Below are 50,961 nucleotides of genomic sequence, written 5' to 3'. Positions count from 1 at the left end.
TGGACTGGGCCTCGCCCGAGAACCGGGCGCTTTCGCCGAGCGCGAGCACCACGACGTCGGACTGGGCCGCCGCCACCACGGCCGCCGATATGCCGCCGGACAGGGCCGCCTCGACCTCGCAGCCCTGGGCCACGACCAGGTCATCGGAACGGCGCATCGCCGCACGGAACCCGGCCTCCAGCGAGACGCGGTGGCCCTCGTCGCCCCAGATGGTCCAGGGGCCGAAGACGTTGTCGACATCGCTGGCGAACGGTCCGATCAGGGCGATCTTCTGGCCCTCGCGACGGAGCGGCAGGACGCGGCCCTCGTTCTTCAGCAGGACGATCGACTTGGCCCCCGCCTCGCGCGCCAGCGCATAGTGGGCGGCGGCACCGCGAACGAGCCGTTCCCGCTCGGGGTCCATGCCGCGATAGGGGTCGTCGAACAGGCCGAGCGCCGCCTTGGTCGTCAGCACCCGCCGCACTGCTTCATCGACCCGGGCCATCGGCACGTCGCCGCTCGCGACCAGCCCCGGGATATGTTCGAGGTACAGGCCCGACACCATGCTCATGTCCACACCGGCCAGCAGGGCGATGCGGGCGGCGTCGCGGCCGTCCTCGGCGAAACCGTGGGCGATCAGTTCGCGCTCTGAGGTGTAGTCGGACACGACGAACCCCTTGAAGTCCCATTCGCCGCGCAGGACGTCGGTCAGCATCCGCCGGTTGCCCGAAGTCGGCACGCCGTTCAGGTCGTTGAAGGCACTCATCACCGACAGGGCGCCGGCGTCGATCGCCGACCAGAACGGCGGCAGGAAGACCCCCCGCAGCGTCGCCTCGCTCATGTCGGTGGTGTTGTATTCCATGCCGCCCTGGGCCGCCGAATAGGCGACGAAATGCTTGGGCGTGGCCAGAAGGGCGTCGCGGTCGGCCAGGCCCCGCTCGCCCTGGAAGCCGCGCACCCGGGCGGCGGCAAGGCGCTGGTTCAGCAGGACGTCCTCGCCGGCCCCCTCGACCACCCGACCCCAGCGCTGGTCCCGCGCCACGTCGACCATGGGGGCATAGACCTGATGGATGCCCGACACGGCCCCCTCCAGCGCGGCGACCCGCGCGGTGCGATAGGCCAGGTCCTCGTCGAAGGCCGAGGCCTCGGCCAGGGGGACGGGAAACACCGTGGTCATGCCGTGGATGATGTCGGCGGCGAACAGCATGGGGATCTTGAGCCGGGTCTCCTCGACCGCGATCCGCTGGATGCGCCGGCCGGCCTCGGCTCCGACGCCGTTGAACAAGGCCCCGCACAGGCCGCGCCGGATCAGGTCGGTGGTCCGGGCCGGGTCACCGAAAGCGTCCAGCGGATTGACGTTGTAGGGGCGGAACCGGAACGGATCGGCCAGCAGGTTCAGCTGACCCGCCTTTTCGTCGATCGTCATCTGACCGATCAGGGTCTCGATCAGCGCTGCGTGCTCGGCCGAGGACCGCGTTTGCACCGGGGCCGCCTTGGCTTTTGGCGCGGCGAACCAGCTCGCCCCAAGGGCGGACAGCACGGCCAGGCTGGACAGGGCGCGACGACGGGACATGGCGTTCGGTGTGTCCGAAAGGGCGGCGGTCATGAAGGGGCTTTCGTGACGGGTCACGCCTTCCCTAACCGGCCAAGCTTGCTCTGTCAGGTCAGGGATCGTTACGCGCGAGGTTCAGTCGCGGATATAGTGCGGCAGGAAGCGCGAGGTGTTGCGCGTGATCCGGCCCCGGTCCTCGCGCAGACCGATGCCGGCGGGTTCGTTGCCGACGACCCAGGACCCGATGATCACATAGCGGTTGTCGAATTTCGGCGGGGCATGCAGGGCCTGACGGATCCAGGCCCCGTCGCCGTAACCGCCGTCCAGCACCGACGATTTCCGCCCGTCCTTGACCAGTTCGACATTGGCCCCCTCGCGCGAGAACAGGGGCTTCCTGACATACGATGTGCCCAGCGTCGTATGGGCCGGATCGCTCTCGAAATAAGTCTCCAGCAGGTTGGGATGACCGGCGTGGCGTTCCCACAGCAGGGGCAGCATCCCCTTGTTGGACAGGATGGATTTCCAGGCCGGCTCCAGCACCGTGACCTCTGCGTCCGGCAGAGGCCTGGCGTAGTCGTCGCGCAGCATCTGTTCCCACGGATACAGCTTGAACATCGCACCGATCAGGAAATTCTCATGATCGACGAAACGGCCGTCGGCGTTCAGCCCGATGTCGCCGATGGCCACGAACTGCGGCTCCAGCCCGGCCTGTTTGGCGCAGTCCTCCAGGAACCGCACGGTCTGGCGGTCCTCGACGAAATCGGGGTCCGAGCTGAAATGCACGAAGCCGCCATCAGGGAAGATCGCGCGGAACCGCTCGACCAGCTTTTCGTGCAGGCTGTTGAACTGGTCCGCGCCCTGCGGCAGCACGCCGGCCGCGATCTGGTCCTCCAGCCACAGCCACTGGAACACAGCCGTCTCATAGACCGAGGTCGGGGTGTCGGCATTGTATTCATAGAGCTTCGCCGGGCCCGTGCCGTCATAGGCGAAGTCGAACCGGCCATAGAGGGACGGCTCGTTCCGCTTCCAGCTGTCGGCGACATAGTCGCGCATGGCGTCGGGAATATCGAGCTGGGTCATCAGCCGCTCGGACTTCACCGCCTCGTCGACGAGATCGAGGCACATGGCATGCAGCTCGGCGGTCGGGGCCTCGATGCCGTCCTCGATCTCGGCCAGGGAGAATTCATAGGCGGCGGCCTCGTCCCAGTAGGTCTGACCGGAATCGTGGTGCCAGGTAAAACCGACGGCCTCGGCCTTGGCCTGCCAGTCGGGACGGGGGCTGAGTTTGATGCGTTGCATGGGTGAGTCCTTCTGATCCTCCCCCGTTTACGGGGGAGGGGGACCGCGGAGGCCGCTTGGCCGACGGGGTGGAGGGGGCGGAAACGAATACGGTGTCTGGGGTCGCCCCCTCCACCACGACGCAAGCGCGTCGCGGTCCCCCCCCCCGCTTCGCGGTGGAGGATTAAGCCGGGTCCTTGTCGGCGATCGGAACGCTGGTTCCGATCTGGGGCGTCACGACCGTCACCGGCGACTGGGTCAGGCGCGCCAGCACGTCGTCGGCGGACGAATGACCCGGCAGGATCCCGGCCTCCTTCAGCTTGTGGTCGAGGTCGGCGCCGGTGCGACGGTCTTCCAGTTCCTGGCCGGCCTTGAGCTTCTCCTCCTGCACGGCCTGGCGCTGCTTGATGCGTTGCAGGCTGTCGGCGGCCGAGCCGATGCGCGAGTGGGCGCCGGCCGATTGCAGGGCGACCGAGGTCTGGGCGCGCTGGACGCTCTCGTTGACCTTGACGATGTCGATCTCGCGCCGGAGCGTCTCGATCTTCTGGTCGGTGGAAGAGATGGCGGTGCGCAGGCGCGCCTCGGCTTCCTTCATCCCCTCGATCTGGGGGCCACGCGTCCCGATCTCGGATTCCAGTTCGGCGATGCGGCCGGCGACCTCGCGGGCCAGGTCCATCTTGCCCTGGGACACGGCGGCGCGGGCCGAGCTTTCATATTTGGCGATCTGTTCGCCGAAGCTCTTGAGTTCGTTCTCGGCCATGCGGCGGCGCGCGACCAGGCCGGCGAGGTCGTCGCGGGCCTTGCCTTGCGCATTGTCGGCATCACGGATTTCCTGATCCAGGATCTTCAGCGCATTGGCGTCGACGACCGACTGACCGGCCTCATGGGCGGTGCCGCGGAACAGGGCGGAGAGTTTGGCGAGCATGGACATTTCTATCTCTCCGGATCAGGCGGCGTCGAAGGTTTCACGAAGCGACGTAGCGTCGATCGCATTCTCGGCCAGGGTGCGCAGTTCGATCAATATGGTCTGGAGCGTCGTCTTGCACGACAGTTCGCCCATCAACTCATAGACATCCTCGTCCGACACGCTGGTGATGGCGAAGTTGGACAGGGGCACGACCCGCTGGGCCTTGAGCAGGAACTCGTTGAAGCGGGCGGCGTCCTTCTGTTCCGACACGGGCCAGAGGAGGACGGAACAGACGATCTGGGCCCCGCCGACCGACAGATAGATCGGCAGGTCGCCGTATTCATGCATGGTGGCCAGGAGCACGGGGTCCGCACCCTCGACCACGCGCAGGGTCAGTTCGCCCTCGCGGACCAGGGGAGAATCGTCCAGCGCCGCCTTGATGGCGGGCACGGTCCAGGCGGTTTCGATCACGGCGTCCATTTGATGGTCAGCTCCAGGGGTGATGTCGATTGAGGTGGGCGAGCGGCGGCGTTGCACAAGAGCAGGCGATCGCGTCGAGTCGGTGACGATGGCGCGGACGGCGGCGCGGACATCGTCTCGCGTCGCCTGGGGCACCCAGAGCTCCAGCTTGACCATGCCTGCCTCGCGGCGCGCCTTTCGCCAGGCCCGGATGCGATCCGAGCCGGCCGGCGATGAACTGTCGAGCGCGCTCGTCATCTGTTACATGTAACGCGTAACATGAACGCTTAACAAGAGGGGCGTCCGGGAGGATTTTCAGCCTATGCCCCGGCCGATACAGGTTCGTGATGATCTCAGGCTCGCCGCCCATGCGGTTCGGGGCTAGAGAAGGGTCATGTTCAAGCGTCTGTTCGGGTCATCGGCACCGGAAGTCCCGGCCAATCGGCTGGCCACGGTGCGCAACATCACGGTCGGGCGCACGGTGTCGCTGGACCCGCTGGCCTGGCGCAGACTGGGGGACACGACCCGGTTCACCCTGGATCGTGACGTGCTCGACATCACGGCCCAGGGCCATCTGGAGCTGGAGGGCGGCCAGCACGTCCACCGCTTCTATACCGACGACCATGTGATGCTCCAGGCCATGAGCGACGACGCCGCCGGCCAGGAGAACTATGACTTCACCCTGTTCATCCCCTGGACCTCGGCCTATCCGCCGGGCGAGCGGGAGCGCAGGATCTGGCGCGACCGGCTGTCGGCACCGGTGTTTCAGGGCGCGGCCGAGGAGTTGCCCGACTATCCCCGCTTCTGGTTCTCCGAAAGCGACGCGACCCAGGCCCCGGTCGATCTGTGGGAGACGATCTGGGACGACCGGACATCGACCACCCCCTATTCGAAGATTTTCCAGACCTGCATGCTCTATGCCCGCGACCTTCCGGACGGTCGCGAGTTGATGCTGGCTCTGGAGATGCAGCCGCAAGGGGCCGACGGTCGGCCCGGCGACATCACCCACGAAACCATGGTCGGCATCCCGCTGGAGATGGCCGAGTTCCGCGCCTGAGGAGGCTAGACGTCAATGTTCGACTGGTTCGCATTCACCAACGGGGCCGCGGCCTTCGTCCTCGCCTTTGCGGCGGCGGGCGTGTTCACCGTGGCCTTCAAGCTGATCTATCAGTGGGTCACGCCCTATCATGAGCGCGACCTGATCCGGGCCGGCAACACTGCCGCCGCCATCTCGCTGGGCGGGGCGCTGATCGGCTATGTCCTGCCGCTGGCCTCGGCGCTTTCGCACACGGTCAGTTTGCTGGAGTTCGCGGCCTGGGCCCTGCTGGCGGGCGTGATCCAGATCCTGGTCTTCGTGACCATGAGCCGACTGGCCTTCCGCAACCTGACCACCCGGATCGAGGCCGGTGAGGTTGCGGCGTCCGTCTATCTGGCGTCGATCTCGATCTGCGTCGGCCTGCTCAACGCCGCCTGCATGACGGCCTGATCGCCATGACAGACACGAACAAGCCCCTGCCCGCCCCCGACGCCCGTCCCGAAGCCGGGTCGCGAAACATGCGTCGGATGATGCGGTCCAAGACCCTTCACGTGACCGGCCTGATGGCCACCGCCAGCTTCTCGCTGGCGGCCTGTGGCGCGCCCCAGGTCGCGGCCCCGGTGGCGGCGCCCGATCCGGCCCTGGCCTATACCTCGCTGGAGGAATGCCGCGCCGCCAACGACGTCACCGACGCCGAATGCGCCACGGCCTATAATGTCGCTGACCAGCAGGCCAAGGAGAAGGCGCCCCGATACGCGTCTCAGGCCGAATGCGAAGGCCAGTGGGGGCCGGACCAGTGCCGCCCGCTGAACAACACGGGTGGAGGCTCTTTCTTCGGCCCGCTGGCGACCGGCTTCATCATCGGCCAGCTGCTGAACGGCGGTGGCTATCGCGGGGGCGGGCCGCTGTATCGTGACCGCAACGGCAGCTTTTCCAACGGCTATGGCGGCGGGTACCTGAGCCGCGACTACCGCACGGGCCGTACGGTCGCCAACCGCAATGACGTCGATGTGGCGCGCCAGGCCCCCGCCCGGGCCCAGAGCCGCACCACGGTCGTCTCGCGTGGCGGCTTCGGCGGCGGCGGACGCGGCTACGGCGGCTGATCTGAATCCAGGTCGTTCGGTTCATCCGGCGTAGAGCCGGATGAGGCGTGGGTTCATCACGAAGATCACCAAGGCAGGCCACGAAGTACACGAAGGGACAGGGACTGGGCTCGGGTCAGTGACCCTCGAGAAATGGTTCGCGGCTCCGCCGCATTCCTGGCCCTGAAGTTGTTCTCAGCCTTGGTGCCTTGGTGATGAACCTCGCAGGCTCCGACCAGGACCAATGACCTCCAGACACAAAGACGCCGCCCGTGTCTCACACCACGGGCGGCGTCGAAGCTCAGGCCTGGGAGGATAGGCCTAGAAGACGGCTTTCAGGGTCGCGACGATACGACCGTCGGTGATCGGAGCAGCCGACAGGTCATAGTCGTTGTCGTGATAGCGGACGTCCAGGGCCAGGGGCGTGCCGGCGAAGGCATAGGTGCCGCCGACGTTCCAGGTCACATAGTCGTCCGTGGTCGAGAGCCACTGCTTGCCGACCGCGCTGGTCAGGGTCAGGCCCGAGACCTGCGGAACCGCATAGGCGGCGTTGAACTCGAGGTAGGTGGCCTCGTCGTCCAGACCGAAGAAGTCGGGCGAGAAGTAGACAGCGGCACCGAAGGTGGCAGGTCCGACGGCGCGCGAGGCGGCGGCCTTCAGCTCGACGTAGTCATAGTCCTGGTTGGCGCCGGGAGCGTAGAGATAGGTCACCACGCCGACATCATAGGCAAAGCCGGCGGCCTCGCCACGATAGCCGCCGTAGATGTCGATCTCGGCGTCGGTGTTGTCGAGGAAGTCGACGTTGGACGCCCAGACACCGGCGTAGAAGCTGCCGACGGTCAGGTCGACACCGCCCTGGATGGCGGCGCCTTCGTCGGTCTGGCTGATGCCGCGGAAGACGTAGTCCGAAGCCACCGCGACGTTGGCGGTGACCGAGACGTCCTGGGCCGAGGCGGCGCCGGCCGAAGCCAGCAGGGCGAGTGCGGCGGCGGCCGCGCAGGTGGAGAGAAGCTTCATCTTGGTATCCCCTTCGATGACCTTGGTGGTCGTTGGCGTGTGAACCGGCGGCTCGGGAGAGAGCCAGAACCGCCGGCTGGAGAGGTGTGACCGGATGCGAGGATAGCCTCGCATCCGGCCCGTGTCGTCAGTGGTCGAGGGACTCGCCGTGCAGGACGGTGTCGAGACCTTCGGCTTCCTGGGCCTCGGAGACCCGCAGTCCGGTGGTAAACTTGCAGATGACCAGGATGACCAGGGTGCCGACCGCCGAGTAGGCGATGGTCCAGGCCAGGCCGATCGCCTGGGTCGCGATATTGGCGCCTTCGGACAGGCCGTTGATGGCCGTGGTCGCGAAGATACCGGTCAGCAGGGCACCCAGCAGGCCACCCGCGCCGTGGATGCCGAAGGCGTCCAGGCTGTCGTCGTAGCGGAGCAGTTTCTTGATCCACACCGAGGAGATGTAGCAGACCGGGCCGGCGATGGCACCGATCAGGAAGGCACCCTTGGGATCGACGAAGCCGGCGGCCGGAGTGATGGCGACCAGACCGGCGACAATGCCGGACAGCATCCCGATCAGCGAGGCCTTACGCTTCTCGATGACCTCGACCAGTTTCCAGGTCAGGGCAGCAGCGGCGGCGGCCAGGATGGTGTTGATGAGCGCAGCGCCCATCAGAGCGTTGGAGGCACCCGCCGAACCGGCGTTGAAGCCGATCCAGCCGACCAGCAGCAGGCTGGCACCGATCATGGTCAGCACAGGGTTGTGCGGATTGATCGGCTCGGCTCCGTAGCCCTTGCGACGGCCCAGGAACAGGGCGCAGACGAGACCCGCGACACCGGAGTTGACGTGAACGACGGCACCACCGGCGAAGTCGAGGACGCCGGCCGAACCGAGGAAGCCGCCACCCCAGACCCAGTGGGCGATGGGGGCATAGACCACCAGGGTCCACAGCGCCGTGAACAGCAGCAGGGCCGAATATTTGAACCGCTCGGCGAAGGCGCCGGTGATCAGGGCCGGGGTGATGATCGCAAAGGTCATCTGGAACGTCAGGAAGACGAACTCGGGAATGCCCGGCAGCAGGCTGTGGGCCGTTTCCAGCGTCACGCCGTTCAGGAACACGGCATCGAAGCTGCCGATGTAGGGCTGAAGGGCTTCATCGCCGTTGACCCCGAAGGCCAGCGAATAGCCGATGGCGAACCACAGCACGGTCACGACGGCGAAGACGCCGACCGACTGGGTGATGGTGGCGATGACGTTCTTGCGGCGAACCATGCCGCCGTAGAAGAGCGCCAGACCCGGCAGGGTCATCAGCAGAACCAAAGCCGACGAGGTCGCCAGCCAGGCGGTATCCGCTCCGTTCAGTTCAAGCGCGGCCTGGTGGGCCAGCAGGGTCGGCGCCGGCGCGGCGTCCTGAGCGAAGGCGCCGCCCGCATAGAAGAGCGCCGCAGTTAGGAGTAGCAGGGCGAGGACGCCCGGTACTCGATTCCAGATCTTAGCCATGTGTGTTGCAGCCCCTGTGATGATCTCGCAGATGCGAAACAATCACACGGCGTTGCACGGATGCAAGAGGCTTTGCCGTACGCTGTGCAACTTTCGTGCAGGCGTCTTATTTTAGCACGCCAGACCTGAATAATATTGCCGCCGATTACGACCAAGGCGCAGATTCATACCTTGGTCATATATATGCATCGCAACACTCAACCCCAGTGCATCTGAACCCGGTGTGACGCCGCCCAGTGGATCGCGCGGATGGCGTCCAGAATCGCGTCGGTCGCGCCGCGCGTGCCCAGCTCTCCGCCCAGGTCGGCGGTGACGGCTCCGGCAGCCAGGACGGCGGCCACGGCGGCCTCGATGGAATCGGCCTCGTCCTCCAGTCCCAGGCTGTGGCGCAGCAGCATCGCGGCCGACAGGATGGTCCCGACCGGGTTGGCCAGATCCTGTCCGGCGATGTCGGGGGCCGAGCCGTGGATGGGCTCGAACAGGCCTGGACCGCTGGTCCCCAGCGACGCCGAGGGCAGCAGGCCGATCGACCCTCCCAGCACCGAAATCTCGTCCGACAGGATGTCGCCGAACATGTTCTCGGTCAGGATGACGTCATAGTCGCGCGGGCGCTGGATCAGGTGCATGGCCATGGAATCGACCAGGGCATGCTTCAGCTCGACACCGGGGAATTCCTCGTCGTGGATGCGGGTCACGACCTCGCGCCACAGGCGGCTGGTCTCCATGACGTTGGCCTTGTCGACCGAGGTGACCTTGCCGCGACGTTGCTCGGCGATCTTGAAGGCGGCGCGGGTGACGCGCTCGATCTCCTCGATCGAATAGGAACAGACGTCATAGGCCGAGCCGTCGTCCTTGCGTCCCTTGTCGCCGAAATAGACGCCGCCGGTCAGTTCGCGGAAGACGATCAGGTCGACGCCTTCGACGATCTCCTTCTTCAGCGGCGAGCGATGCGCCATGACCGGCGAGACCTGAAGCGGTCGCAGATTGGCGAACAATCCCATGGCCTTGCGGATCGCCAGCAGCCCCTGCTCGGGTCTTTGGGCCTGGCCGTCCCACTTCGGGCCACCCACCGCGCCGAGCAGCACGCCGTCGGAAGCGAGGCAGGCATCGATGGTCTCTTGCGGCAATGGATCCTGTGCCGCGTCGATGCCGGCACCGCCGATCAGGTGTTCGGAAAACCGGAAATCGTGATCATAGAAATCGCCGATCAGCTCCAGAACCGCCTTGGCCGAGGCGGTCACTTCCGGGCCGACGCCGTCGCCGGGCAGCAGGACGATCTTGAAGGTCTTGCGGTTGGGCATCACGCGGGTTCCGTTACGGTTTGAGGCTCGTGAGAGCGCTCGAAGGCTTCGATGGCGGGTGTGTGGTTGGAAAGCCAGCCCAGGGTATCGACCCCGTCCAGCAGGCACTGGCGGGCGAAGGCCTCGACGGCGAAGGCGACGGGCGGATGATTGCCGCGCCGCACCTCATTGGCCTCCAGATCGACCGTCACCGGCTGTTCCGGATGGGCGACCAGATCGTCCCAGGTCGCCTGATCGACGACGATAGGCAAGAGGCCGTTCTTGAGCGCGTTGGATGTGAAGATGTCGGCGATCCCGGTCGAGATCACCGCCCGGAAGCCATAGTCGTACAGGGCCCAGGGCGCGTGCTCGCGCGACGAGCCACAGCCGAAATTGTCGCCGGCCACCAGAATGCGGTGCTCGCTCGGATCGATGCGGTTCAGCACGGCTTCGGGCCGCGCCGTGCCGTCCGACTCGTAGCGCCAGTCGTAGAAGGCCTTGGCCCCCAGGCCGGTCGTCTCGGTCGTGGTCAGGAACCGCGCCGGAATGATCTGGTCGGTGTCGATATTGGCCTGGGTCAGGACAAGGGTGCGGGAGGTGAGGACTTTAATCGGTTCAGGCATTGTTTGCCCCTATCGTCTCGCGCGCGGCGCTCGACTGCTTGAGGGGCGCCGCTTCGCGGTCAGCGAGGTATTCCCGTGGATCGGTCAGCACCCCGGCGATGGCCGAGGCCGCCGCCGTAGCGGGACTGGCCAGGATGGTGCGGGCGCCCTTGCCCTGACGACCCTCGAAATTGCGGTTGGAGGTCGAGACGGCCAGCTGGCCCTGCCCCACCACATCACCATTCATGGCGATACACATCGAACAGCCCGGAATACGCCATTCGGCCCCTGCCTCGGTGAAGACGGTGTGCAGCCCCTCGGCCTCCGCATCACGGCGCACAGCCTCCGAGCCCGGCACGACCAGCATCCGCACGCCCGGCTTGACCTTGCGGCCGCGCAGGACATCGGCGGCCGCGCGCAGGTCAGGCAGGCGACCGTTGGTGCAGGAGCCGATGAAGACGACGTCCACGGCCTGTGTCGTCGTCGTCTGACCGGCCTCGAACCCCATATAGGCGATGGCTTTGCGGTCGGAATCCGACTGGGGCTCAGGCACCTTCGATCCGATCGGTGCGCCTGCGTCCGGCGTCGTGCCCCAGGTGGCCATGGGCCGGATCGCCCCGCCGTCCAGCACGATCTCCTTGTCGTAGGTCGCACCGGGATCACTGGCCAGAGCCAGCCATTCGGCGGCCGCCGCGTCATAGGCCGCGCCTTGCGGCACCTTGGCCCGCCCGCGCAGCCAGTCGATGGTCTTGTGATCCGGCGCGATCATCCCGGCCCGTGCGCCCGCCTCGATCGACATGTTGCACAGGGTCATCCGCCCTTCCATGTCCAGACCGGTCACGGCGCTGCCCGCATATTCGATGACGAAGCCCGTGCCGCCGCCAAAGCCCAGGGCCGCGATCACCGCCAGGGCCACATCCTTGCCCGACACACCGGGCTGCAGCTCGCCATCGACGGTCACTCGAAGGGTCTTCGATTTCCGCTGCAACAGGCACTGGGTCGCCAGGACATGGCCGACTTCCGACGTGCCGATGCCGAAGGCCAGGGCGCCGAAGGCACCGTGGGTCGCGGTATGGCTGTCACCACAGACGACGGTCATGCCCGGCTGGGTCAGGCCCTGCTCCGGACCCATGACATGGACGACGCCGCGCGCATCGGAATCCCAGCCGGCCAGTTCGACGCCGTGGCGGGCACAATTCTGTTCCAGCCGCGAGACCTGATCGCGGGCCTCATCAGTGACATAGGGCCGCTGGCCGTTCACGGCCGGCAGGGTCGGGGTCGAATGGTCCAGCGTCGCGAAGGTGCGATCGGGCCGACGGACCTTCAGCCCCCGGCTCTCGATCTCGCTGAACGCCTGGGGGCTGGTGACCTCGTGGACCAGATGCAGGTCGATGTAGAGGACGCCGGGCGTGGCCTCGGTCTCGGGCACGACCAGATGCCGGTCCCACACCTTTTCAAACAGAGTCTTCGGCACGCTCATCGAGATCAGGCCGCCTCGGCGCGAAAGGTGGCGTCGTTGGAGATTCTCCGCGCGCCGACCAGACGATCGATCTGCAGGCCCAGATTGTCGATCGAGCGACCGACGTCGCGGCCACGCACCGTCAGGGCGACGGCCAGGGCCGAACCCTCGGGTGCCATGGTCATGGCGTCGATGTGAAAGCCGCGACGCTCCACCAGACCGATCAGCCGCTGAAGCGCGCCGTCGGCCCGGTCGATCAGGATGTGAACGGTGTCGGTCATCGTGCGCCCTCCAGCATTTCGGCGTTGTTCTTGCCCGGCGGCACCAGGGGCCAGACGTTGTCGTTCGGATCGATGATGACGTGCATCAGGATCGGACCCTCGGCGGCCAGCAGACGGTCGATCCCGGCCGAGACCTGATTGCGCGCATCGACGCGGAAGGCCGGGATGCCGAAGGCCTCGGCGACCTTCACGAAGTCGGGGTTGTCGGACAGATCGACCTCGGAGAAGTTCCGCTCGAAGAAGAACTCCTGCCACTGGCGCACCATGCCCAGACGCGCGTTGTCCAGGATGATGATCTTCAGCGGGATCTTGAACCGGTTGACCGTGGCCAGTTCCTGGATGTTCATCATCACCCCACCGTCGCCGGTGATGGTGACGACGCAGGCATCCGGCTCGGCCAGTTTGGCGCCGATCCCGGCGGGCAGACCGAACCCCATCGAGCCCAGACCGCCCGAGGTGATGTGGGCCTGGGGCCGCGAGAACTCGCAGTATTGCGCGACCCACATCTGGTGCTGGCCGACGTCGCAGGCGGCGATGAAGCTCGGCCCGGCCTTTTGCGACAGCTCGTTCAGCAGCTGGGGCGCGAAGACGCCTTCGCCGGGGGCGTTGTAGTCGAAGGCCTGGGCCTTGGTCTGGGCGCGCCAGCGGTCGGCCCACCCGGACACGTCGATGGCGGGACCGGTCGACAGACGCGCGTTCAGGGCCTCGATGTTGGGCTTCAGGTCGCCCGTGACGCCGACCGCGACCTTGCGCAGCTTGCCGATCTCGGAGGGGTCGATGTCGAAATGGACGACGCCGGCGTGGGGCGCGAATTCGACCAGCTTGCCAGTGGCGCGGTCGTCGAACCGGGCACCGACGACGATCAGCAGGTCGCTTTCCTGAACCGCCTCGTTGGCGCAGCGCGTGCCGTGCATCCCCAGCATGCCCAGGAAATTGTCCTGGCCCGTCGGGATGGTGCCCAGGGCGTTCAGGGTCGAGACCTCGGGGATGCCGGTCAGGGCGGCGAAGTCGCGAACCGCCTGGACCGCGCCCGAAATCTTCACCCCTCCACCGATGTACAGGACAGGCTTCTTCGCCGCGCGGATGGCGGCTGCGGCGTCATCGATGACGGCGGCGTCGGCGACGTCGATGGCGTTAGACAGATGGATGCCACGCGGCGCGTCGGTCATCTCGAACTGGACGTCCTTGGGCAGGTCGATCAGGACCGGGCCCGGGCGACCCGAGCGGGCGATATGGAACGCCTCCTCGATCACCGCCGGAATGTCGGCGGCGCTGCGGACCAGATAGGAGTGTTTCACGATCGGCAGGGTGACGCCCAGGATGTCGACCTCCTGAAACGCGTCCATGCCCATGACGCCTTGTGCGACATTGCCCGTGATGCAGACCATGGGGATGGAATCCAGCATGGCGTTGGCGATGCCGGTGACCAGATTGGTCGCCCCCGGCCCCGACGTCGCCATACAGACCCCGACCTTGCCCGAGACCCGTGCGTAGGAATCGGCGGCGAAGGCCGCGCCCTGTTCGTGGCGGCACAGGTAGTGGCGCAGGGACGACCCGGCCAGGGCGTCATAGATCGGCATGATGGCGCCGCCGGGATATCCGAACAGCACCTCTACCCCCAGCTTCTCCAGGGTGGAGACGACGAGGCGCGCACCCGACTGGGGGGCGGCTTCGACTGCGGGTTTGAAGGTGGCGGCGGCGGCGCTCATCAGCTTGCTCTATCGATCCGGGTTCAGGCGGCTGCGGATTTCGGGGCGTGCAGCCAGGCCATGCGTTCGCGCAAGGAAGCGCCGACGACCTCGATCTTCTGGGCGTTGTCCTCGGCCACCAGCGCGTCGTAGTTCGGCTTGCCGGCGTCGTTCTCGGCGATCCATTCGCGGGCGAAGGTGCCGTCCTGGATCTCGGTCAGGATCTGCGTCATGCGCGCCAGGGTCTCGTCGTTGATGACGCGCGGGCCAGACTTCACCGAACCCCATTTGGCGGTTTCGGAGATGAACTCGTTCATCTTGGTGATGCCGCCTTCGTAGAACAGATCGACGATCAGCTTCAGCTCGTGCAGGCATTCGAAATAGGCGATCTCGGGCTGGTATCCGGCCTCGACCAGGGTGTTGAACCCGCCCATGACCAGTTCCTTGGCCCCGCCGCACAGGACGGCCTGTTCGCCGAACAGATCGGTCTCGGTCTCCTCGCGGAAGGTGGTTTCCAGCAGGCCGCCGGTGGCGCCGCCGTTGCCCTTGGCATAGCCCATGGCGCGGTCGCGCGCCTTGCCGGTGACGTCCTTCTCGATGGCGAACAGCGAGGGGACGCCCGCCCCTTTTTGGTATTCGCGACGGACCAGATCGCCGGGGCCCTTGGGCGCGACCAGGATGACGTCCATGTCCTCGCGCGGCGTGACGCGGCCGTAGATAATCGAGAAGCCGTGGGCGAACAGCAGGGCCGAACCCTGTTTGGCATAGGGCTCGATCTGGGTCTTGTAGACCTCGGCCTGGGCCATGTCGGGGGTCAGGATGGCGATTATGTCGGCATCCTTGACCGCATCGGCGGGCTCGGCGGTGGTCAGGCCGTCGGCCTGGGCGTTCTTCCAGCCCTTGCCGCCCGCGCGGACGCCGACGATGACGTCGTGGCCGCTGTCCTTCAGGTTCTGGGCGTGGGCGCGGCCCTGCGAGCCATAGCCGATGATGGCGATCTTCTGGCCGGCGATGACGCCGGGACGGATGTCGTCGTTGGTATAGATTTTCATGGCTCAGGCTTCCTGGTGGGCTTTGGCTGCGGCCGGGACTTGAGCCGGCGGCGGGTTTGGAATGGTGACGGCACCCTGCGAGGCCGAGGCGACGCTGGCGCGGTATTTGGCGAAGACGCCGTGGACGGGGGCCATGGGCTTGGGCGTGAAGCCCGCCCGACGGGTGGCCAGATCGACGTCGACGTCGATGCGGCGGTTGGTGACGTCGATGCGGATGCGGTCGCCGTCGCGGACCAGGGCGATCGGCCCGCCGACTGCGGCCTCAGGGGAAACGTGTCCGGCGACGAAGCCGTAGCTTGCGCCCGAGAACCGGCCGTCCGTCAGCAGGGCGACGTTGTTGATCCCCCTGCCCTTCAGAGCCGCCGTGACCTGCAACATCTCGCGCATGCCGGGACCACCCTTGGGGCCTTCATAGCGGATGATGATGACGTCGCCCTCGCCTACCGATCCGTCCTGGACGGCGTGGAAGGCGTCTTCCTCACTGTCGAAGACGCAGGCCGGGCCCTCGAAGACATCGACCTTGTGGCCGGTCAGCTTGATGACCGCGCCCTCGGGGGCGACATCGCCATAGATGACGGCATAGGAGCCGCGCTCCATGACCGGGGCATCCATCGTCGTGACGACGACCTGGCCGGGCGCTTCCTCGGCCTCGGCGGCCTCGGCGAACAGGGCGCGGCCAGTGACGGTGGGAGCATCCGTGATCTTGCCGGCCTGCGCCAGCCGCTGGGTGACCAGGCGCGTTCCGCCCGCCGCATACAGGTGAGAGGCCAGGAACCGGCCGCCGGGCTTCAGGTCGCAGATGACCGGGGCCTCGACGCAGGCCTGGTGGCAGTCCTCGACGCCGAAATCGACTCCGGCCTCGGCCGCGATGGCGGTCAGGTGCATGACGGCATTGGTCGATCCGCCCGAGGCCGAGACGGCGACGGCGGCGTTCTTCAGCGAGGCGTGGGTGATATATTTGCGCGCATTGTCGCCGGCCATGACCCGCTCGACGATCAGACGGCCGCAACGCATCCCCTCGGCCCCCTTGGCCGGATCGACGGCGGGCACATCGTTGGCGCCCATCGGCGAGATACCCATGACCGACAGGGCCATGGCCATGGTGTTGGCCGTGAACTGACCGCCACAGGCCCCGGCACCGGGACAGACCGCGCGTTCGACCATTTTCAGGCCCTCGTCGTCCAGCTTGCCTGCGCCGTGGGCGCCGATGGCCTCGAAGGCTTCCTGGACCGAAACTTCCTTGGTGCCGATCAGGCCGGGCAGGATGGTGCCGCCGTAATAGACCAGGCCGGGGATATCCATCCGGGCAAGGGCCATGGCGGCGGCCGGGATGGTCTTGTCGCAGCCGACGATACAGACGACGCCGTCCAGCTGATGGCCCTCGACGGCCAGCTCGATCGAGTCGGCGATGACCTCTCTGGAGATCAGCGAGGCCTTCATGCCTGGCGTCCCCATGGAGATGCCGTCGGTGACCATGACCGTGTTGAAATCGACCGGCCAGCCGCCCGCCGCCACGATGCCGGCGCGAACGTCCCTGGCCAGACGGTCCAGGTGCATGTTGCAGGGGGTGATGGTCGACCAGGTGTTGACGATGGCGATCATCGGCTTGTCGAAGTCCGCGTCCGACATGCCGGCGGCGCGCAGATAGGACCGCGCGGCGGCGCGGTTGGGGCCTTGAGTCACGACCGCACTGCGGCGATTGCCGTTCAGTGCGGTCTTGGGGTCGGCGGGTGAGGACGCGTCGGTGGTCACTGGAGGTCTGGTATCCGTCTCGACCGGCGCATGGCCGACCCTGGTAAGAAAAAACCCGCTTCCTTGCGGGAGCGGGTGTGGGCGTATGATCCTGATTTCGCTTGGGTTCAGGTCAGCTGCGTCCACACCGCTCCGGAGAGCAGCACAAGGAGTACGCTGAGAATAAGGGTGGCGAACCCGACCGCGCGGGCGTCGGCCCGAGCGACCGCAACGGCCTGGGCCGCCCGTCGTCCGGGGTTATGGCGATGGGTTTGGGTCACGGCCCGCTCCTGATTTCCCGGGCATATAGCCTTAATCAGAGCGTACACACAAGCGGGTTATGGAATAATATTCCACACCGACCCGGTATCGGAGCCGATGGCCGCACGAACTGACCGGAAATGATGCTTTGAGCGCAACGCGGACCAGTCCCGACCCGGCCTCGCGAAACGTTCTTTCAGCCAGACCGGGTTTCGAGGCATCTCGCCGCCTTCAGCGATCGAAGCGCATGACCTGGGCCTGGGTGCCGGGCCGGAACAGGACGGTGCGGGTCACATCGCCCACCCGGACGTTCACCTGCATCTCCATGTCGTCATGGACGTCGGAGAAGAAGTCCTGATCGACGCGCACCTCGCTCACCGGGCCCGCCGCGCGTTCTCCGGCGAAGTCGATGCGGACGTTGTCGCCGGCCAGGGTCTCGCCGGTCAGATGCAGGGGCACGGGCGTGCCGTCGACGTCGATCCGGAACCGCTCGGCCAGATGAGCCTGGAGCGCCGCCAGGGCCTCGGGGTCATCCAGCGAGGGCTGTTCGTTCGGAGCCAGCACGGTCAATGCCGGCTCGACGTCGTGGGCATAGAACCGATGCGTCACCGCAACGGCACCGGTGGCCGGATCGATCTCCACCACCGTCAGGCCTGAGTTGCCCCGGTGCGCGGCGGCCGGTCCGGCCAGGACCAGAACCGCGGCAGCCAGGGCGGTCGCCAGCCGGATCACGGCCGGGCCGCCGGCCTCGGCGCGTCACGCACGGCCGTCGAGTCCGGGCTGACCTCGACGTCCGAATCCCGCATCCGGTTCGGCGCAGGCGGCGGCGGGGCGCCGAGGGTGAAGGTCTGTTCGTCGATCCGGCGCGGGAAGTAGTTGTTCACCCGCACGGCGTCGGCGGTTTCCCACAGGGGATCCAGCTCGGCCGAGACCAGGGTCTTGTTCGACACATACTGCCAGATCACCGACTGGCTGTTGCGCCGCCAGACCTCGGCCGCGACCCGCACGGTCTCGGTCGTGCCGTCGTCCCAGGTCATCTTGACGATAACCGGCATGACCACGCCGCCGACGTTGCGGAAGGTGAAGCGATAGATGTTGTCGGTAAAGCCTTGCGCCCGCCGGCGATCCTCGTCGGCCTTCTTGTCGGCCGAGGCCTGGTCGCGACGCGCCTGGGCGGTGACGGTGAACTGGTCGGTGGAGTTGTAGAAGTCGCGCACGGCCGGGTCCCGCTCGATCACCGTCTCGATCCCGGCATTGTTGGTCACGGTCGTAGGTGTCGGGGCCTGGGCGAAGCGTTCGCGGGCGAGACGCGCACGTACGTCGGGATCGGTCGATTGCAGCTGGGCCCTGACCACATTCTCCAGCGAGATGTCGACGTGGTCGGTCGAATAGAACCAGCCGCGCCAGAACCAGTCCAGATCGACGCCCGAGCTCTCTTCCATCGTGCGGAAGAAGTCATAGGGGGTCGGCCGCTTGAAGGCCCAGCGCTGGGAATATTCACGGAAGGCCCGGTCGAACAGCTCGCGCCCCAGGACGGTCTCGCGCAAGATCACCAGGGCGGTCGCAGGCTTGCCATAGGCGTTGTTGCCGAACTGGAGCACCGAATCCGACTGGGTCATGATCGGCACCTGGTCCTGGCTGACCATGTATTCGACGATGTCGCGCGGCTCGCCCCGCGACGGGAAGTTGGGGTCCCAGAGCTTCTGCGCGATGTATTGCAGGAAGCTGTTCAGCCCTTCGTCCATCCAGGTCCACTGACGTTCGTCGGAGTTGATGACCATCGGGAAATAGATGTGGCCCACCTCATGGATGACCACGCCGATCAGGCCGTTCTTGGCGCGCTCGGTATAGGTCAGGCGGCCGTTGTCATCCCTGACCGGACGCGGGCCGTTGAAGGTGATCATCGGATATTCCATCCCGCCGACGGGGCCGTTGACCGACTGGGCCGTGGGATAGGGGTAGGGAATCGAGAACTGGTTGTAGACGTCGATCGTGTGGGCGATCGCCTTGGTCGAATAGGCGTCCCACAGCGGGCGGGCCTCCTTCGGATAGAAGGACATGGCCATGACGACGGGTTGGGCGGGATTGTCCTGCTCGACACCCACTGCGTCCCAGATGAATTTGCGGCTGGACGCGAAGGCGAAGTCGCGCACGTCGTCCGCCTTGAAATGCCAGGTCCGGGTCCCCGATCGGGCCGGGGCCGCCTCCGCCGCCGCGGCCTCTGCGGCGGTCACGATATAGACAGGGGCATCGGCGGTCCGCGCCTGGTCCAGACGCTGGCGCTGCGCCGCCGTCAGGATGTCGGGGTTCTGAAGCGCGCCGGTCGAAGAGACCTGGTGATCCGTCGGCACGGTGATGCGGACATCATAGTCGCCGAACTCGAGCGTAAACTCGCCCGAGCCCAGAAACTGGGCGTTATGCCAGCCCTCATAGTCGGAATAGACCGCCAGTCGGGGGAACCACTGGGCCGCCAGGAAGATACAGTTGCCGTCCTCGCCCGCCTTGGTGAAACACTCATAGCCGCTGCGTCCGCCGACGACGTTCGTCTCGGGCATGGGCAGGGTGAAATCCAGGGTGAAGCTGTAGGTCTCGCCGGTCTTCAGCGGGGTCGGCAGTTCCAGCCGCAGCATGGAGTCCACGATTGTGAACGGCACGTCCGCCCCGTCCGGACCGGTGATCTTCAGGTCGTTGAAGCCGCCTTCCCAGTCCTGCATCCGCTGGACGCGCAGCACCTCGTTGACGCTGACCTCGGTCGCCGCCGAATAGGTCCGGGTCCGTTCGGCCAGGGAGTTGCGGCGATAGTTCTGCTGGTCCAGCAGCATCCACAGATAGCCCAGGGCGTCGGGCGAGTTGTTGGTATAGGTCACGACCTGCTTGCCGGTCAGGGTCCGGCTCGGCTCGTCCAGCGCCACGTCGATCGAATAGTCGACCTGCTGCTGCCAGTAGCGATGACCCGGCGCGCCCGAGGCGTTGCGATAGTCGGTGGGGGTCGGCCAGTCCTCGCCCTCGAACTGGCGGAACTTGTCCTCGAACGTGCCCTTGGACTGATCGACCGGGCCCACGCTGACCTGGGCCAGAGCCGGAGCGGCCACAGCAGCGGCAAATGCGAACATCGTCGCCAAGATAGCCAGACGCATACCCAACCCCGTCACTCGAAAAACAGCCGGCGCGACCTTCGGGGATCGCATGCTGCAACGCAAGGCGGGCAAGGATTACGGTGACGTAATGTCCGGCTGCGGAGCGATGCGCGCGCTCAGTTGTCGATGAAGTCCTGAAGCGTCGTCGCGAGGCGCCGATGCAGGCGCTCGCACTGGTCGGGCGTCAGATTGAATCCGCCGGAGATGTCACGACTAACCGTCAGCCCCATGATCAGTCCGGCCGTCAGCCGCGCCTTGATCTCGGCGTCCTCGCCCCCGACCCACTGGGTGAAGGGGGTCATGAAATTGCATTCGGACTGTCGCTGGATCACGTCCTGCGCCTTGGGCGAGGCGATGGATCGCAGCATCAGCAACAGCCAGCGCAGCTTGAACTCCTTGCGCGGCCCATAGATCACGTCGTGCGCCACACGCTCGCCGAAGGTGGCCCGGTCACCCGCCATCAGGGCCGATGCGTCGCCGCAGTTCTCAATGACGGACGAAAACAGCTCTTCCTTGGATCCAAAGTAGCGCGAGATCAGCGCCGGATCGACGCCGACGTCACGCGCGATGTCGCGCATGCCGACCTGATCGTAACTCTCGGCCAGAAAGCGTGCGTTCGCGGCCTCCAGAATGGCGGCGCGAGTCGTGGCCGCATTTCGCGGCCTGCTGCAAATGTCGAAACCCAATGTGATGTCCTCACATGCCCCGACAGGGGTTATGGACATGTCATCGTCTGTTGACAAGTGTTTCGCACACGCACATTAGACAAGTCATCAGGCGTTGACCTGAGGCCGCCTCCTCCCCGATCCGTGCCTCGATCCCCGTCTCAAGCCAATCCTGCCAGGAGTCCGCGGATGCGCAGACTGAAGATCGTCGCTGTGTCCGCCATGCTGGCGGCCGCCCTATACGGCTGTGCCAAGACCGAGGCGGCGGGCCCGCCCCCACCCGCACCCGTCACCGTGGCCAATCCCCTGAGCGAGCGCATCGTCGACTGGGACGACTTCACCGGCCGGTTCGAGGCGACCCAGAGCGTGGACGTTCGTGCCCGCGTCGGCGGCTATGTCCAGGCGGTGCATTTCCGTGACGGCGACTTCGTGCGTCGCGGCCAGTTGCTATTCACCCTCGACCCCCGCCCGGCCCAGGCCCAGCTCGGCTCGGCCCAGGCCCAACTGGCTCAGGCCAACGCCCAGGTCGCGCTGGCCCGCACCAACCTGACCCGCTCCGAGGGACTTCTGACCTCGCAGGCCGTGTCCCAGGCCGAGGTCGACACCAATCGCGCGGCCCTGCGCACTGCCGAGGCCAATGTCGCCGCCGCCCAGGCCAATGTCCGCGCCCGCCAGCTGGACGTCGAGTTCACCCGCGTCACCGCACCGGTATCCGGCCGCGTCTCGGACCGCCGCATCGATCCGGGCAATCTGATCGGCGGAGGGTCGTCGGCCGGGGACGTCCTGACCACCATCGTCTCGTCCTCGCCGATCTATTTCGTCTTCGACGGCTCCGAAGCGACTCTTCTCAAGTATCAGCGCCAGACCCGCGGCGGTGCCTCGGCCCCCGTTCGCGTCCGCCTTCAGGACGAGAGCGAGTTCGTCCACGCCGGCACGCTGGACTTCACCGACAACGCCATCGATTCCTCCTCGGGCTCGATCCGCCTGCGGGCGGTGATCCAGAACGCCGACGGCTTCCTGAAGCCCGGGATGTTCGGACAGGTTCGCGTGGCAGGAGCCGGTGCCTATGACGCCCTGCTGGTGCCCGATGCGGCGATCAGCGCGGGTGCCGATCAGCGCACCGTTTCGGTCGTCGCCGCCGACGGCACGGTCACGCCCCGCCCGGTCGTGCTGGGCCCGCTGGTCGATGGACTGCGCGTCATCCGCTCGGGCATCACGGCCCAGGACCGGGTCATCATCAACGGCGGCTCGCGTGTTCAGATGCCGGGCCAGAAGGTGAAGGCCAACCCCGGTCGCATCACCCGTACCCCGACCGCAAACGCAGCGCCGGTGACCACCGCCCCCCCGGCCGCCACGGCGACCTCTGCCAGCGCCCTGTCGGGCTCCGTGGCGATCGGCGACTAAGACATGAACATCTCTCGCTTCTTCATCGACCGGCCGATCTTCGCGGCCGTGCTGTCGGTGTTCATCACCATCGTCGGCCTTGCCGCCTATCCGCTGCTGCCCCTGTCGCAGTATCCGGAGATCGCGCCGCCGACGGTCACCGTCAACGCCGTCTTCCCCGGAGCCTCGGCCGAGACCCTGGCCGAGACCGTCGCTGCACCCATCGAACAGGAGATCAACGGCGTCGAGGGGATGCTGTACGTCACCTCGTCCTCGACCTCAGACGGAGCGGTGGCGATCACCGTGACCTTCCAGCCCGGCACCGATCTGGATACGGCCCAGGTGCTGGTCCAGAACCGCGTCGCCCTGGCCGAACCTCGCCTGCCCGATCAGGTCCGTCAGGGCGGCGTCGTCGTCGCCAAGGCGTCCCAGGGCTTCCTGCTGATCGCCTCGGTGACCTCGCCGGACAAGAGTCTGGGCAACGACTTCCTGGGCAACTACGCCAACTCCACCGTCCGCGATCGACTGCTCCGCATCGACGGCGTCGGCGGGGTCACCGTCTTCGGCGGCGGCAACTATTCGATGCGGGTCTGGATCGACCCGGCCAAGGCCGCGGCCCGCAACCTGTCGGCGACCGAGATCGTCGCCGCCCTGCGCGCCCAGAACGTCCAGGCCGCCGCCGGTTCGATCGGCCAGCCGCCCTTCGCCACCAACGCCTCCGCCTTCCAGGAACCCATCCAGGTCCAGGGCCGGCTGAACACGCCGGAGGAATTCGGCCGCGTCGTCATCAAGACCAACGCCGACGGCGCCGTCACCCGCCTGTCCGACATCGGCCGCGTCGAGCTGGGGGCCCAGGACTACGGCATTCGCGGCTTCTTCGACGGCGAGCGCGGTGTGGGCGTCGCCATCGTCCAGCAGCCGGGCGCTAACGCGCTGGGCACCGCTGAACGGGTCGAGGCCGAGCTTGAGGCCATCCGCAAGGACCTGCCGCCGGGAGCCGCCGTCAAGGTCGCCTACAACCCGACGGAATTCGTCGCCGCCTCGGTCGAGTCGGTCCAGCACACCCTGGTCGAGGCCATCATCCTGGTCGTCATCGTGGTCATGGTCTTCTTGCAGACCTGGCGCGCCGCCATCATCCCGATCGTCGCCATCCCCGTCGCCCTGGTCGCCACATTCGCGGTCCAGCTGGCGCTCGGCTATTCGCTGAACTCCCTGTCGCTGCTGGCCCTGATCCTGGCCGTCGGCATCGTGGTCGATGACGCCATCGTGGTGGTCGAGAACGTCGAGCGTCTGATCGGCGACGGCCTGTCGCCCCGCGACGCCGCCTACAAATCGATGGAGGAGGTTTCCGGTGCCCTGATCGCCATCGGCCTGGTGCTGGTCTCGGTCTTCATCCCGACCATGTTCGTGCCGGGTATTCCGGGCATCTTCTATCGACAGTTCGCCGTGACGATCGCAGCGGCCTCGGTGGTCTCGCTGTTCGTGTCACTGACCCTGTCACCCGCCATGGCAGCCCTGCTGCTCAAGCCGCACAAGAAGGACGATCATGGCCGCAAGCCCGGTCTGTGGGGCTCGGTCGTCTGGTACGTCGGCATGGGCGGTCGCAAGTTCAACGAGGGCTTCGACTGGCTCTCCAACCAGTATGGTCGTCTCACGGCCCGCCTGATCCGCATGGTCGCCATCGTGCTGGTCGTCTACGTCGGCCTCCTGGCCCTGACGGCCTGGCGACTGGTCGATACGCCCTCGGGCTTCATTCCCGAGCAGGATCAGGGCTTCCTGATCGGCGTGGTGCAACTGCCGGCGGGCGCTTCGCTGGACCGCACCGAGGCCGTCATGCTGCGCGCCAAGGACATCATGCAGTCCACCGAGGGCGTGGAAGGCACGGTCGCCTTCGCCGGTCTCGACGGATCGAGCTTCTCGTTCGGCTCCAACGCCGCGACCATCTTCGTCCGCCTCGACCCGTCGGAGGACCGCACGTCCAAGGAGACCAAGGCCGCGGCCCTGGCCGGCGCCATCACCCAGGCGACCGGCGGCATCGAGGAGGCCAACATCTTCGTCATCGCTCCGCCCTCAGTCCAGGGTCTGGGCACCGGCAACGGCTTCAAGATGATGGTCCAGGATCGTTCCGGCGCAGGCTATCGCGCACTGGAAGGCGCCACCTTCGCCATGATGGGCGGAGCGGCCCAGAACGCGGATCTCCAGCAGGTCTTCTCGACCTACAACACCGCCTCGCCGCGCATCGCCGCCGACGTCGATCGTGACAAGGCCCTGATGCTGGGCGTCCAGCCGTCCGAGGTCTTCTCGACCCTGGGCATCTATCTGGGCTCGTCCTACATCAACGACTTCAACATGGCGGGGCGCACCTATCGCGTCACCGCCCAGGCTGAGCCGGCCTATCGCGACGACCTGGCCGACATCGCCAATCTGAAGGTCAAGTCGACCACGGGGGCCATGGTGCCTCTGGCCTCGATCGCCAACCTGCGCCAGGATTCCGGTCCGTCGCGGATCGTGCGCTTCAACCTGTTCCCGGCCGCCGAGCTTCAGGGCCAGGGCGCGCCCGGAATCTCGTCCGGCACGGCCATCGGCATGATGGAGCAACTCGCCGCCTCGACCCTGCCGCCCGGGTTCTCGTACGAATGGACCGAACTGGCCTTCCAGGAAAAACAGGCTTCCGGTGGCGCGACGCTCATCTTTGCCATGAGCGTGCTGCTGGTCTTCCTGGTGCTGGCGGCTCAGTACGAGGCCTTCACCCTGCCTCTGGCGGTCATCCTGATCGTGCCGATGTGCGTGCTGGCCGCCATGCTGGGGGTCAACGCCCTGGGGCTGGACAACAACATCCTGGTCCAGGTCGGGCTGGTGGTACTGGTGGCGCTCGCGGCCAAGAACGCCATCCTCATCATCGAGTTCGCCAAACAGGGCGAGGAGGACGACGGTCTCAGTCGCTGGGACGCCGCCGTCGCGGCCGCCCGGACCCGTCTGCGGCCCATCCTGATGACCTCGTTCGCCTTCATCCTCGGCGTCCTGCCGCTGGTGCTGGCCGAGGGCCCCGGCGCGGAGATGCGTCAGGCGCTCGGGGCCGCCGTGTTCTTCGGGATGCTGGGTGTCACCGTCTTCGGCCTGCTGTTCACGCCGGTCTTCTATGTGATGTGCCGTGGCCTGGCCGCCCGCATCCCGCATGAGCCCAGGAAGACCCCGCCCACGCCCACCACGGGGTTCCACGACGAACACCCTGACGCACCGCTGCCGGCTACCGGTCCGCGCACGGGAGACCTGTAAGATGACCCGACTTCCTTCCTTCAAGGCCCTCCTGTCCGTGGGCGTCGCCGGCCTGACCCTGGCGGCGTGCGCGGTCGGGCCGAAGGCGCCTGACGCCGTGATCCCCCCTGCCGCGTCGGGCGCCTTCATCAGTGCCCCGGGGTCGATCGCCGTCACCGCCGCCGAGGCGCGCGACGACTGGTGGCGGCTCTATGCCGATCCCGTGCTCGACGGCCTGATCGCCCAGGCCTTTGCCGAGAACAACCAGCTTGAGGCTGCCGAGGCCAATCTGCGCGCCGTCCGCGCCAGCCTGTCCGAGGCCCGCGCCGGTCGCCTGCCGACCACCGGCCTGAGCGGTTCGGCCAGTCGGAGCCAGGGCTCCGCCGCGACCAGCCTGACCGGTGCCCAGCCACCAGAGACCGATAGTTATTCGGTGGGTCTGGACGCCTCCTACGAGATCGACCTGTTCGGCCGCGTGGGATCCTCGATCCGGGCCGCCCGCGCCGACGCGGATGCACAAGCCGCCGCCCTGGACGTCATCCGCGTCTCGGTCGCCGCCGAGACCGCCCGGGCCTATGCCGATGCCTGTTCCGCCAATGCCCAGATCGCGGTGGCCGAACGCACCCTGGCCCTGCAACAGAACACCGCCGACCTGACCCAGCGCCTGCTCGAAGGCGGGGCCGGAACCGGCCTGGACACCGCCCGCGCCCAGGCCGCCCTGGCCCAGACACGTGCCACCCTGCCCTCACTGCGCGCCGGCCGCGACGGCGCAGTGTACCGCCTCGCCACCCTGACCGGCCGCACTCCGGTCGAGGCGTCCGAGGCCGCGCGCAACTGCACCCGTCCGCCCCAGCTGACGCAACCCATCCCGACCGGTGACGGTGCGGCCCTGCTGGCCCGACGGCCCGACGTACGTCAGGCGGAACGCGCGCTCGCCGCCGCCGCCGCGCGGGTCAATGTCGCGACGGCGTCGCTCTATCCGACCATCAGCCTGGGCGGGTCCTTCGGCTCGACCGCGCTGGACGCCGGTGACCTCGGCAAGGACGAGAACTACCGCTTCAGCTTCGGCCCGCTGATCTCCTGGTCCTTCCCCAACATCGCCGTCGCCCGCGCGCGGATCGCCCAGTCCAGCGCCCTGACCGAGGCGGCGCTCGCCACCTTCGACCAGACGGTGCTGTCCGCGCTGCAGGAGACCGAGACGGCCCTGACCAACTACGCCAACGAACTGGACCGCCGCGCGGCCCTGACCGAGGCGCGCGATCAGGCGGCCACGGCGGCGCGACTGTCACGCCTGCGCTTCGACGCGGGTGCCGACAATTTCCTGACGGTGCTGGATTCGGAACGCACACTGGCAGGTGCGGACGCGGCGCTCGCCCAGTCCGATGCTCTGGTCACCACCTACCAGATCGCCGTGTTCAAGGCCCTGGCGGGGGGTTGGGAGGCGTAAAGCCAACGGGGTCTTTCCCTCCCCCGCGGGGGAGGGCAGATCGCGAAGCGATCGGGTGGGGGCGGCAGGGCAAAACGGCGCGGAACTCGCCCTGCCCTTCCCACCCGGTCTTCGCTTCGCTCCGACCACCCTCCTCCGAGGGGGAGGGAGAACGCAAAAACGGCCGGTCTCGCGAGAGACCGGCCGCTTCTGTTTCTGTCCTGCCTCGATCCTACTGAACAGGCACGCCGTTGGCGTCCACCACCTGAACCTGACCCAGGCCCAGGGCCTCGATCTTGGGCTTCATCGTGGCCACGTCGCCGACGATGACCCAGGTGGTGGGGCCGGAACCGACCACCGACCGGGCCGCAGCCGAAGCCGAGGCCGCCGTGGTGGCGTTCACGCCTGCGGCATAGCTGTCGAAATAGGTCTCGGGCCGGCCGTAGACGACCATGGTGGTCAGGTCGTTCATGACCGCGCCGTTGGTTTCCCAATCGCCGGCCATGCCCTGGATCAGGTTGGCCTTGGTCGAGCTCAGCTCGGCCTCGGTCATGGGCCGGTCGCCGACGATCTCGGTCAGCTCGCGCCGGACCTCGGCCGCGCTCTCGGCGGTCTTGTCGGACTGGACCTCGGCAGTGGCCGAGAACAGGCGCGGACCGTTGCCGGCGCGGACGCCCGAGCGGGCCCCGTAGGACCAGCCCTTGTTCTCGCGCAGGTTCATGTTGATCCGGCTGGTGAAGGTGCCGCCCAGCGCGGTGTTCAACGTGTCCAGCTGAGGCTCGGTGGCGGCGTCGAACGGTGCGGTCAGGCGACCGGCCATGATCGTCGCCTGGGGACCGGGCCGATTGATCAGCAGGACCTGCGGCGTCGCAGGTGCCGCCGCCACCTGGACTTCAGGCTTGGCCGGAACCGGCGTGGCCGGAGCCTTCCAGCCCGCCAGGGCGCGTTCGAGCTGCGGCTGCAGCTCGGCCATCTCGATATCGCCCACGACCACCAGGGTGGCGTTGTCGGGACGGAACCAGGTGGCGTGATAGGCCTCGGCGTCGGCCGGGGTCAGGGTCGCGACCGAGGCCTCGGTGCCGTTCGTCGGACGGCCGTACGGGTTGTTCGGACCATAGACGTTGGCGGCCAGGACCCGGTTGGCGATCGCGCCGGGCGTGCGGTTGGCCTGTTGGATGCCGGCGACCTGCTGGGCCTGGGCCCGGACGAAGTCGGCCTGGCGGAAGGCCGGGTTCTCGATCACGTCGGCGAACAGATCCAGCGACGGAGCCAGACGAGGCTCCAGCGCCGTCATGCTGACGGTCGTATAGTCGGTCGCCGATCCGGCACCCAGGGTGGCCCCCAGCAGTTGCAGCCGGTCCGAGATCTCCAGCGCGTCCAGGTCATCGGTGCCGTTGGTCATGACGGCCGGTGCCAAGGCGGCGATGCCCGCCTTGTCGGCCCCATCGGTCGCCGAGCCGGCGTTGACGATCAGGTTCATGGCCACGGTCGGCACGCCGGAGCGCGACGCCAGCACGACCTTCAGCCCGTTCGACAGGGTCGCCCGTTCGACATCGGGGAAGTCGGCGGCCGGAGCCACACCCGCGTCGGGCACCCCGCCCGAGCGATCGACGCCGGTCGCCGCCGCCGCATAGTCGGGGAAGGGCAGGACCTCCAGCGAATAGCTGCCGTCGGTCAGCCAGGCCCGACCCACGCCCGTGATGTCGGCCGGACGGGCCGCCAGGATACGGTCGTAGCTGGTTTTCCAGGCACCCGGATCGCCGTGATAGACTTGGCTCTCGGCCAGGATGTCGGACTTGCCGCCGAAGCCGCCGATCCGTTCGGTGCCGCGCACGAAGCCAGCGCCCACCGAGGTCCGGGCGCGTTCCAGCTCGTCGGCCGTCGGACCGTCACGCATCAGCTTGGCCATCTCCTCGTCGACGATGGCCTCGATCCGCGCCAGGTCGATGCCCGGCTTGGCGGTGACCATGACCAGGAACTGGCTGCCGATTTCGCTCTCGCTGTTGAAGGCGCCGACGTTGACGGCGATCTGCTCGTCGAACACCAGCCGCTTGTAGAGGCGCGAAGACCGGCCCGAGGTCAGGACCTGGCCCAGCAGACCCAGATAGTCGGCCTCGGCCGTCCCGGCCGGCGGGGTGTTCCACACCTTGTACAGGCGGGGCTGACCGACGCGGTCGTACATGGTCTCGCGCTGAACGCCGGTCATGCGGGAGATCATCTGGTTCGGGCGGGTGACCGGAGGTCCGGGCGGGATGTCGCCAAAGTATTGCTCGACCTTGGCGCGCGCCTGTTCGGGGGTGATGTCGCCGGCCAGCACGATCGTGGCGTTCGCCGCCCCGTAGTAGTCCCGGAACCAGGCCTTGACCGTATCCAGATCGGCCGCGTTCAGGTCGTCCATCGAGCCGATGACGGTGTGGCCATAGGGGTGATCGGCCGGATAGGTGGCGTTGGTGATCGCATCCCACACCCGGCCATAGGGCTGGTTCTCGCCCCGGCGCTTCTCGTTCTGGACGACGCCGCGCTGTTCATCCAGCCGCTCCTGGGTGATCGCGCCTTGCAGGTGGCCCATCCGGTCGCTCTCCAGCCACAGGATGGAGTCCAGCGCCGAGGTCGGCACGTTCTGGAAATAGTTGGTGCGGTCGGAGTTGGTGGTGCCGTTCTGGTCGGTGGCGCCCAGCAGCTCGGTGGCCTTGAAGAAATCGTTGTTGAAGTTCTCCGACCCGTTGAACATCAGGTGCTCGAACAGGTGGGCAAAGCCGGAGCGGCCGTTCGGCTCGTTCTTGGAACCGACGTGGTACCAGATGTTCACCGCCACGATCGGCGCCTTGTGGTCCTCATGGACGATCACGGTCAGGCCGTTGGGCAGGACGAATTTCGTGAAGGGAATGTCGATCGGCGGCAGGGGGGCCAGTTGCTCGCCGCGCTGGGCGACGGCGGCGGGTTCGGCGACGGCCGGCGCAGCAGGCTCGGACGCCAAGGCCGAAGTGGCGAACAGGACGGAGGCCGCGACGCCTCCCAGCAGTGCAAGGCGCAGACCGGTCGAACGCATGAAATACCTCGGGGGATGATGTGGCGGCGCAGAGTCCGCACCGTTTGCGTAACGTCACAAACCGGCCCCGGAAAGGAACGTTTTCTGAACTTTTGGTCATGTTCGAGCCGCAGGGTCCTGACAGCCGATGGACGGCGTTCCGGCGGGCCGGGTTCACCTCGGTCACTTCATGCACAAATGCCGCACTCGGCGACAAGATCATGTTGAAAGCCGTCTCCAGACCCCGATATCGCGGAAATCATTTGCCGAACGGGTCGGTTTTGGCTTTATGCGGCGTATGCAGAACAAGGGACCATCAGGGCCGCAAGGCTTCGTCGTGCAACCACGCCGTCTTCCCAAGACGGAAGCGAGCCTGCGCGTGCAGGATTTCGGCGAGATCATCGTCAAACCGACTCCCGAGAATCTCGAGGTCCAGGCCGGGCGCTGCACCGACTGCGGCGTGCCCTTCTGCCAGAACGCCTGCCCGCTCCAGAACAACATCCCCGACTGGCTGGGCCTGTCGGCCGAAGACGAGCTGCGCGAGGCCTGGCGCGTCGCGTCCGCCACCTCGACCATGCCCGAAATCTGCGGCCGCATCTGTCCGCAGGATCGTCTGTGCGAGGGCTCCTGCACCCTGAACCAGTCCGGCTGGGAAGCCGTGACCATCGGCTCGGTCGAGGCCTTCATCGGCGACACCGCCTTCGACAACGGCTGGGTCGCGCCGATCCGCCCGCTGCATGAACGCGGCGAATCGGTCGCCATCGTCGGCGCCGGCCCCACCGGCATGGCCGCCGCCGACCGGCTGCGCGAGCAAGGCTATCAGGTCACCATCTACGACCGCCACGACCGCCCCGGCGGCCTGCTGACCTATGGCATCCCCGGCTTCAAGCTGGAGAAGCGGGTGGTCCAGCGCCGCACCGATCGCCTCGCCGACGGCGGCGTGACCTTCATCCAGAACTGCAATGTCGGCACCGACGTCACCCTCGACGACCTGCGCGGCAAGCATGACGCTGTCCTGCTGGCCATGGGCGTCTATCAGGCGCGGGCCCTGTCGGCCCCCGGCGTCGGTCCCGGCTCGACCATCCGCGCGCTGGATTACCTGACGCATCAGAACCGCCGCGATCTGGGCGACGCCGAAGGTGCCGACTGGTACTCCGCCAGGGGCAAGAAGGTCGTGGTCATCGGCGGCGGCGATACCGCCATGGACTGCGTCCGCACCGCCATCCGCCAAGGGGCGGCTTCGGTCGTCTGCCTGTACCGCCGCGACAAGGACAACATGCCCGGCTCGGCCCGCGAGGTTTCCAACGCCGAGGAAGAGGGCGTGGTGTTCGAATGGCTCGGCGCGCCCAAGGCCCTGATGAGCCGTGACGGCGCCACGACCTCGATCCGCGCCGCCCGCATGGCCCTGTCCGAGCCCGAACTGGGCAAGCGCCGCGAGATCATCGCCGTCCCCGGCGGCGACTTCGACCTGGAGGCCGACATGGTCATCGAGGCGCTCGGCTTCGAGCCAGAGGCCTTTGCAGACCACCACGCCGAACTGGCCCTGACCGAATGGGGCACGGTGGTCACACCGCAGCACCGCAACACCCAGGGCTATTCGACCAGCCTGCCGGGCGTCTTCGCGGCCGGCGACGCCGTGCGCGGTGCCTCTCTCGTCGTCTGGGCCGTGCGCGACGGCCAGGACGCGGCGGCGGAAATCGATCGCTATCTCCGCAGCCAGTCGCAAGAGGCGGCGGCATGACCCACGCCCGCACCCTCCACGCCCCCAGCCTTTCCTTCCGAAAACCCAAACCGGTAAATCGCCTCGCGCGACGGATTGGGGACCCGGCCCTTGCCGGGATGAACGGATTTGGAAGTGACTGAGATGACCTGGCTGAACCAATACGAAACCGACCGCCAACGCCTGATCGACGCCGGTGCCTATGAGCCCTCGTCGGAGAAGGACGCCTGTGGCGTGGGCATGGTCGCCGCCATCGACGGCAAGCCGCGCCGCGAAGTCGTCGTCCACGCCATCCAGTCGCTGAAGAACGTCGCCCACCGTGGCGCGGTCGATCCCGACGGCCTGTCCGGCGACGGCGCAGGGCTGATGGTGGAGGCTCCGCAAGCCTTCTTCGCCGAACAGGTCCGGGTGATCGGCCAGACCGTCCGTCCCGGCCCCATCGCCATCGGCCAGATCTTCCTGCCGCGCACCGACCTGGGGGCCCAGGACCGCGCCCGCGCCATCGTCGAGACCGAGGTGCTGCGCGCCGGATTCTACATCTATGGCTGGCGCCAGACGCCGATCGACCTGTCGGTCGTGGGCTCCAAGGCCGATGCCACCCGGCCCGAGATCGAGCAGATCATGCTGGCCGCCCCCGCCGACCTGGCCGACCCCGATCAGTCCGAGGCGCTCGAGCGTGAACTCTATCTGTGCCGGCGCCGGATCGAAAAGGCCGCGACCGCCGAGAGCATCCCCGGCTTCTACATCTGCTCCCTGTCGGCCCGGTCGCTGATCTACAAGGGGATGGTCCGCGCCGAACTGCTGGATCAGCTCTATCCCGACCTGCTGGATCCGACGTTCGAGGCCGCCTACGCGATCTTCCACCAGCGGTATTCGACCAACACCTTCCCCGAATGGCGGCTGGCCCAGCCGTTCCGGATGCTGGCCCACAACGGCGAGATCAACACGCTGAAGGGCAACCTGAACTGGATGCGGTCGCACGAGATCCGCATGACGGCCCAGGCGTTCGGAGAGCATGACGGCGACGTCAAGCCGGTGGTCCAGGCGGGCGGCTCAGATTCCGCCGCCCTCGACAATGTGTTCGAGGTTCTGGTCCGGGCGGGTCGTCCCGCCCCGATGGCCAAGGCTCTATTGATTCCCGAGGCCTGGGCCCGCGACGAAGGCATGATGAAGGGCGAGCACCGCGCCCTCTATGCCTATTGCAACGCGGTGATGGAGCCGTGGGACGGCCCCGCCGCCATCTGCGCCACCGACGGCCGCTATGTCGTCTGCGGCAAGGATCGCAACGGCCTGCGTCCCCTGCGCGCCATGGTCACCCACGACGGCCTGCTGCTGGCCGGCTCCGAAGCCGGTCTCGCCGGCCTGCCCGAGAGCCGGATCGCCTATCGCCTGCCGATCGGTCCCGGCCGGATGATCGTCGCCGATCTGCAGAAGGGCGTGATCCTGAACGAGGCCGAGGCGATCGACGCCCTGGCCGCCGCCCATCCGTACCAGGACTGGCTCGACAACATGGTCGATCTGGAACCCCTGATCGGCCCCGGGCCGGAGCCGCGCGCCGCCACCGGCGAGGCCCTGACCCGTCGCCAGATCGCCGCCGGATACAGCCGCGAAGACCTCGACATGTTGCTGGACCCGATGATCCGGGACGGCAAGGAGGCGGTCGGCTCGATGGGTGACGACACGCCACCTGCGGTGCTGTCGGACCTGCCGCGCCCGCTCGCCCACTATTTCCGCCAGAACTTCTCGCAGGTCACCAACCCGCCGATCGATCCCCTGCGCGAAGCCGGGGCGATGAGCCTGAAGACCCGGTTCAAGAACCTGGGTAACATCCTGGCCGAGGAAGAGGCCCAGACGAACGTCTTCGTCCTGGACAGCCCCATCCTGACCACCGGCATGTACGAGCGGATGCTGGGCGTCGTCGGCGCCGGTTCGACCGTGACGCTGGACTGTTCGTATCCGCTTCCTGCCGAGGGTGATCGCCCCGGTGCCGGCTTGCGCGCGGCCATCGACCGCATCCAGCTGGAGGCCGAGACTGCCGTCCGCAACGGTTCGGGCCTTGTCGTCCTGACCGACGAGCGCGCGTCCGAAGATCGCATCACCATCCCGATGATCATCGCCACCTCGGCGGTGCATCTGCGCCTGACGGACAAGGGCCTGCGCAGCTTCGTCTCGATCGTGGTGCGCTCGTCCGAGGCGCTGGAACCGCATGGCATCGCCGTCCTGGTCGGGGTCGGTGCCACGGCCATCAACCCCTGGCTGGCCCAGGAGATGTTCCAGGAACGTCTGGATCGCGGGGCCTATCCGGGCCTCAGCCTTCGCGACGCCTGTTTGAACTACAAGGCCGGTCTCGAGGCCGGTCTGATGAAGACCCTCGCCCGCAAGGGGATCAGCATCATCTCCGCCTATCGCGGCGGCTGCGAGTTCGAGGTGCTGGGCCTGTCCCGCGCCCTGACGGCCGAATTCTTCCCGGGCGCGCCCTCGCGCATCTCCGGCATCGGCCTGGCCGGTCTGGAGCAGCAGGCGATGCGTCGCCATGCGGCCGCCTGGACCGAGGCTACCCCCTCCCCCGCCATCGGCGGCTTCTTCCGCATCCGCGCGGGCCAGGAGAGCCACGCCCACGACGCGAAGACGATCCACCTGCTGCAGGACGCCTGCAACCGCGGCGACTACAAGCGGTTCAAGCAGTATTCCGAGGCCGTGCGGGCCCAACCCGACAACGCCCCGCGCGACCTGCTCGACTGGCGCGAGAACCTGTCACCGGTGCCCGTCTATGAGGTCGAGAGCGTCTCGGAAATCAGGAAGCGTTTCCTGACCCCGGGGATGTCGCTGGGTGCCCTGTCGCCAGAGGCCCATGGTGTGCTGAACGTCGCCATGAACCGTATCGGGGCCCGTTCGGTCTCGGGCGAGGGCGGCGAGGATCCGGACCGCTACGCCACCCGGGCGGACGGCGACAACATGAACTCGGCGGTCAAGCAGATCGCCTCGGGCCGGTTCGGCGTCACCGCGGAATATCTGAACCAGTGCCGCGAGATCGAGATCAAGATCGCGCAAGGGGCCAAGCCCGGCGAAGGCGGCCAGTTGCCTGGCTTCAAGGTCACCGAATTCATCGCCCGGATGCGGCACTCGACCGTCGGCACGACCCTGATCTCGCCACCGCCGCACCACGACATCTATTCGATCGAGGATCTGGCCCAGCTCATCTACGACCTGAAGTCGATCAACCCGGACGCCCGGGTGACGGTCAAGCTGGTCAGCGCATCCGGCATCGGGGCCATCGCGTCCGGCGTGGCCAAGGCCAAGGCCGACGCCATCCTGATCGCCGGCCACAACGGCGGTACCGGCGCCTCGCCCCAGTCGTCGATCAAGCACGCCGGCCTGCCGTGGGAAATCGGCCTGGCCGAGACCCATCAGGTGCTCAGCCTCAACAACCTGCGCAGCCACGTCGTGGTCCGCGCCGACGGCGGGATGCGCACCGGCCGCGACATCGTCATCGCCGCCATCCTGGGCGCCGAGGAGTTCAACATCGGCACAGCCAGCCTGATCGCCATGGGCTGTCTGATGGTGCGCCAGTGCCACTCCAACACCTGCCCCGTCGGCGTCTGTTCGCAGGACCCGCGCCTGCGCGAGAAGTTCACAGGCACGGCGGACAAGGTCGTCAACCTGTTCAGCTTCATCGCCGAGGAAGTTCGCGAATATCTGGCCATGCTGGGCGCGCGGACCCTGGACGAGATCGTCGGCCGCACCGACCTGCTGCGCCAGGTCCGGCGCGGCGGGTCGCACCTCGACGACCTCGACCTCAACCCCCTGCTGGTTCGTGTCGAGGCCCCCGAGAAGAAGGCCTGGGCCGCCAAGGGCCGCGCCGAGATCCCGGAAACCCTGGACGCCCGCGTCCTCGACGACGCCTGGGCCTTCCTCGACCGGGGCCAGACCTCGGAACTCAGCTACTCGATCTCGAACGTCATGCGCACCATCGGCGCGGGCGTCTCCTCGGCCATCGTGCGCCGCTGGGGCCCGACCGGCCCGACCGGGGTTCTGACGCTGAAGCTGTCAGGTTCGGCCGGCCAGTCCTTCGGCGCCTTCGCCGCCAAGGGGCTCAAGCTCGAACTGACCGGCGAGGCCAACGACTATGTCGGCAAGGGCCTGTCCGGCGCCGACATCGTCGTCAAGCCGATCGAATGGCGCGAGCACCAGCCCGCGATCGGCAACACCACCCTGTACGGCGCCACCTCCGGCCGACTGTTCGTGGCCGGTTCGGCGGGCGAGCGGTTCGCGGTGCGCAACTCCGGTGCCCAGGCGGTGGTCGAGGGTCTCGGTGCCCACGGCTGCGAATACATGACCGGCGGCTGTGTCGTGGTGCTGGGGCCCGTGGGATGGAACCTGGCGGCCGGGATGTCGGGCGGCGAACTGTTCGTTCTGGACGACGGCGGGGCCCGGACGAGCCTGGCGCTGAACGGCGACCTGGCCTCCTTTGCCCGGGTCACGCCCGAGGCCGCCGATCGCCTGCACGCCCTGATCCTGGCCCACGACAAGGCCACGGGCTCGCCGCTCGCGCGCCGGCTCCTGGTCAGCTGGTCCGACAGCGTCGCCCGTTTCGTCCGCATCGTCCCGACCCCGGTCGCCCAGGCCGAGGCCGCGGCGCAGGGGGGGCTTGCGGAAACCTTGGCCGTACCCGCATGATCCGGGTTCCACCCTTGTTTTCGCTCCCCCTGAAAGCACGACGATGAACCCACGCCTGCTCGCGCGCGCCGCCCCGCTGACCCTTGCCCTGACGGCGCTCGGAGGCGCGGCGTCGGCGCAGCCGGCGCTTCTGGCCCATCAGGCACCGCTGGTCATCGACAATGCGGCGACGGGCTGGATCCTGACCTCGACGGCGCTCGTCCTGCTGATGACCCTGCCCGGTCTGGCGCTGTTCTACGGCGGCATGGTGCGCAAGAAGAACATCATCGCCACCATCGCCCATTCGACCATCGCCCTGATCATCGTCACGGTGCTGTGGTTCGTCGCCGGATACAGCCTGTCCTTCGGCACGGGGCCGGAGGCGACCAACCCCTTTATCGGCGGGGTCCAGGCCCTGTTCCTGGACGGGATCACCATCGACACGGCACACAGCCTGGCGCCCGGTCTGCCCGAGTTCCTGTGGGTCGCCTACCAGCTGACCTTCGCCATCATCACCCCGGCCCTGATCGCCGGGGCCTTCGCCGAACGGATGAAATTCTCGGCCAGTCTGCTCTTCTTCGGCCTGTGGCATCTGATCGTCTATGCGCCGATCTGCCATCAGGTCTGGGGCGGCGGCTATCTGGGCTCGCTCGGCGTGCTCGATTTCGCGGGCGGTGCCGTGGTCCACGTCAACGCGGGCGTCGCAGGCCTCGTCTGCGCCATCGTGCTCGGCCCCCGCTACGGCTTTGGGCGAGACAATATGGCCCCGGCCAACCTGGCCTTCACCGCCATCGGTACGGGCCTGCTGTTCGTCGGCTGGCTGGGCTTCAACGCCGGGTCCGCCTGGGCTGCCGACGGCATCGCCTCGGTCGCGGCCCTGAATACCATTCTGGCCCCGGCGGCCGCTGCGCTCGGCTGGATGGTCGTCGAGTGGATCCAGCACAAGCGCCCGACCCTGCTGGGCCTGTTGTCCGGCATCGTCGCCGGCCTCGTCGCCATCACCCCCGCCGCCGGACTGGTCGATCCCAAGGGGGCCTTCATCATCGGCCTCATCGGCGGACCGGTCTGCTATCTCGGGGCCACCTGGCTGAAGCACACGCTGAAATACGACGACAGCCTCGACGCCTGGGGTATTCACGGGGTCGGCGGCATCGTCGGGGCCCTGCTGACCGGGGTGTTCGCCAATGCCGCCATCAACGGCGTCGCCGACGGAGCCACGATCGTGAAACAGGCCATCGGCCTTGTCGCCGTCATCGCCTGGAGCGCCATCGGCACCTTCGTGGTCCTCATGATCTGCAAGTTCACGACCGGCCTGCGCGTCACCAAGGAGAGCGAGATCGAAGGCCTCGACTACTCCCAGCACGGCGAGACAATGCATTCCTGAGGCGCAACCTTACCGTTCTGTAACTTGCCGCCCGCCCTTCACGGTGACAAGTATGCTTGACTAGCGAAGGGGCTCGCCATGCTGTCGATCAAGAATCTCGTCCACGTCTACGGCAACGGTACGCGGGCGCTCGACGACGTCTCGCTGGAGATCCCGACCGGGATGTTCGGCCTGCTCGGTCCGAACGGCGCGGGCAAGTCGACCCTGATGCGGTCGATCGCGACGCTCCAGACCCCGACCTCGGGATCGATCGACTTCGACGGCATCGACGTGATCAAGGAGCCCGAAAAGCTGCGGCGCACCCTCGGCTATCTGCCCCAGGATTTCGGCGTCTATCCGCGCGTCTCGGCCTACGACATGCTGGATCACATGGCGGTGCTCAAGGGCATCGCCTCGGCCAAGGATCGCAAAGAGACGGTCGAGACCCTGCTCCAGCAGACCAATCTCTGGTCCGTGCGCAAGAAGGCCCTGGCCGGATTCTCGGGCGGGATGCGCCAGCGGTTCGGCATCGCCCAGGCCCTGATCGGCAATCCGAAACTGATCATCGTCGATGAACCCACCGCCGGCCTGGACCCCGAGGAGCGCAACCGCTTCCTCAACCTGCTCGCCGAGATCGCCGACAACGTCGTCATCATCCTGTCGACCCACATCGTCGAGGACGTCGCAGACCTGTGCCCCCGCATGGCGGTGCTGGCGGGCGGCAAGATCCAGCTTCAGGGTGCCCCGATCGACCTGCTGAAATCCATGGAGGGCCGCGTCTGGAAGAAGACCATCGACAAGGCCGATCTCGACGAGGCCAAGGCAAAATACGAGGTCATCTCCACCCGCCTGTTCGCCGGCCGCACCGTGATCCACGTCCTGTCCGACCGTCGTCCGGGCGAGGGCTTCGAGCCGGTCTCGGGCGGGCTGGAGGACGTCTATTTCTCGACCCTGAGCGCCTCGCGCAAAGTCGCGGCGTAAGACGATGTTCCTCCAGGTCGCCGCCTTCGAATTCCGCTACCAGCTGCGCCAGCCGGCCTTCTGGGTCATCGCCATCCTGTTCGCCCTGCTGGGCTTCGGCATCGTCGCTGCGCCCGGCAATGTGTCGCTCGGGTCGGGCGGCAATGTGCTCAAGAACTCGCCGTTCAGTCTGGCGATCATGAACCTGACGATGTCGACCTTCTTCATGCTGGCGACCACCGCCATCGTGGCCAATGTCGTGGTGCGCGACGTCCAGTCGGGCTTCGGCCCCATGATCCAGTCCAGCCGGCTGTCGAAATTCGACTATCTCTATGGCCGGTTTGCGGGGGCCTTCGCCGCCGTCGCCCTGTGCTTTCTCGCGCCCTCGATCGGCGTGCTGGCCGGAACCCTCGCACCCTGGGTCGACCGCGAGACCATCGGGGCCTTCAGGCCTTTTGACTACATCTACGCCTATCTGTTCCTGGGCCTGCCCGGCGTCTTTCTGACCTCGGCGCTGTTCTTCGCCCTGGCCACTGTAACGCGCTCGATGATGGCGACCTATGTCGGCGTCGTCGCGGTCTTCATCGTCTATCTGGCCGCGACCGGCGTGCTGGGCTCCAAGCCCGAATTCGAGACCGCCCTGGCCTGGGCCGAGCCCTTCGGTGCCGGCGCCTATTCCCTGGCCACCAAATACTGGACGGCGGCCGAGCGGAACGGCGTCAACGCCCCCCTCGTCGGTGTCCTGCTGTGGAACCGGGTGATCTTCACCGCCGTGGGGCTAGGCGTCCTCGCAGCCGCATGGGCGCTCTATCGCCCATCCGTGCGCGGGGCCAAGGCGTCGAAGATCGACAAGCTGCGCGTCATGGAGGCCAAGGCACCCGTCGTCTCGCCGACCTCCGGGCCCCTGCCCGCGCCGGTCTATGGCCTGAAGAGCGCCTGGGCCCAGCTGAGCTCGCGCACCGCCTTCGAAATGGCCCTGGTATTCAAGAGCCCGGCCTTCGCCGTCCTGATCGTTCTGGGCTTCGCGTTCGCCGTGACCACGCTTCTGTTCACCGGCGAGATCTACGGCGCGCCCACCCTGCTGGTCACCCGGATCGTGATCCAGGGGTTGCAAGGTGCGTTCGGCCTGATCGCGATCATCGTCTCGATCTACTACGCCGGGGAGCTCGTCTGGCGCGACCGCGAGCGCAAGGTCCACGAGATCGTGGACGCCTCGTCCACCCCCGACTGGACCTTCCTGCTGCCCAAGACCCTGGCGCTCGTGCTGGTTCTGGTCTCGATCCTGATCGCGGGGGTGATCGCCGGTGTCTCCGTCCAGCTGTTCAAGGGCTACACCGACCTCGAGCTCGGCAAATACCTGTTGTGGTACGTCCTGCCCGAGGCGCTCAGCTATGCGACCCTGGCGGTGCTGGCGATTTTCATCCAGTCCCTGTCGCCCAACAAGTTCGTCGGCTGGGCCATCATGGTGGTCTATCTGATCTCGACCATCGTGGCCCGCAGCCTGGGCTTCGACCATGTGCTGTACCGCTACGGCGCGGGTATCAGCGTCCCCCTGTCGGACATGAACGGCCTGGGCGATTTCCGCAGCTTCGCCAATGTCACCGACGCATACTGGACCGCCGGGGCCGTGATCCTGCTGGTCATCGCCTATGGCCTGTGGCGACGCGGGGTCGAGACCCGGCTCATGCCCCGCCTGAAGCGTTTCCCTGCCCGGCTGAAGGGCCCCGCCGGTGTCGTCGGCGGCGTCGCACTGGCAGCCTTCATCGGGCTCGGTGCCTTCATCTTCGTCAACACCAATGTCTGGAACGAGTATCGCAGCCAGGACGCTCAGGAGAAGCAACAGGCCGACTACGAAAAGGCCCTGCTCCGGTTCGAGACGACGCCCCAGCCGTCGATCGTCGATGTCAAGCTGGCCCTCGACCTTCATCCCCGCGCCCCGCGGCTGGAGACGCGCGGGACCTATGTGATCGAGAACCGCACCGGCGCGCCGCTGTCGGAAATGCACATGCGCTGGAACGATGACCTGGAAATCAGGGCCATGACTGTCCAGGGCGCGCGCATGGTCCGCGAATGGCCCGAGTTCGCCTATCGCATCTACCGCTTCTCGACGCCGATGGCGCCGGGCGAGCGTCGCACCGTCGCGTTTGACACTGTGCTGGAACAGCGCGGCTTCAAGGTCAGCGGCAACACCACGCGTTTGGCCGACAACGGGACCTTCGTCTCCAACGCCGAGTTCGCGCCTCTGATCGGCATGGACCGGTCGCAGGGCCTGCTCCAGGACCGGGCCAAGCGCCGCAAATACGGCCTGCCCGCCGAACTGCGCCCCGCCAAGCTCGAAGACCTGTCGGCGACGGGTCGCAACTATATCGGTGCCGACTGGGTCACCGCCGACGTCACCGTCACCACCGACGCCGACCAGACCCCGCTGGCCCCGGGGTATCAGCGCTCCGACGTGACCCGCGACGGCCGCCGCACCGTCCGTTTCGTGACCGAGGCACCCGTGCTGTATTTCCTGTCGGTGCAATCCGCCCGCTACGAGATCGCGCGCCAGATGCACAACGGCGTCGAGATGGTCGTCTATCACGCCCCCGGCCACGACCGGAATGTGCCGCGGATGATGCAGGCGCTGCGCACCAGCCTGGATTATTTCCAGGCCAATTTCTCGCCGTATCAGTTCCGCCAGGCCCGGATCAGCGAGTTCCCCTACGGGTCCTTCGCCCAGTCGATGCCCAACACCTTTGCCTGGTCCGAGAACCTGGGCTTCATCACCGACCTCAGCGATCCGACCAAGATCGACTACGTCACCTACATCGGCGCGCACGAGTTCGCGCACCAATGGTGGGCGCACCAGATCGTCGGTGCCGACATGCAGGGCATGACCCTGCTCTCGGAAACCTTGGCCCAGTATTCGGCCATGATGGTGATGGAAAAGACCTATGGCCCCGACAAGATCCGCCGCTTCCTGAAGTTCGAACTGGACAACTACCTCCGTTCGCGCGGCACCGAGATCATCGAGGAACTGCCGCTCCAGCGGGTCGAGAACCAGCAGTATATCCACTACCGCAAGGGCGCGATGGTCATGTACTTGCTGCGTGACCAGATCGGCGAGGCGGCGGTCAACCGGGCCCTGCACAACCTGGTCACCCGCTACGCCTTCAAGGGCGCCCCCTATGCCCGCTCGACCGACCTGATCGCTGCGCTCCGGGCCGAGGCACCCGCCGACAAACAGGCCCTGATCACCGACCTGTTCGAGAAGATCACCCTGTATGACGTCAAGACCACCGCAACGGCGGTCCGTCAGCGCGCGGACGGCAAGTGGGAGACCACGATCACGGTCGATGCCCGCAAACTGTACGCCGACGGCAAGGGGGTGGAGACCCCGGCACCGCTGAACGAGACCTTCGACATCGGGGTGTTCTCGGCCGAGCCGGGCAAGGGGGCCTTCGACCGCACCAACGTCTTGGCCTTCGAGCGCCGTCCCCTGCGGTCGGGCGTCCAGACCTTCCGCCTGGTCACCGCCACCCGTCCGACCTGGGCCGGCGTCGATCCCTACAACAAATGGATCGACCGCAACTCCGACGACAATCTGAAGAAAGTGGGTTGATCACCCACCCCGTCCCTTTCAGAGCTGCCCCATCTGATTGTCGTGATGCACGGCCTGGGCCTTCAGCCAGGCCACGAAGGCCGTGGCGCTGGGCGAGGGCGGGCGGTCGCGCGGCAGGACGACGTGGTAGGCGAAACCCACCGCCTCGCTGCCGTCCGGGAAGGGCGCGACCAGACGGCCTGAGGCGAGGTCGGCCTGGGCCAGGGTGCGTTTGGCCAGGGCCACGCCGCGTCCCGCCGCCGCCGCCTCGATCAGCATCGACGACTGGTTGAACCGCGAGCCCTTCCTCGGATCCGAATGTTTGACCCGCCGCGCCTTCAGCCACATGGCCCAGTCGGGGCGCGAGGGATCGCCGTCGTTGGACATGTCGTGAAGCAAGGTATGGCCGGCCAGGTCGGCGGGAGTGCGGATCGGCTTGTCGCCGGCCATCAGCGACGGGGCGATCACCGGCAACACCGTCTCGGTCATCAGCCGCTCGACCACATGACCCGGATAGTCGCCGGGGCCGTAACGCACGGCCAGATCCGCCCCGCCCTCGCCCAGCACGGCGGGCTCCAGATCGGCCGAGATCCAGACCTCGATCTCCGGATGGGCCGCGTGGAAGTCGTCCATGCGCGGCATTAGCCATTTGGCGGCGAAGGACGGCGTGACGCTAATCGAGACCTGCTTCTTCTTGGGCGGTTCGCGCAGCAGGGACGAGGCGTCCATCAGCCGCTCGAACCCCTCGCGCAGCAGGGGGACCGCGCCCCGGCCGAGGTCGGTCAGTTGCAGACCCTTGGCTTCGCGCTTGAACAGGGGGCCGCCGACGATGTCCTCGAGCAAGCGAATCTGCTGGCTGACGGCGCCGGGAGTCACCGACAGTTCGTCGGCCGCCCGTGAAAAATTCAGGTTCCGCGCCGCGCTTTCGAAGGCGCGCAGGGCGTTCAGGGGGAGGAGCGGTCTGGCCATGGCGGTTAGAAATCCTATCAGGCCGACAAAGACAATCTGATTTGTGCGACGCACCCCGCAGGCGGAGTGTGATCGCACGACCCACGGCAGGCTAGCCCCTCCGATCGAGGCCGGCGGAGCTGTCATGAGAGTCTTTCTAGCATCCATTCCCATGGACGGCGCTCGCGTCGTCATCGTCGGCGACGGCGAGCCCGCGCTGGCCAAGCTGCGGCTGTTCCAGAAGACGCCCGCCGAACTGGTCTGGTTCGCGCCCGATGGAGCCCCGACCGGACCCGGTGCAGCGCAAGGCGGCACGGTGGCGATCGAACGCCTGCCGGTCGCCGCCGATCTGGCCGGGGCACGGCTGGTCTTCATCGCTGTCGAGGACACCGAGGTCGCGACCGATCTGGCCGCCCTGGCCCGCGCGGCTGGAGCCCAGGTCAATGTGGTCGACAGGCCTGCGCTCAGTGACTTCCACACCCCTGCCCTGATCGACCGCGACGAGGTGGTGATCGGCATCGCCACGGGCGGCTCGGCCCCCATCCTGGCGCGCGACATCCGCAGCCGGATCGAGGCGGTCCTGCCCGCCGGTCTGACCCAGGTGGCGAAGCTGGCGCGGGATCTGCGCGACACCGTGATCGCCAGCGTCCCCGATTTCATGGCCCGCCGCCGGTTCTGGGAGAAGGCCTTCCGGGGCCCGGCCGCCGACCTGGCCGCCGCCGGTCGCACCGCCGAGGCGCGGCGCGAGATGATGCGGCTTCTCAATGCTGCCAGCGAGATCACGACCGGACCGGATCAGGGCGTGGTCCACATCGTCGGGGCCGGACCCGGCGATCCCGAACTGCTGACGCTGAAGGCGCTGAGGGTGCTTCAGGACGCCGACGTCATCATCCACGACAGGCTGGTGCCGGACGCCATCCTGGACCGCGCCCGTCGCGACGCCCATCGCCTGTATGTCGGCAAGAGCCGCAGCCACCATTCGGTGCCACAGGACCAGATCGAGGCCCTGATGGTCGAAGAGGCGAGGAAGGGTCAGCGCGTCGTCCGGCTGAAGGGCGGCGATCCGTTCGTCTTCGGTCGCGGCGGCGAGGAGCTGGAGGCCATGCGCAAGGCGGGCATACCCGTCTTCGTCGTGCCGGGCATCACGGCGGCCATCGGCTGCGCCGCCTCGGCCGGCATTCCCCTGACCCACCGCGACATGGCCCAGTCGGTGACCTTCGTCACGGCCCAGGAAAAGCCCGGCGGGATCGCACCGGACTGGTCGCGGCTGGCCGGACCGAACCAGACCCTGGCCGTCTATATGGGTGTCGGTCGCGCGGCCGAGACCGCCGCCAATCTGATCGCAGCGGGTCGCGATCCGGCCACCCCCGTGGCGGTGGTCGAGAACGGCAGCCGCCCCGACGAACGGGTGATCACGGGCACTCTTGCCGATCTCGGTGGGCTGGTGGCGCGCGCGCACCTGACCGGCCCGGCCCTGCTCTATGTCGGCGAATGCGCGGCGTTCAGCGCGGCTCAGTTGGACGTTCGGGCGGAGCTGGTCGCATGAAGATCGTCACCGCCAACCGGCTGTCCGACGGCCGGGTCATCTATCTGGGTGAGGCCTCCGCCGTGGTCGAGGACCTGGCCTCGGCCGCCCTGTTCGAGGGCGATGCCGCCGATGCGGCCCTTATCGCCGCTGCGTCGCAACCTGCCACCTGGGTCAATCCCTATCTGGTCGAGGTCACGGGCCACACGCCGTCCGGGCGTGATCGGCTGAAGGAGACCATCCGCTCGGCCGGTCCGACCGTCGGCAACAGCCTGAACCACCGCGAGCCCGCCTGATGTACCGTTACGACGAGTTCGACCATGCCCTGGTCAAGGAACGGGTCGCCGAGTTCGCCGACCAGGTGGCGCGGCGCGCTTCGGGTGCCCTGACCGAGGACGAGTTCAAGCCGCTGCGGCTGATGAACGGGGTCTATCTGCAACTGCATGCCTATATGCTGCGGGTCGCGGTGCCGTACGGGGTCATGAACGGGGCCCAGATGCGGCGGCTGGCGCACATCGCCCGGACCTATGACAAGGGCTATGGTCACTTTACGACCCGGACCAACATTCAGTTCAACTGGCCGGCCCTGACCGACCTGCCGGCCATCCTGAGCGACTTGGCCGAGGTCGAGATGCACGCCATCCAGACCAGTGGCAACTGCATCAGGAACGTCACCACCGACGTCTTCGCGGGGGCCACGGCCGACGAGCTGGAGGATCCGCGTCCGTGGTGCGAGATCCTGAGGCAATGGTCGACGATCCATCCCGAGTTCAGCTTCCTGCCGCGCAAGTTCAAGATCGCGGTGATCGCATCCGAGACCGACCGCGCCGCCATCCGCACCCATGACGTCGGCTTGCAGATCGTGAAGGGCGAGGACGGGGGCACGGCCTTCCGCGTCTTCGTCGGCGGGGGTCAGGGGCGGCTGCCGCACATCGCCCAGGAGATCGCGACGGTCCCGGCCGAGGACCTGCTGGCCTATCTGACCGCCATCGTCCGGGCCTGGAATCTGGAAGGGCGGCGCGACAACATCCACAAGGCGCGGATCAAGATCCTGGTCGCGTCGCTGGGCATCGACGCCTTCCGCGAGAAGGTGGACGCGCATTTCGCGACGCTGAGACGCGAAGCCCTTGCGATCCCGCAGGACGAGGCGGATCGCATCAAGGCCTATTTCGCCCCGCCCGCGTTCGCCGACCTGCCCAGGGTCAGCGCCCCGTTCGACCGCGCCGTCCTGGCCGATCCCGACTTCGCGCGGTTCAGCAGGAACAACGTCCGGCCGCACAAGCAGGCGGGATACGCCAGCGTCATCATCTCGCTGAAGCCGTTGGACGGCGTGCCCGGCGACATCACCGACGCGCAGATGGAGGTCGTCGCCGACCTGGCGGAGCGATACGCGTTCGACGAGGTCCGGGCGGCCTATGAGCAGAACCTCGTCCTGCCCCACGTCCGGCTGGACGACACGCCCTCGCTGTGGCGCGAGCTGCTGGCAGCCGGGCTGGGCACGCCCAATGCCGACCTGGTGACCGACATCATCGCCTGCCCCGGCCTGGACTATTGCTCGCTCGCCAACGCCCGCTCGATCCCGGTCGCCCAGGCCCTGTCGAAACAGCTGGCCGACCTGGACTATCAGGAGCGGGTCGGGCCGGTGCGCATCAACATGAGCGGCTGCATCAATGCCTGTGGTCACCACCACGTCGGCCATATCGGCGTGCTGGGCGTCGATCGGAAGGGCGAGGAATACTACCAGATCACGGTCGGGGGTTCCCCCGACGAACAGGCGGCGCTGGGCGAGATCGTGGGCCGGTCCCTGCCGGCCGACGAGGTGCCCGGGGCCATCACCCGGGCCCTGGATCGCTATCTGGATATCCGCACCGACGGCGAGCGGTTCATCGACACCGTCCGCCGTACCGGGGCCGAACCGTTCCGCGAGGCCATCTATGCGCCGTTCTCGAACCCGGAGGTCGCCGATGTCGCCGCCTGAGCTGGAATTGCTTGACGGGATCCACAATGGCCCTCGACTGTCGGTGACAACGCCGCTGGACCAGGTCGAGGCGGCGGCGCGAGAGACCGATGTGCTGGTTCTGGAGTTCGAGGCGTTTCGTGACGGGCGGGGCTTTTCGCTGGGCGCGATCCTGCGCGAGCGGGGCTTCACGGGTCGGCTGATCGCCGCCGGCAAGATCCTGCCGGATCAGGCCCGACACCTGCGTCGTTCGGGCTTTGATGCGGTCGAGCTGAATCCCGGGGCGGACAGGGCGACCTGGGAGCGGATGGATCACGCCTTCGACGCCGCCTATCAGGCCGCGATCGATCCGGTCCCGACCATCTGGCAGCGCCGCGCCGCCGCCCGGAGCACGACGCCCCCTGCCCTGCCCCCAAAGCCTGACGGCGACCTGCATGCTCTGGCTGCGCGCCTGAACGAACAGGTCGCTGGACAGGATGCAGCGGCCATCCTGAAGGCTGCGCTGGACCCGGCCCTGGGGCTGAAGACCGCCGCCATTTCGTCATTCGGGGCCGAGGCGGCCGCCCTGCTGCATCTGATCTCGGACGAAAGGCCCGACCTGCCCGTCGTCTTTCTGGAAACCGGCCAGCATTTCTTCCAGACCCTGCAATACCGGTCGCAGCTGACCGCCAGCCTCGGTCTGACCGACGTGCGGCTGGTCACGCCGGATCCGCAGGAAAAGGCCGATCTCGACGCCCGCGACGACCTGTGGAAGACCGACGCCGATGCCTGCTGCGACCTGCGCAAGACCCGGCCCCTGGCCCGCGCCACGGTCGGTTTCACCGCCCTGGTGACCGGCAGGAAGCGTCATCAGGCCTCGACGCGGGCCGGGCTGAAGCCGTTCGAGGTTCTGGACGGGGTGTTGCGCGTCAATCCGCTGGCCGACTGGTCTGCAGACGACGTCGAGGATCATCTGGTCGCCCACGCCCTGCCCCGCCATCCTCTGGTCGAGCAGGGCTACCTGTCGATCGGTTGCCACACCTGCACCCGGCCGGTGCAGCAGGGCGAGGACGCACGCGCCGGTCGCTGGTCGGGGCTGGACAAGACGGAATGTGGTATCCACGTCGAACGCCGCGAACCGATCGCCGCCTGACCGACCCCTGCTTGAAGAGTACGCCCGTGACCACCGCATCCATCACCGACCTGATCGGCAACACCCCGCTGATCCGGCTGAACCGCCTGTCGGACCTGACCGGCTGCGAAATCCTGGGCAAGGCGGAGTTCATGAACCCCGGCGGCTCGATCAAGGATCGCGCCGCCCTGTCGATCGTCCAGTCGGCGCGGGCGTCGGGTGCGCTCAAGCCCGGCGGGACCATCGTCGAGGGGACGGCGGGCAATACCGGCATCGGCCTGGCCCTGGTCGGGGCGGCGCTCGGCCATCCGGTCGTGATCGTCATCCCGCGCACCCAGTCGGACGAGAAGAAGCAGGCGATCCGCTCGCTGGGGGCCCGGCTGGTCGAGGTCGACGCCGCGCCGTTTTCGAGCCCCAACCATTTCGTCCACTATTCGGGGCGGCTGGCGGGCGAGCTGAACGCGTCGGAACCCAACGGCGCGATCTGGTCCAATCAGTTCGACAACCTGGCCAATCGCGAGGCCCACTATGCCACGACCGGCCCCGAGATCTGGGCCCAGACCGACGGCAGGGTGGACGCCTTCGTCAGCGCGATCGGCTCGGGCGGGACCATCGTGGGCGTGTCGCAGTACCTGAAAGAACAGAACCCGGACATCCGGACCGCCATCGCCGACCCGGCGGGCGCGGCCATGTTCAACTGGTTTACGCAAGGGCTGATGACGTCGGAGGGATCTTCCATCACCGAGGGCATCGGGGTGGCGCGGATCACGGGCAATCTGGAAGGCTTCAAGCCCGACCATGCCTATCGGATCGAGGACGCCGAGTTCCTGCCCATCCTGTTCGACCTGGTCCAGTACGAGGGGCTGTCGCTGGGCGGATCGGCGGGGGTGAACCTGGCGGGGGCCGTGCGGCTGGCCCGCGATCTGGGGCCGGGCAAGACCATCGTGACCTGCCTGTGCGATCCAGGCTCTCGCTACGCGTCCAAGCTGTTCAACGCCGATTTCCTGCTCGGCAAGGGATTGCCCACGCCGCCCTGGACGCAAGGCGTGGCGGCGGTGGCGGCCGCCTGAGGGCTCGAAGTCCACGAGGCGGTTGCAGGTTCGTCCGCGTCCCCCATATTCAGGCCCGACGCCGATCTCGCCGCTTCAGGGGGATGGGCGTCACAGTCGCTTGACCCAAGGACTCGCCACCGTGACCACACGAACCATCCTGTTCGACAGCCCCTTTCTGCTCGGCTTCGACCAGACGAGGGCCCTGATCGACCGCGCCGCCAAGGCCGCGAACGAGTCATATCCGCCCTATAACGTCGAACAACGCGGCGAGAGCGAGGTGCGGATCACTCTGGCCGTCGCCGGCTTCACGCCCGATGACCTGACTGTGACGCTCGAAGGTCGCCAGCTGACCATCGCCGGCAAGCGCGAGCCGGTCGGCGAGGCGGACCAGGCGTTCCTGCATCGCGGCATCGCGGCACGCGGTTTCGTCCGCAGCTTCGTCCTGGCCGACGGGCTGGAGGTCGAGGGAGCCGCGCTGGAGCACGGTCTGCTGCACGTCGACATGAAGCGGCCCGACCATGTGGCGGCCGTGCGTCGCATTCCCATTCGCTCGGCCTGATCGCGACCGATCAGAGCCTTGATGCGAACCGTCCGGGGAACCGGGCGTTACCCCATCCAGAAGGAGGCGTTTCGATGCTGTCGACGCGTATGACCAAGGAAGATTTCGCCGGCCTCGGTGCCCCGGACCTCGTCTATGTGCGCGAGATCACGGCCGCCGACGTGCTCAGCGACACCCCGTTGAAGGATCTGGGCGGCTTCGACATCGATCCGGACCAGACCCTGTACGCCGTGCATGGCGCGAACGGCGAGCGGCTGGCCGTGATGATGGATCGCGAGACCGCCTTCGCCGCCGCCGTGGCCCACGAGCTGGCCCCCGTTTCGGTGCATTGATGCTGGGCTGACGGCCAGTCAGCCTTTGAGCCAGACTTAAGCTGCGGTCGCCGCCTCGTTACGCACGAAAAGGGCGTGGACCGCATCGACGGTGCGGGCGTGACGCAGCTTCTCGCGCAGTTCCGGCGAACGCAGGGCGCGCGACACCGCCGCCAGAGCCCTGAGGTGTTCGGCACCGTCGCGGGGCGGGGCGAAAAGCGCGAACAGCAGGTCCACGGGCCGGTCATCCACCGAGCCGAAGGCCACCGGCGCGTCCAGACGCACGAAGACCGCGCAGATTCGGCTCAGGCCCTCGATCCGGGCGTGTGGAATGGCGACGCCGGATCCCAGGCCGGTGGAGCCCAGGGCCTCGCGCTCCAGCAGGGCGTCCAGCACCCGGTCGGCGTCGAGGTTCAACGACTGCGCCGCCGCCTCGGCGACGACGTGCAGTGCCTGGCGCTTTGACGAAGCGCCGCTGCGCAGGACGATACCGTCCGGCGCGAGCAGGTCATCGATGTCCATGCTATCCCCGACTCAAATCCACTGACAGCCCACGATCGGCGGGCGGGCGCCGTTTAGACGCTCCGCCCGCCTTCGCATAGCCCTACGCCCTAAACGCTTGCGGAAGCGTGTCCGTTGCTCTTGGCGGCACCGTTGGACTTGATGGTCCGTTCCGGGTCGATCCAGCCGACGTTTCCGTCAGGCCGACGATAGACCACCGACAGGCCGCCGTGCGCCGCATTCCTGAAGAGCACGACCGGATAGCCGGTCATGTCTAGCTCGGCGACGGCACGACCAACGGTGATGGTGCGGATCTCGCTCTGGGTTTCGGCGATCACCATGCCGACGGGCGGCGGGCCGTCCTGGGTTCCCGCATCGCCGAAGACCTCGTCCTCGACCTCATCGGGGTTACGGAACACGATCGAATGGGCGACCTCGGCCGCAGCCATTTCGGTCTTTTCGGGGGAGAGGCCCTTGGGCCCGGCGTGGTGGTCCTTGAGCCGTCGCTTGTAGCGACGCACCCGCTTCTCGAGCTTGTCGAGACTTTCCGTGAAGGCGGAATGGGCGTCACCGCCCATGCCCGTCGTCACGAGGGTCTGCCCCGACGCCAGACGGACCCAACAGTCCACCTTGAAGCCGAAACCGTCCTTGGACACCACGACCTCGGCGTTTTCACCGCC

At 67.3% G+C, this 50,961-nt stretch carries 39 protein-coding genes; 18 read left to right on the top strand and 21 right to left on the bottom strand.

The annotated features are described in order from the left end of the window. The 4 genes from ACILQR_RS02360 to ACILQR_RS02345 all read right to left on the bottom strand — a co-directional run. The coding region (locus tag ACILQR_RS02360) for a glycoside hydrolase family 3 N-terminal domain-containing protein (protein ID WP_395649913.1) at positions 1-1,585 on the bottom strand (1,585 nt) is incomplete at its 3' end. 81 nt (positions 1,586-1,666) lie between these two features. Continuing rightward, entirely contained in the window at positions 1,667-2,830 is a 1,164-nt protein-coding gene (locus tag ACILQR_RS02355; protein ID WP_395649912.1) for a glutathionylspermidine synthase family protein, read from the bottom strand. Positions 2,831-2,993: 163 nt separating this feature from the next. Further along, positions 2,994-3,740 (bottom strand): PspA/IM30 family protein, encoded by a 747-nt coding sequence (locus tag ACILQR_RS02350; protein ID WP_395649911.1) that lies wholly within the window; start codon positions 3,738-3,740, stop codon positions 2,994-2,996. Positions 3,741-3,755: 15 nt separating this feature from the next. After that, complete coding sequence (locus ACILQR_RS02345) at positions 3,756-4,433, bottom strand: YjfI family protein (RefSeq protein ID WP_395649910.1); 678 nt, start codon at positions 4,431-4,433, stop codon at positions 3,756-3,758. Positions 4,434-4,569: 136 nt separating this feature from the next. Between ACILQR_RS02345 and ACILQR_RS02340 the strand changes: the two genes are divergently transcribed. Genes ACILQR_RS02340 through ACILQR_RS02330 form a run of 3 tightly spaced genes read left to right on the top strand, consistent with a single transcriptional unit; the run spans position 4,570 to position 6,314 of the window. Further along, complete coding sequence (locus ACILQR_RS02340; protein WP_395649909.1) at positions 4,570-5,232, top strand: YjfK family protein; 663 nt, start codon at positions 4,570-4,572, stop codon at positions 5,230-5,232. 15 nt (positions 5,233-5,247) lie between these two features. Next, positions 5,248-5,661, top strand: a complete 414-nt coding sequence (locus tag ACILQR_RS02335; RefSeq protein WP_271145092.1) for a DUF350 domain-containing protein — start codon at positions 5,248-5,250, stop codon at positions 5,659-5,661. A 5-nt stretch (positions 5,662-5,666) separates the two neighbouring features. Next, positions 5,667-6,314, top strand: coding sequence for a DUF1190 domain-containing protein (locus ACILQR_RS02330; RefSeq protein ID WP_395649908.1), 648 nt, complete (start codon positions 5,667-5,669; stop codon positions 6,312-6,314). A 300-nt stretch (positions 6,315-6,614) separates the two neighbouring features. Here the strand turns inward: ACILQR_RS02330 and ACILQR_RS02325 are convergent, their stop codons facing one another. From ACILQR_RS02325 to ACILQR_RS02265, 13 genes are all read right to left on the bottom strand, one after another. Next, a complete protein-coding gene (locus tag ACILQR_RS02325) occupies positions 6,615-7,310 on the bottom strand; it encodes a TorF family putative porin (protein WP_395649907.1) in 696 nt (231 codons plus the stop codon). Positions 7,311-7,437: 127 nt separating this feature from the next. Then, positions 7,438-8,787, bottom strand: a complete 1,350-nt coding sequence (locus ACILQR_RS02320; protein ID WP_395649906.1) for an ammonium transporter — start codon at positions 8,785-8,787, stop codon at positions 7,438-7,440. A 197-nt stretch (positions 8,788-8,984) separates the two neighbouring features. Next, positions 8,985-10,088, bottom strand: coding sequence for a 3-isopropylmalate dehydrogenase (gene leuB, locus ACILQR_RS02315; protein WP_395649905.1), 1,104 nt, complete (start codon positions 10,086-10,088; stop codon positions 8,985-8,987). Beyond that, a complete protein-coding gene (gene leuD, locus ACILQR_RS02310) occupies positions 10,088-10,690 on the bottom strand; it encodes a 3-isopropylmalate dehydratase small subunit (RefSeq protein WP_395649904.1) in 603 nt (200 codons plus the stop codon). Before leuD ends, leuB begins: the two co-directional genes overlap by 1 nt. Next, positions 10,683-12,149: a 3-isopropylmalate dehydratase large subunit gene (gene leuC / locus ACILQR_RS02305; RefSeq protein WP_395649903.1), complete on the bottom strand. Its 1,467-nt coding sequence runs from the start codon at positions 12,147-12,149 to the stop codon at positions 10,683-10,685. The genes leuD and leuC overlap by 8 nt, the downstream gene beginning before the upstream one ends. A 5-nt stretch (positions 12,150-12,154) precedes the next feature. Continuing rightward, positions 12,155-12,409, bottom strand: coding sequence for an ACT domain-containing protein (locus ACILQR_RS02300; protein ID WP_292152185.1), 255 nt, complete (start codon positions 12,407-12,409; stop codon positions 12,155-12,157). Continuing rightward, positions 12,406-14,118: an acetolactate synthase 2 catalytic subunit gene (ilvG, locus tag ACILQR_RS02295; RefSeq protein ID WP_395649902.1), complete on the bottom strand. Its 1,713-nt coding sequence runs from the start codon at positions 14,116-14,118 to the stop codon at positions 12,406-12,408. Before ilvG ends, ACILQR_RS02300 begins: the two co-directional genes overlap by 4 nt. A 23-nt stretch (positions 14,119-14,141) precedes the next feature. Then, complete coding sequence (gene ilvC / locus ACILQR_RS02290) at positions 14,142-15,149, bottom strand: ketol-acid reductoisomerase (RefSeq protein WP_395649901.1); 1,008 nt, start codon at positions 15,147-15,149, stop codon at positions 14,142-14,144. A 3-nt stretch (positions 15,150-15,152) separates the two neighbouring features. Further along, positions 15,153-16,901 (bottom strand): dihydroxy-acid dehydratase, encoded by a 1,749-nt coding sequence (locus tag ACILQR_RS02285; protein WP_395649900.1) that lies wholly within the window; start codon positions 16,899-16,901, stop codon positions 15,153-15,155. Positions 16,902-17,008: 107 nt separating this feature from the next. Beyond that, the gene (locus ACILQR_RS02280) at positions 17,009-17,161 is read right to left on the bottom strand and encodes a hypothetical protein (protein WP_395649899.1); all 153 of its coding nucleotides are present in this window, start codon (positions 17,159-17,161) and stop codon (positions 17,009-17,011) included. A 211-nt stretch (positions 17,162-17,372) separates the two neighbouring features. Beyond that, positions 17,373-17,873 carry a DUF6702 family protein gene (locus ACILQR_RS02275; protein ID WP_395649898.1) on the bottom strand — a complete coding sequence of 167 codons (501 nt, stop codon included), beginning with the start codon at positions 17,871-17,873 and terminating at the stop codon, positions 17,373-17,375. Continuing rightward, entirely contained in the window at positions 17,870-20,278 is a 2,409-nt protein-coding gene (locus ACILQR_RS02270) for a M1 family metallopeptidase (RefSeq protein ID WP_395649897.1), read from the bottom strand. Before ACILQR_RS02270 ends, ACILQR_RS02275 begins: the two co-directional genes overlap by 4 nt. A gap of 116 nt (positions 20,279-20,394) precedes the next feature. Beyond that, complete coding sequence (locus ACILQR_RS02265; RefSeq protein ID WP_395649896.1) at positions 20,395-21,003, bottom strand: TetR/AcrR family transcriptional regulator; 609 nt, start codon at positions 21,001-21,003, stop codon at positions 20,395-20,397. Positions 21,004-21,132: 129 nt separating this feature from the next. On the opposite strand from ACILQR_RS02265, the gene ACILQR_RS02260 reads away from it, so the two are divergent. From ACILQR_RS02260 to ACILQR_RS02250, 3 genes are read left to right on the top strand one after another with little or no spacing between them, the layout of a single operon-like run. After that, positions 21,133-22,347, top strand: coding sequence for an efflux RND transporter periplasmic adaptor subunit (locus ACILQR_RS02260; protein WP_395649895.1), 1,215 nt, complete (start codon positions 21,133-21,135; stop codon positions 22,345-22,347). A gap of 3 nt (positions 22,348-22,350) precedes the next feature. After that, positions 22,351-25,602, top strand: a complete 3,252-nt coding sequence (locus tag ACILQR_RS02255; protein ID WP_395649894.1) for an efflux RND transporter permease subunit — start codon at positions 22,351-22,353, stop codon at positions 25,600-25,602. Position 25,603: 1 nt separating this feature from the next. Further along, complete coding sequence (locus ACILQR_RS02250; protein ID WP_395649893.1) at positions 25,604-27,028, top strand: efflux transporter outer membrane subunit; 1,425 nt, start codon at positions 25,604-25,606, stop codon at positions 27,026-27,028. Between the two features lie 211 nt (positions 27,029-27,239). Here ACILQR_RS02250 and ACILQR_RS02245 read toward each other — a convergent pair whose 3' ends face one another. Continuing rightward, positions 27,240-30,056, bottom strand: coding sequence for a M16 family metallopeptidase (locus ACILQR_RS02245; RefSeq protein ID WP_395649892.1), 2,817 nt, complete (start codon positions 30,054-30,056; stop codon positions 27,240-27,242). A 277-nt stretch (positions 30,057-30,333) separates the two neighbouring features. Between ACILQR_RS02245 and ACILQR_RS02240 the strand changes: the two genes are divergently transcribed. The 5 genes from ACILQR_RS02240 (at position 30,334) to ACILQR_RS02220 (ending at position 42,338) form a co-directional block, all read left to right on the top strand. Then, positions 30,334-31,776 (top strand): NAD(P)-dependent oxidoreductase, encoded by a 1,443-nt coding sequence (locus ACILQR_RS02240; protein WP_395649891.1) that lies wholly within the window; start codon positions 30,334-30,336, stop codon positions 31,774-31,776. A gap of 123 nt (positions 31,777-31,899) precedes the next feature. Further along, positions 31,900-36,432, top strand: a complete 4,533-nt coding sequence (gene gltB / locus ACILQR_RS02235; protein ID WP_395649914.1) for a glutamate synthase large subunit — start codon at positions 31,900-31,902, stop codon at positions 36,430-36,432. A gap of 43 nt (positions 36,433-36,475) precedes the next feature. Next, on the top strand, positions 36,476-37,795 hold the full coding sequence (locus ACILQR_RS02230; RefSeq protein WP_395649890.1) for an ammonium transporter: 1,320 nt from the start codon (positions 36,476-36,478) through the stop codon (positions 37,793-37,795). A 78-nt stretch (positions 37,796-37,873) separates the two neighbouring features. Beyond that, positions 37,874-38,755 carry an ABC transporter ATP-binding protein gene (locus ACILQR_RS02225; protein WP_395649889.1) on the top strand — a complete coding sequence of 294 codons (882 nt, stop codon included), beginning with the start codon at positions 37,874-37,876 and terminating at the stop codon, positions 38,753-38,755. A 4-nt stretch (positions 38,756-38,759) separates the two neighbouring features. Next, positions 38,760-42,338 carry a M1 family aminopeptidase gene (locus ACILQR_RS02220; RefSeq protein ID WP_395649888.1) on the top strand — a complete coding sequence of 1,193 codons (3,579 nt, stop codon included), beginning with the start codon at positions 38,760-38,762 and terminating at the stop codon, positions 42,336-42,338. Between the two features lie 18 nt (positions 42,339-42,356). Here the strand turns inward: ACILQR_RS02220 and gcvA are convergent, their stop codons facing one another. After that, positions 42,357-43,286, bottom strand: coding sequence for a transcriptional regulator GcvA (gcvA, locus tag ACILQR_RS02215; protein WP_395649887.1), 930 nt, complete (start codon positions 43,284-43,286; stop codon positions 42,357-42,359). A gap of 124 nt (positions 43,287-43,410) precedes the next feature. Between gcvA and cysG the strand changes: the two genes are divergently transcribed. From cysG to ACILQR_RS02180, 7 genes are all read left to right on the top strand, one after another. Next, a complete protein-coding gene (gene cysG / locus ACILQR_RS02210) occupies positions 43,411-44,811 on the top strand; it encodes a siroheme synthase CysG (RefSeq protein ID WP_395649886.1) in 1,401 nt (466 codons plus the stop codon). Beyond that, positions 44,808-45,086 carry a DUF2849 domain-containing protein gene (locus ACILQR_RS02205; RefSeq protein WP_395649885.1) on the top strand — a complete coding sequence of 93 codons (279 nt, stop codon included), beginning with the start codon at positions 44,808-44,810 and terminating at the stop codon, positions 45,084-45,086. The genes cysG and ACILQR_RS02205 overlap by 4 nt, the downstream gene beginning before the upstream one ends. Continuing rightward, positions 45,086-46,768: a nitrite/sulfite reductase gene (locus tag ACILQR_RS02200; RefSeq protein ID WP_395649884.1), complete on the top strand. Its 1,683-nt coding sequence runs from the start codon at positions 45,086-45,088 to the stop codon at positions 46,766-46,768. Before ACILQR_RS02205 ends, ACILQR_RS02200 begins: the two co-directional genes overlap by 1 nt. Next, a complete protein-coding gene (locus ACILQR_RS02195) occupies positions 46,755-47,879 on the top strand; it encodes a phosphoadenylyl-sulfate reductase (RefSeq protein WP_395649883.1) in 1,125 nt (374 codons plus the stop codon). Before ACILQR_RS02200 ends, ACILQR_RS02195 begins: the two co-directional genes overlap by 14 nt. A gap of 26 nt (positions 47,880-47,905) precedes the next feature. After that, a complete protein-coding gene (locus tag ACILQR_RS02190; protein ID WP_395649882.1) occupies positions 47,906-48,928 on the top strand; it encodes a cysteine synthase A in 1,023 nt (340 codons plus the stop codon). 121 nt (positions 48,929-49,049) lie between these two features. Then, positions 49,050-49,469: an Hsp20 family protein gene (locus ACILQR_RS02185; RefSeq protein ID WP_395649881.1), complete on the top strand. Its 420-nt coding sequence runs from the start codon at positions 49,050-49,052 to the stop codon at positions 49,467-49,469. A 74-nt stretch (positions 49,470-49,543) separates the two neighbouring features. Then, positions 49,544-49,801, top strand: a complete 258-nt coding sequence (locus ACILQR_RS02180; protein ID WP_271146665.1) for a DUF1150 domain-containing protein — start codon at positions 49,544-49,546, stop codon at positions 49,799-49,801. 36 nt (positions 49,802-49,837) lie between these two features. On the opposite strand, the gene ACILQR_RS02175 is transcribed toward ACILQR_RS02180, so the two are convergent. Beyond that, positions 49,838-50,302 carry a PTS sugar transporter subunit IIA gene (locus tag ACILQR_RS02175; protein ID WP_395649880.1) on the bottom strand — a complete coding sequence of 155 codons (465 nt, stop codon included), beginning with the start codon at positions 50,300-50,302 and terminating at the stop codon, positions 49,838-49,840. A gap of 89 nt (positions 50,303-50,391) precedes the next feature. Further along, on the bottom strand, positions 50,392-50,961 hold a 570-nt coding region (locus ACILQR_RS02170), incomplete at its 5' end, for an HPF/RaiA family ribosome-associated protein (RefSeq protein ID WP_395649879.1).

The sequence above is a fragment of the Brevundimonas sp. genome (genome assembly GCF_044239655.1).
Taxonomy (GTDB): domain Bacteria; phylum Pseudomonadota; class Alphaproteobacteria; order Caulobacterales; family Caulobacteraceae; genus Brevundimonas.
Note: the sequence above shows the minus strand (reverse complement) of the source record. Positions and strands in the feature narration are given on the sequence as shown.

Bases quoted from the DNA above. Each gene is read 5' to 3' on its own strand.
- ACILQR_RS02355 (WP_395649912.1), bottom strand. From the start codon at position 2,830: ATGCAACGCATCAAACTCAGCCCCCGTCCCGACTGGCAGGCCAAGGCC.
- ACILQR_RS02350 (WP_395649911.1), bottom strand. From the start codon at position 3,740: ATGTCCATGCTCGCCAAACTCTCCGCCCTGTTCCGCGGCACCGCCCAT.
- ACILQR_RS02345 (WP_395649910.1), bottom strand. From the start codon at position 4,433: ATGACGAGCGCGCTCGACAGTTCATCGCCGGCCGGCTCGGATCGCATC.
- ACILQR_RS02340 (WP_395649909.1), top strand. From the start codon at position 4,570: ATGTTCAAGCGTCTGTTCGGGTCATCGGCACCGGAAGTCCCGGCCAAT.
- ACILQR_RS02335 (WP_271145092.1), top strand. From the start codon at position 5,248: ATGTTCGACTGGTTCGCATTCACCAACGGGGCCGCGGCCTTCGTCCTC.
- ACILQR_RS02330 (WP_395649908.1), top strand. From the start codon at position 5,667: ATGACAGACACGAACAAGCCCCTGCCCGCCCCCGACGCCCGTCCCGAA.
- ACILQR_RS02325 (WP_395649907.1), bottom strand. From the start codon at position 7,310: ATGAAGCTTCTCTCCACCTGCGCGGCCGCCGCCGCACTCGCCCTGCTG.
- ACILQR_RS02320 (WP_395649906.1), bottom strand. From the start codon at position 8,787: ATGGCTAAGATCTGGAATCGAGTACCGGGCGTCCTCGCCCTGCTACTC.
- leuB (WP_395649905.1), bottom strand. From the start codon at position 10,088: ATGCCCAACCGCAAGACCTTCAAGATCGTCCTGCTGCCCGGCGACGGC.
- leuD (WP_395649904.1), bottom strand. From the start codon at position 10,690: ATGCCTGAACCGATTAAAGTCCTCACCTCCCGCACCCTTGTCCTGACC.
- leuC (WP_395649903.1), bottom strand. From the start codon at position 12,149: ATGAGCGTGCCGAAGACTCTGTTTGAAAAGGTGTGGGACCGGCATCTG.
- ACILQR_RS02300 (WP_292152185.1), bottom strand. From the start codon at position 12,409: ATGACCGACACCGTTCACATCCTGATCGACCGGGCCGACGGCGCGCTT.
- ilvG (WP_395649902.1), bottom strand. From the start codon at position 14,118: ATGAGCGCCGCCGCCGCCACCTTCAAACCCGCAGTCGAAGCCGCCCCC.
- ilvC (WP_395649901.1), bottom strand. From the start codon at position 15,149: ATGAAAATCTATACCAACGACGACATCCGTCCCGGCGTCATCGCCGGC.
- ACILQR_RS02270 (WP_395649897.1), bottom strand. From the start codon at position 20,278: ATGCGTCTGGCTATCTTGGCGACGATGTTCGCATTTGCCGCTGCTGTG.
- ACILQR_RS02265 (WP_395649896.1), bottom strand. From the start codon at position 21,003: ATGTCCATAACCCCTGTCGGGGCATGTGAGGACATCACATTGGGTTTC.
- ACILQR_RS02260 (WP_395649895.1), top strand. From the start codon at position 21,133: ATGCGCAGACTGAAGATCGTCGCTGTGTCCGCCATGCTGGCGGCCGCC.
- ACILQR_RS02255 (WP_395649894.1), top strand. From the start codon at position 22,351: ATGAACATCTCTCGCTTCTTCATCGACCGGCCGATCTTCGCGGCCGTG.
- ACILQR_RS02250 (WP_395649893.1), top strand. From the start codon at position 25,604: ATGACCCGACTTCCTTCCTTCAAGGCCCTCCTGTCCGTGGGCGTCGCC.
- ACILQR_RS02245 (WP_395649892.1), bottom strand. From the start codon at position 30,056: ATGCGTTCGACCGGTCTGCGCCTTGCACTGCTGGGAGGCGTCGCGGCC.
- ACILQR_RS02240 (WP_395649891.1), top strand. From the start codon at position 30,334: ATGCAGAACAAGGGACCATCAGGGCCGCAAGGCTTCGTCGTGCAACCA.
- gltB (WP_395649914.1), top strand. From the start codon at position 31,900: ATGACCTGGCTGAACCAATACGAAACCGACCGCCAACGCCTGATCGAC.
- ACILQR_RS02230 (WP_395649890.1), top strand. From the start codon at position 36,476: ATGAACCCACGCCTGCTCGCGCGCGCCGCCCCGCTGACCCTTGCCCTG.
- ACILQR_RS02225 (WP_395649889.1), top strand. From the start codon at position 37,874: ATGCTGTCGATCAAGAATCTCGTCCACGTCTACGGCAACGGTACGCGG.
- ACILQR_RS02220 (WP_395649888.1), top strand. From the start codon at position 38,760: ATGTTCCTCCAGGTCGCCGCCTTCGAATTCCGCTACCAGCTGCGCCAG.
- gcvA (WP_395649887.1), bottom strand. From the start codon at position 43,286: ATGGCCAGACCGCTCCTCCCCCTGAACGCCCTGCGCGCCTTCGAAAGC.
- cysG (WP_395649886.1), top strand. From the start codon at position 43,411: ATGAGAGTCTTTCTAGCATCCATTCCCATGGACGGCGCTCGCGTCGTC.
- ACILQR_RS02205 (WP_395649885.1), top strand. From the start codon at position 44,808: ATGAAGATCGTCACCGCCAACCGGCTGTCCGACGGCCGGGTCATCTAT.
- ACILQR_RS02200 (WP_395649884.1), top strand. From the start codon at position 45,086: ATGTACCGTTACGACGAGTTCGACCATGCCCTGGTCAAGGAACGGGTC.
- ACILQR_RS02195 (WP_395649883.1), top strand. From the start codon at position 46,755: ATGTCGCCGCCTGAGCTGGAATTGCTTGACGGGATCCACAATGGCCCT.
- ACILQR_RS02180 (WP_271146665.1), top strand. From the start codon at position 49,544: ATGCTGTCGACGCGTATGACCAAGGAAGATTTCGCCGGCCTCGGTGCC.
- ACILQR_RS02175 (WP_395649880.1), bottom strand. From the start codon at position 50,302: ATGGACATCGATGACCTGCTCGCGCCGGACGGTATCGTCCTGCGCAGC.